48 protein-coding genes and 14 pseudogenes (1 of these 62 running past the window's edge) are annotated in these 56246 nt (G+C 61.5%); 34 read left to right on the top strand and 28 right to left on the bottom strand.

Features of this window, described 5'->3' with window-relative positions; all coding sequences use genetic code 11:
* The 3 genes from AC0V2S_RS12250 to moaA form a co-directional block, all read right to left on the bottom strand.
* A protein-coding gene (locus AC0V2S_RS12250; protein ID WP_475509972.1) for a PA2169 family four-helix-bundle protein crosses the window boundary here: on the bottom strand, nt 1–266 show its 5' portion. The gene continues 184 nt to the left of window position 1, outside the view; the window shows 266 of its 450 coding nt (coding positions 1–266); it begins with the start codon at nt 264–266; its stop codon lies beyond the left edge, outside the window.
* 207 nt (nt 267–473) lie between these two features.
* Nucleotides 474–1286 carry a substrate-binding periplasmic protein gene (locus AC0V2S_RS12245; RefSeq protein ID WP_475509971.1) on the bottom strand — a complete coding sequence of 271 codons (813 nt, stop codon included), beginning with the start codon at nt 1284–1286 and terminating at the stop codon, nt 474–476.
* 71 nt (nt 1287–1357) lie between these two features.
* On the bottom strand, nt 1358–2362 hold the full coding sequence (gene moaA, locus AC0V2S_RS12240) for a GTP 3',8-cyclase MoaA (RefSeq protein ID WP_178086470.1): 1005 nt from the start codon (nt 2360–2362) through the stop codon (nt 1358–1360).
* A 226-nt stretch (nt 2363–2588) separates the two neighbouring features.
* Between moaA and AC0V2S_RS12235 the strand changes: the two are divergent.
* Nucleotides 2589–3225, top strand: a pseudogene (locus AC0V2S_RS12235) (TetR/AcrR family transcriptional regulator).
* A 135-nt stretch (nt 3226–3360) separates the two neighbouring features.
* Here the strand turns inward: AC0V2S_RS12235 and AC0V2S_RS12230 are convergent.
* Nucleotides 3361–3792: a GlcG/HbpS family heme-binding protein gene (locus AC0V2S_RS12230; RefSeq protein ID WP_108097424.1), complete on the bottom strand. Its 432-nt coding sequence runs from the start codon at nt 3790–3792 to the stop codon at nt 3361–3363.
* Nucleotides 3793–4107: 315 nt separating this feature from the next.
* Between AC0V2S_RS12230 and gcl the strand changes: the two are divergent.
* From gcl to AC0V2S_RS12200, 6 genes and pseudogenes are all read left to right on the top strand, one after another.
* Nucleotides 4108–5882 (top strand): annotated as a pseudogene (gene gcl / locus AC0V2S_RS12225) (glyoxylate carboligase).
* Between the two features lie 158 nt (nt 5883–6040).
* Nucleotides 6041–6822, top strand: a pseudogene (gene hyi / locus AC0V2S_RS12220) (hydroxypyruvate isomerase).
* An 11-nt stretch (nt 6823–6833) separates the two neighbouring features.
* Nucleotides 6834–7724 carry a 2-hydroxy-3-oxopropionate reductase gene (locus AC0V2S_RS12215; protein ID WP_108097427.1) on the top strand — a complete coding sequence of 297 codons (891 nt, stop codon included), beginning with the start codon at nt 6834–6836 and terminating at the stop codon, nt 7722–7724.
* A 268-nt stretch (nt 7725–7992) separates the two neighbouring features.
* Complete coding sequence (locus AC0V2S_RS12210; protein WP_475509970.1) at nt 7993–9267, top strand: glycerate kinase type-2 family protein; 1275 nt, start codon at nt 7993–7995, stop codon at nt 9265–9267.
* The gene (gene pyk, locus AC0V2S_RS12205; RefSeq protein ID WP_475509969.1) at nt 9264–10694 is read left to right on the top strand and encodes a pyruvate kinase; all 1431 of its coding nucleotides are present in this window, start codon (nt 9264–9266) and stop codon (nt 10692–10694) included. The genes AC0V2S_RS12210 and pyk overlap by 4 nt, the downstream gene beginning before the upstream one ends.
* Before the next feature lie 301 nt (nt 10695–10995).
* The gene (locus AC0V2S_RS12200; protein WP_475509968.1) at nt 10996–11892 is read left to right on the top strand and encodes an urea transporter; all 897 of its coding nucleotides are present in this window, start codon (nt 10996–10998) and stop codon (nt 11890–11892) included.
* Between the two features lie 52 nt (nt 11893–11944).
* Here AC0V2S_RS12200 and AC0V2S_RS12195 read toward each other — a convergent pair whose 3' ends face one another.
* The 6 genes from AC0V2S_RS12195 to dinG all read right to left on the bottom strand — a co-directional run bounded on the left by AC0V2S_RS12195 (nt 11945) and on the right by dinG (nt 20380).
* Complete coding sequence (locus AC0V2S_RS12195) at nt 11945–12409, bottom strand: outer membrane lipoprotein (protein ID WP_475509967.1); 465 nt, start codon at nt 12407–12409, stop codon at nt 11945–11947.
* 99 nt (nt 12410–12508) lie between these two features.
* On the bottom strand, nt 12509–13156 hold the full coding sequence (gene pdxH, locus AC0V2S_RS12190; protein ID WP_475509966.1) for a pyridoxamine 5'-phosphate oxidase: 648 nt from the start codon (nt 13154–13156) through the stop codon (nt 12509–12511).
* 38 nt (nt 13157–13194) lie between these two features.
* Entirely contained in the window at nt 13195–14160 is a 966-nt protein-coding gene (locus tag AC0V2S_RS12185; protein ID WP_475509965.1) for an OmpA family protein, read from the bottom strand.
* 224 nt (nt 14161–14384) lie between these two features.
* A complete protein-coding gene (locus tag AC0V2S_RS12180) occupies nt 14385–15530 on the bottom strand; it encodes a serine hydrolase domain-containing protein (protein ID WP_475509964.1) in 1146 nt (381 codons plus the stop codon).
* 99 nt (nt 15531–15629) lie between these two features.
* A complete protein-coding gene (locus AC0V2S_RS12175) occupies nt 15630–18176 on the bottom strand; it encodes a beta-agarase (protein ID WP_475509963.1) in 2547 nt (848 codons plus the stop codon).
* 59 nt (nt 18177–18235) lie between these two features.
* Entirely contained in the window at nt 18236–20380 is a 2145-nt protein-coding gene (gene dinG, locus AC0V2S_RS12170) for an ATP-dependent DNA helicase DinG (protein WP_475509962.1), read from the bottom strand.
* A 100-nt stretch (nt 20381–20480) separates the two neighbouring features.
* Between dinG and AC0V2S_RS12165 the strand changes: the two genes are divergently transcribed.
* Complete coding sequence (locus AC0V2S_RS12165) at nt 20481–20945, top strand: CopD family protein (RefSeq protein ID WP_475509961.1); 465 nt, start codon at nt 20481–20483, stop codon at nt 20943–20945.
* A 55-nt stretch (nt 20946–21000) separates the two neighbouring features.
* Here AC0V2S_RS12165 and AC0V2S_RS12160 read toward each other — a convergent pair whose 3' ends face one another.
* The 4 genes and pseudogenes from AC0V2S_RS12160 to AC0V2S_RS12145 form a co-directional block, all read right to left on the bottom strand.
* Nucleotides 21001–21780 (bottom strand): collagen-like protein, encoded by a 780-nt coding sequence (locus tag AC0V2S_RS12160; RefSeq protein ID WP_475509960.1) that lies wholly within the window; start codon nt 21778–21780, stop codon nt 21001–21003.
* A complete protein-coding gene (locus AC0V2S_RS12155) occupies nt 21773–22150 on the bottom strand; it encodes a DUF1145 domain-containing protein (RefSeq protein WP_475509959.1) in 378 nt (125 codons plus the stop codon). The genes AC0V2S_RS12160 and AC0V2S_RS12155 overlap by 8 nt, the downstream gene beginning before the upstream one ends.
* Nucleotides 22151–22316: 166 nt before the next feature.
* Nucleotides 22317–22975, bottom strand: a pseudogene (locus tag AC0V2S_RS12150) (OmpA family protein).
* Between the two features lie 88 nt (nt 22976–23063).
* Nucleotides 23064–23768: pseudogene (locus AC0V2S_RS12145) on the bottom strand (PA1041 family peptidoglycan-binding anchor lipoprotein).
* Between the two features lie 131 nt (nt 23769–23899).
* On the opposite strand from AC0V2S_RS12145, the pseudogene AC0V2S_RS12140 reads away from it, so the two are divergent.
* Together AC0V2S_RS12140 and AC0V2S_RS12135 are read left to right on the top strand one after the other, a co-directional pair.
* A pseudogene (locus AC0V2S_RS12140) lies at nt 23900–24396 on the top strand (DUF6231 family protein).
* A 5-nt stretch (nt 24397–24401) separates the two neighbouring features.
* A pseudogene (locus AC0V2S_RS12135) lies at nt 24402–24886 on the top strand (YchJ family protein).
* 113 nt (nt 24887–24999) lie between these two features.
* Here the strand turns inward: AC0V2S_RS12135 and AC0V2S_RS12130 are convergent.
* A pseudogene (locus AC0V2S_RS12130) lies at nt 25000–25555 on the bottom strand (hypothetical protein).
* A 127-nt stretch (nt 25556–25682) separates the two neighbouring features.
* Between AC0V2S_RS12130 and AC0V2S_RS12125 the strand changes: the two are divergent.
* The 4 genes from AC0V2S_RS12125 (at nt 25683) to AC0V2S_RS12110 (ending at nt 29976) form a co-directional block, all read left to right on the top strand.
* Nucleotides 25683–26177, top strand: coding sequence for an LEA/WHy family protein (locus tag AC0V2S_RS12125; protein WP_475509958.1), 495 nt, complete (start codon nt 25683–25685; stop codon nt 26175–26177).
* A 7-nt stretch (nt 26178–26184) separates the two neighbouring features.
* Nucleotides 26185–26388, top strand: coding sequence for an SEC-C metal-binding domain-containing protein (locus AC0V2S_RS12120; RefSeq protein WP_475509957.1), 204 nt, complete (start codon nt 26185–26187; stop codon nt 26386–26388).
* Between the two features lie 295 nt (nt 26389–26683).
* Complete coding sequence (locus AC0V2S_RS12115) at nt 26684–27331, top strand: glutathione binding-like protein (protein WP_475509956.1); 648 nt, start codon at nt 26684–26686, stop codon at nt 27329–27331.
* A 104-nt stretch (nt 27332–27435) separates the two neighbouring features.
* Nucleotides 27436–29976, top strand: a complete 2541-nt coding sequence (locus tag AC0V2S_RS12110; protein ID WP_475509955.1) for a penicillin acylase family protein — start codon at nt 27436–27438, stop codon at nt 29974–29976.
* 423 nt (nt 29977–30399) lie between these two features.
* On the opposite strand, the gene AC0V2S_RS12105 is transcribed toward AC0V2S_RS12110, so the two are convergent.
* Nucleotides 30400–32490 (bottom strand): LTA synthase family protein, encoded by a 2091-nt coding sequence (locus AC0V2S_RS12105; RefSeq protein WP_475509954.1) that lies wholly within the window; start codon nt 32488–32490, stop codon nt 30400–30402.
* A gap of 244 nt (nt 32491–32734) precedes the next feature.
* The gene (gene speE, locus AC0V2S_RS12100; RefSeq protein ID WP_475509953.1) at nt 32735–33595 is read right to left on the bottom strand and encodes a polyamine aminopropyltransferase; all 861 of its coding nucleotides are present in this window, start codon (nt 33593–33595) and stop codon (nt 32735–32737) included.
* A 181-nt stretch (nt 33596–33776) separates the two neighbouring features.
* On the opposite strand from speE, the gene AC0V2S_RS12095 reads away from it, so the two are divergent.
* A complete protein-coding gene (locus tag AC0V2S_RS12095; protein ID WP_475509952.1) occupies nt 33777–34658 on the top strand; it encodes a DNA-3-methyladenine glycosylase family protein in 882 nt (293 codons plus the stop codon).
* A 5-nt stretch (nt 34659–34663) separates the two neighbouring features.
* Nucleotides 34664–35137 carry a methylated-DNA--[protein]-cysteine S-methyltransferase gene (locus AC0V2S_RS12090; protein ID WP_475509951.1) on the top strand — a complete coding sequence of 158 codons (474 nt, stop codon included), beginning with the start codon at nt 34664–34666 and terminating at the stop codon, nt 35135–35137.
* Nucleotides 35138–35146: 9 nt separating this feature from the next.
* Here the strand turns inward: AC0V2S_RS12090 and AC0V2S_RS12085 are convergent, their stop codons facing one another.
* Nucleotides 35147–35338 (bottom strand): PLDc N-terminal domain-containing protein, encoded by a 192-nt coding sequence (locus tag AC0V2S_RS12085; RefSeq protein ID WP_110618342.1) that lies wholly within the window; start codon nt 35336–35338, stop codon nt 35147–35149.
* Between the two features lie 155 nt (nt 35339–35493).
* On the opposite strand from AC0V2S_RS12085, the gene AC0V2S_RS12080 reads away from it, so the two are divergent.
* The 4 genes and pseudogenes from AC0V2S_RS12080 to AC0V2S_RS12065 all read left to right on the top strand — a co-directional run.
* Nucleotides 35494–36012 carry a sigma-70 family RNA polymerase sigma factor gene (locus AC0V2S_RS12080; protein WP_475509950.1) on the top strand — a complete coding sequence of 173 codons (519 nt, stop codon included), beginning with the start codon at nt 35494–35496 and terminating at the stop codon, nt 36010–36012.
* Between the two features lie 2 nt (nt 36013–36014).
* Complete coding sequence (locus AC0V2S_RS12075) at nt 36015–36968, top strand: FecR family protein (protein WP_475509949.1); 954 nt, start codon at nt 36015–36017, stop codon at nt 36966–36968.
* 66 nt (nt 36969–37034) lie between these two features.
* Nucleotides 37035–37820: pseudogene (locus AC0V2S_RS12070) on the top strand (STN domain-containing protein); the annotation flags it as partial.
* 389 nt (nt 37821–38209) lie between these two features.
* Nucleotides 38210–39523: pseudogene (locus AC0V2S_RS12065) on the top strand (TonB-dependent siderophore receptor); the annotation flags it as partial.
* A gap of 79 nt (nt 39524–39602) precedes the next feature.
* Here the strand turns inward: AC0V2S_RS12065 and AC0V2S_RS12060 are convergent.
* The 6 genes from AC0V2S_RS12060 to aroC all read right to left on the bottom strand — a co-directional run bounded on the left by AC0V2S_RS12060 (nt 39603) and on the right by aroC (nt 44217).
* Nucleotides 39603–39815, bottom strand: coding sequence for a PLDc N-terminal domain-containing protein (locus AC0V2S_RS12060; RefSeq protein WP_475509948.1), 213 nt, complete (start codon nt 39813–39815; stop codon nt 39603–39605).
* A gap of 79 nt (nt 39816–39894) precedes the next feature.
* Nucleotides 39895–40578 (bottom strand): acireductone synthase, encoded by a 684-nt coding sequence (mtnC, locus tag AC0V2S_RS12055; RefSeq protein WP_475509947.1) that lies wholly within the window; start codon nt 40576–40578, stop codon nt 39895–39897.
* A gap of 151 nt (nt 40579–40729) precedes the next feature.
* Nucleotides 40730–41275 (bottom strand): 1,2-dihydroxy-3-keto-5-methylthiopentene dioxygenase, encoded by a 546-nt coding sequence (locus AC0V2S_RS12050; RefSeq protein WP_475509946.1) that lies wholly within the window; start codon nt 41273–41275, stop codon nt 40730–40732.
* On the bottom strand, nt 41272–41892 hold the full coding sequence (locus AC0V2S_RS12045) for a methylthioribulose 1-phosphate dehydratase (RefSeq protein ID WP_475509945.1): 621 nt from the start codon (nt 41890–41892) through the stop codon (nt 41272–41274). Before AC0V2S_RS12045 ends, AC0V2S_RS12050 begins: the two co-directional genes overlap by 4 nt.
* Nucleotides 41889–43094, bottom strand: a complete 1206-nt coding sequence (locus AC0V2S_RS12040) for an MFS transporter (RefSeq protein WP_475509944.1) — start codon at nt 43092–43094, stop codon at nt 41889–41891. The genes AC0V2S_RS12045 and AC0V2S_RS12040 overlap by 4 nt, the downstream gene beginning before the upstream one ends.
* 31 nt (nt 43095–43125) lie before the next feature.
* Entirely contained in the window at nt 43126–44217 is a 1092-nt protein-coding gene (gene aroC / locus AC0V2S_RS12035; protein ID WP_475509943.1) for a chorismate synthase, read from the bottom strand.
* Between the two features lie 134 nt (nt 44218–44351).
* Between aroC and AC0V2S_RS12030 the strand changes: the two genes are divergently transcribed.
* Both AC0V2S_RS12030 and AC0V2S_RS12025 read left to right on the top strand, forming a co-directional pair.
* A complete protein-coding gene (locus AC0V2S_RS12030; protein ID WP_475509942.1) occupies nt 44352–45308 on the top strand; it encodes an alpha/beta hydrolase family protein in 957 nt (318 codons plus the stop codon).
* 100 nt (nt 45309–45408) lie between these two features.
* Nucleotides 45409–46218 carry a hypothetical protein gene (locus tag AC0V2S_RS12025; RefSeq protein WP_475509941.1) on the top strand — a complete coding sequence of 270 codons (810 nt, stop codon included), beginning with the start codon at nt 45409–45411 and terminating at the stop codon, nt 46216–46218.
* Between the two features lie 150 nt (nt 46219–46368).
* Here AC0V2S_RS12025 and prmB read toward each other — a convergent pair whose 3' ends face one another.
* Entirely contained in the window at nt 46369–47283 is a 915-nt protein-coding gene (gene prmB, locus AC0V2S_RS12020; RefSeq protein ID WP_475509940.1) for a 50S ribosomal protein L3 N(5)-glutamine methyltransferase, read from the bottom strand.
* Between the two features lie 182 nt (nt 47284–47465).
* Here prmB and AC0V2S_RS12015 point away from each other — a divergent pair, with 182 nt between their 5' ends.
* From AC0V2S_RS12015 to AC0V2S_RS11990, 6 genes and pseudogenes are all read left to right on the top strand, one after another.
* Nucleotides 47466–48059: a cysteine hydrolase family protein gene (locus AC0V2S_RS12015; protein ID WP_475509939.1), complete on the top strand. Its 594-nt coding sequence runs from the start codon at nt 47466–47468 to the stop codon at nt 48057–48059.
* Between the two features lie 98 nt (nt 48060–48157).
* The gene (locus AC0V2S_RS12010; RefSeq protein ID WP_475509938.1) at nt 48158–48478 is read left to right on the top strand and encodes a hypothetical protein; all 321 of its coding nucleotides are present in this window, start codon (nt 48158–48160) and stop codon (nt 48476–48478) included.
* A gap of 60 nt (nt 48479–48538) precedes the next feature.
* A pseudogene (locus tag AC0V2S_RS12005) lies at nt 48539–49095 on the top strand (Smr/MutS family protein).
* Between the two features lie 130 nt (nt 49096–49225).
* The gene (folE, locus tag AC0V2S_RS12000) at nt 49226–49771 is read left to right on the top strand and encodes a GTP cyclohydrolase I FolE (RefSeq protein ID WP_110618358.1); all 546 of its coding nucleotides are present in this window, start codon (nt 49226–49228) and stop codon (nt 49769–49771) included.
* A 195-nt stretch (nt 49772–49966) separates the two neighbouring features.
* Nucleotides 49967–50443 carry a bacteriohemerythrin gene (locus AC0V2S_RS11995; RefSeq protein WP_475509937.1) on the top strand — a complete coding sequence of 159 codons (477 nt, stop codon included), beginning with the start codon at nt 49967–49969 and terminating at the stop codon, nt 50441–50443.
* Between the two features lie 95 nt (nt 50444–50538).
* Nucleotides 50539–50910, top strand: a complete 372-nt coding sequence (locus AC0V2S_RS11990) for a glutathione S-transferase N-terminal domain-containing protein (protein ID WP_475509936.1) — start codon at nt 50539–50541, stop codon at nt 50908–50910.
* Nucleotides 50911–51003: 93 nt separating this feature from the next.
* Here the strand turns inward: AC0V2S_RS11990 and AC0V2S_RS11985 are convergent, their stop codons facing one another.
* The 3 genes from AC0V2S_RS11985 to AC0V2S_RS11975 all read right to left on the bottom strand — a co-directional run bounded on the left by AC0V2S_RS11985 (nt 51004) and on the right by AC0V2S_RS11975 (nt 52964).
* On the bottom strand, nt 51004–51234 hold the full coding sequence (locus AC0V2S_RS11985) for an anti-sigma factor family protein (RefSeq protein ID WP_475509935.1): 231 nt from the start codon (nt 51232–51234) through the stop codon (nt 51004–51006).
* Nucleotides 51228–51770 carry an RNA polymerase sigma factor gene (locus AC0V2S_RS11980; protein WP_475510137.1) on the bottom strand — a complete coding sequence of 181 codons (543 nt, stop codon included), beginning with the start codon at nt 51768–51770 and terminating at the stop codon, nt 51228–51230. Before AC0V2S_RS11980 ends, AC0V2S_RS11985 begins: the two co-directional genes overlap by 7 nt.
* 72 nt (nt 51771–51842) lie before the next feature.
* Entirely contained in the window at nt 51843–52964 is a 1122-nt protein-coding gene (locus AC0V2S_RS11975; protein WP_475509934.1) for a beta-ketoacyl-ACP synthase III, read from the bottom strand.
* Between the two features lie 341 nt (nt 52965–53305).
* Here AC0V2S_RS11975 and AC0V2S_RS11970 point away from each other — a divergent pair.
* The 6 genes and pseudogenes from AC0V2S_RS11970 to AC0V2S_RS11945 form a co-directional block, all read left to right on the top strand.
* Nucleotides 53306–53494: pseudogene (locus AC0V2S_RS11970) on the top strand (hypothetical protein); the annotation flags it as partial.
* 77 nt (nt 53495–53571) lie between these two features.
* A complete protein-coding gene (locus AC0V2S_RS11965; RefSeq protein ID WP_475510136.1) occupies nt 53572–53754 on the top strand; it encodes a hypothetical protein in 183 nt (60 codons plus the stop codon).
* 1246 nt (nt 53755–55000) lie between these two features.
* Nucleotides 55001–55312 (top strand): annotated as a pseudogene (locus AC0V2S_RS11960) (gluconate 2-dehydrogenase subunit 3 family protein); the annotation flags it as partial.
* The gene (locus AC0V2S_RS11955; RefSeq protein ID WP_475509933.1) at nt 55279–55410 is read left to right on the top strand and encodes a hypothetical protein; all 132 of its coding nucleotides are present in this window, start codon (nt 55279–55281) and stop codon (nt 55408–55410) included. The pseudogene AC0V2S_RS11960 and the gene AC0V2S_RS11955, both read left to right, overlap by 34 nt.
* A gap of 325 nt (nt 55411–55735) precedes the next feature.
* Nucleotides 55736–55981, top strand: coding sequence for a hypothetical protein (locus tag AC0V2S_RS11950; protein ID WP_475509932.1), 246 nt, complete (start codon nt 55736–55738; stop codon nt 55979–55981).
* Between the two features lie 9 nt (nt 55982–55990).
* Nucleotides 55991–56246: pseudogene (locus AC0V2S_RS11945) on the top strand (hypothetical protein); the annotation flags it as partial.

Raw genomic sequence — 56246 nt, 5'->3', positions numbered from 1 at the left:
TGGCCAGTCAGCACGCTTTTCAGGTTGACCCAGCCACGGTGCAAGGCACCGGCAGCGCTCGAACTGGTTTCCGGGTCGCCGCCCAGGCTGCGTACCAGCTGTTGCAATTCGCCGGCTGCGGCTGCGCACTCGGCCGAACGTTGGCTGAACAAGCCTTTGAGTTCGGCGTTTTTCAGATCTTCAGCACACTCGTGGAAACCTTTCTGACCGTCTTTGCTGGTTTCGATCAGGTTGTTGAGCAGCGAGATAGTGTCTTTGTTGTCCATGTTCAAATTCCTCTTTTGCGTCTCGGGCTTCAGGTAAAAGCCGTCAGATTGAAGTCAGCTGTGTATGCCGACCGCTCGGAAAAATGGAGTGGACGCTGTCGTCAAAGGTTCAGGTAAAACGCTGGCAGGCAGCGCCGGCAAGTGCCTGATATCACGCGGCAAACGCAGGCCACATGGGGCCTGCAACCGCTGGTCGCCGCCCAGGCTTTATGGCGTCTGTTTGGCCTTCTGGCGCTTGAGGAAATCGACTTTCCACTGCTCCATGCCCATAAATTCGGAGTCCAGATTGGCCTCTACCTGGTACTTCTCTTTGAGCACCGCAATGGCCTCGTGTTGCTCGGCGAGGAACTGGTCGAATCGCTGAATCAGCTCCGGGTGTTTGGTGCTGGAAAGGTTGAACGTGCCACGGGTGAACGGCAGCTTGGAGTCGAACACCAATGCGCCGGGCCGGGCGCGGATATTGTCGAGGTAGTAGGTGGCGACCACCACGTTGAAGTAGGCGCCGTCGGCTTCCTTCTTCAAGGCTAGCTTGATCATGCCGGGCAGGTCTTCGCTTGCGGTCAACTGGGTCTGCTTGGCGTCGATTCGCGCCTGGTAGGCCCAGGGCGTCCAGCCGCTGACGATAGCGAGGCGCTGCAGTTTTTCCACGCCCATGCCCTGCTGCATCGGCGGCACCAATACGCCATCCACGTAGTTCACCACAGCCTGGCTGTACTGCACGTTTTTGCCGGCTTTCTGGGTTTGCGCCCAGTTGGGGTTGTCGGGGTATTTGAAGTCCACGTCGCCTTGCAGCAGGGCCGGGAGCAACCGATCCACCGGCAGCGCGCGGTATTCCAGTTGAATGCCGGCCTTGGCGGCAAACAGGTCGAGCACCTCACGGGCAAAGCCGGAGTAGACACCCTGCTTGTCCGTGCTGAAGTGCGGCATAAAGGGCGAGTTTTCCACGCCGACCACGTAGGTTTGGGCGTTGGCGGTGGCCGCACAGAACGCGGCGATAAAACTGCAGACGAGCTTTCTCACGACAGGCTTCCTTTCTTGTTGTTGTGGAATTGATGGGTAGAGCGCAGCGAAACCCATGCTGTAGCGCCGCCCTACCCGCCCGTCATGCTCATAAACCGCAGCACCTGCACTTGCTCGTGCTGGGCGAAGTGATGGCGTTCGGGTTTCAGTTGCAGGGCGTTCACCAGCGCTTCACGCAGGCGCTGGCTGTCGCCGGGGTGGGCGCGCATCAGGTGTTTGAGGTCCAGCGCGCCTTCGTGGCCGAGGCACAGCACCAGCTTGCCTTCGGCGGTCACCCGCACGCGGTTGCAGTCGCCGCAGAAGTTATGGCTGTGGGGCGAAATAAAGCCCACCTGAGTGTCGCTGCCGACCACCTGCCAGTAGCGCGACGGGCCGCCGGTGACGCGGCTGCTGCGTACCAGGGCAAAGCGCTCTTCGATACGCGCGCGTACCTGGTCGCTTGAACAGAACGTGTGTTCGCGCTGGTGGCTGGTGATGGTGCCCAGGGGCATTTCTTCGATAAAGCTGATGTCCAGGCCACGGTCGACGGCGAACTGCACCAGATCGTGCACCTCGTCGTCATTGCGGCCTTGCTGCACCACGCAGTTGAGTTTGATGCGCTTGAAACCGGCGGCTTGCGCGGCGTCGATACCGGCGAGCACCTGGTCGAGTTTGTCGCGCCGGGTAAAGGCGGCGAAGCGTTCGCGTTGCAGGGAGTCGAGGCTGATATTCAGGCGCTTGACCCCGGCGTCCTTCAATTGCCCGGCCATCTCGATGAGCTGCGAACCGTTGCTGGTGATCGCCAGGTCTTCCAATTCGCTGCGCGCGCCAAGGCGTTCCAGCAAGCCGACCACACCCTTGCGCACCAGCGGCTCGCCGCCAGTGATGCGGATGCGCTTAACCCCCAGACCGATAAACGCATCGGCCACGTTGTACAGCTCTTCGAGGGTAAGAATCTGCGCGCGGGGGGCGAACTGCATGTCTTCGCTCATGCAGTAGGTGCAGCGAAAATCGCAGCGGTCGGTGACGGACAGACGCAGGTAGGTGATGCGCCGCCCGAAGGGATCGACAAGGCTGGCATCTGGAGCAAGCGGCAAGGACACGACGGATCTCCAACTGCTCAGGGAGCCGAAAAATTGTTGTTATGGAGTTAGCTGACCACGAGGTCAGGAATGTACCCAAAAACAGGGCAACGCGTATACAACATTTTGTCTGCCATTTATGCGCCACTACGTACGTTGAGCGCCGCGCAAACGCGGTGCTAGTATGCCCGACCACTCAGCAAGCCCATCGATGCGGTGCCACAGCAAAAAGAGTCTTTAGATGACCAGTATTCGCGAGCGCAACAAAGAGTTGATTCTGCGCGCGGCCAGTGAAGAGTTCGCCGACAAGGGCTTCGCCGCCACCAAGACCAGCGACATCGCCGCCAAGGCGGGCCTGCCCAAGCCCAACGTGTATTACTACTTCAAGTCCAAAGAAAATCTGTACCGCGAGGTGCTGGAAAGCATCGTCGAACCTTTGCTGGCGGCCTCGCAGCCGTTCAACCAGGGTGGCCAGCCGGCCGATGTGCTGCGCGCGTACATCCGCTCGAAAATCCGTATCTCGCGCGACCTGGCCTACGCCTCCAAGGTGTTCGCCAGCGAGATCATGCACGGCGCCCCGCACCTTTCCGCCGAGCAAACCGCCCAGCTCAACGAACAGGCCAAGCACAATATCAGCTGCATTCAGGCCTGGATTGATCAGGGCCTGATGGCCAAGGTCGACCCGCACCACCTGCTGTTCAGCATCTGGCCGCGACCCAGACCTACGCCGACTTCGATTGGCAGATCTCCATCGTCACCGGCAAGGCCAAGCTCGACGACGCCGACTATGAGCGGCGGCCGAGACGATTATTCGGATGGTGATTGGCGGGTGTGAGGTGAGTGAGGGGAGCATCAAGCCGGTGAAGGTTGCTGGGTAATTCGCTCCCTTCACGACTCTGGATCCCCGCCTGCGCGGCGGTCCGACGATTCGGGACGACGGAGATTTCCCTCACAACACCGTCATCCCGGCGCAGGCCGGGATCCAGAATGTCGGATAGATCGCCGATTACGGCCTAGCCAATATCCGCCTGCAACCCCACCGCCAACACCCCTTTCACCGCGCATTGCTCATCGATGTCCGAGGTATCGCCACTGATGCCGATGGCGCCGATCACCTGATTGTTCGCATCCCGAATCAGCACGCCGCCCGGCGCCGGAATCACATTGCCGTGCGCCAGGGTATTTACTGCTGCGATAAAGCTCGGGCGCTGCTGCGCGTCGCTGGCGATCTGCCGCGAGGCTTTCCCCAACGCCACTGCGCCCCACGCCTTGCCAATGGCAATTTGCGGACGCAGCAGGCTCGAGCCGTCCTCACGCAGTAGCGAAATCAAATGGCCGCCGGCATCCAGCACCGCAATGGTCAGCGGCGCCGTGGAAATAGCGCGGGCAGCGGACTGTGCTTGCGCAGTGATGCGGGTAGCGGTTTCAAGGGTTAACGCGCTCATGGTCGATCCTTTCTTGTAATTGGAAAGCGGTAGGAACACACCGAGGCAAGGCCCACGGTGCAATCTGAAGACGGCTTTAACTATCGCACCCAAAACAAAAAACGCAAGCAACAGATACAATCTTAGCGTTTTTTGTATACATACACAAAACCACCAACCCTTACCCTTCTACAACCCCCGCTAAAACAGGCGTTTTAAATCTGTTTTGCCTCGTTCTGAATTGCCCAAGAAAACTTGTTGACCGCAAAGTCATGCCCTGAATAGAATCTGCCGCAGCAAGTTGTATACAATTTAAGAACAAAAGAGGCACAACAAATGGCCAAAATGAGAGCAATCGAGGCAGCCGTCCTCGTGATGCGCCGCGAAGGCGTCGACACCGCGTTTGGTATTCCGGGCGCCGCGATCAACCCCCTGTACGCCTCGCTGAAAAAAGTCGGCGGCATCGACCACGTACTGGCTCGCCACGTGGAAGGCGCTTCGCACATGGCCGAGGGTTACACCCGTACCAAGGCTGGCAATATCGGTGTGTGCATCGGCACCTCCGGCCCGGCAGGTACCGACATGGTCACTGGCCTGTACAGTGCCAGCGCCGACTCCATCCCGATTCTGTGCATCACCGGCCAGGCGCCGCGTGCCCGTATGCACAAGGAAGATTTCCAGGCCGTCGACATCACCAGCATCGTCAAGCCGGTGACCAAGTGGGCGACCACCGTCATGGAGCCGGGCCAGGTGCCTTACGCGTTCCAGAAAGCTTTCTATGAAATGCGCAGCGGCCGTCCAGGCCCCGTGCTGATCGACCTGCCGTTCGACGTGCAGATGGCTGAAATCGAATTCGATATCGAAGCCTACCAACCGCTGCCGCTGAGCCGCCCCGCCGCCAACCGCACCCAGGCCGAAAAAGCCCTGGCGCTGTTGAACGACGCCGAGCGCCCTCTGCTGGTAGCCGGTGGCGGCATCATCAACGCCGACGCCAGCGACAAGCTGGTGCAGTTCGCCGAGCTGGTTGGCGTGCCGGTGGTTCCGACCTGATGGGCTGGGGCACTATTCCGGACGATCACCCGCTGATGGTCGGCATGGTTGGTCTGCAAACCTCGCACCGCTACGGCAACGCCACCCTACTGGAATCGGACCTGGTGTTCGGTATCGGCAACCGTTGGGCCAACCGCCACACGGGTTCCGTGGATGTGTACACCGAAGGCCGCCGCTTTATTCACGTGGATATCGAGCCGACGCAAATCGGTCGCGTATTCAACCCGGACCTGGGCATCGTGTCTGACGCCGGCGCCGCGCTGGATATGTTCATCACCGTGGCCCAGGAATGGAAAGCGGCTGGCAAGCTGAAAAGCCGTGCCGCCTGGCTGGATTCCTGCCACCAGCGCAAGCGCACCCTGCAGCGCAAAACCCACTTCGAAAACGTGCCGGTAAAACCACAGCGCGTTTACGAAGAAATGAACGAAGTTTTCGGCAAAGACACCTGCTACGTCAGCACCATCGGTCTGTCGCAGATTGCCGGCGCGCAGTTCCTGCACGTGTACAAGCCGCGTCACTGGATCAACTGCGGCCAGGCCGGCCCGCTGGGCTGGACCATTCCGGCAGCGCTCGGCGTGGTTAAAGCCGACCCGAGCCGCAAGGTTGTCGCGCTGTCTGGCGACTACGACTTCCAGTTCATGATCGAAGAATTGGCCGTGGGCGCGCAGTTCAACCTGCCGTACATCCACGTAGTGGTGAACAACTCGTACCTGGGTCTGATCCGTCAGGCACAGCGCGGTTTCGAAATGGACTACTGCGTGCAGCTGGCCTTCGAAAACATCAACGCGCCAGAGATCAATGGCTACGGCGTAGACCACGTGGCCGTTGCCGAAGGTCTGGGTTGCAAGGCCATTCGTGTGTTCGAGCCGAACGATATCCAGCCGGCACTGCGCAAGGCTCAGGAGCTGATGGCTGAGTACCGCGTACCAGTGGTGGTGGAAATCATCCTGGAGCGCGTGACCAACATCTCCATGGGTACCGAGATCAACGCGGTTAACGAGTTTGAAGACCTGGCGTTGACTGGGGCGGATGCGCCGACCGCGATCTCGCTGCTGGATTAAAAAGCGGCCCTCTCCCCCAGCCCCTCTCCCGCGAGCGGGCGAGGGGAGACAAGCGACCTCAGCGCCTACACAAAACTGTCCCCTCTCCCGCTTGCGGGAGAGGGCTAGGGAGAGGGGCCTTTGCCCTTCCCTCCCCAGCCAAATCGAGGAGAAGCTCCATGCCACGCTTTGCCGCCAACCTGTCCATGCTGTTCACCGAAGTGGACTTCCTGGACCGTTTCGACGCTGCTGCCCAAGCCGGTTTCAGCGGCGTTGAATACCTGTTTCCGTACGACTTCCCGGTCGAAGAAATCAAGGCCCGCCTGAGCACCCACAAACTGGAGCAGGTGCTGTTCAACCTGCCGGCCGGTGACTGGGCCAAGGGCGAACGCGGGATCGCCTGCCACCCTGATCGCGTTGAAGAATTCCGCGCCGGTGTGGACAAGGCAATCGCCTACGCCAAGGTACTGGGCAATACCCAGATTAACTGCCTGGCCGGTATCCGCCCTCAGGGTTGGACTGCGCCACCGTTGAAAAAACCTTCGTCGACAACCTCAAGTACGCCGCCGAAAAACTGCAAGCCGCCGGTATCAAGCTGGTCATGGAAATGATCAACACCCGCGACATTCCCGGCTTCTACCTGAACACCACCAAGCAGGCCCTGGCCATTCGCGAGAAGGTCGGCAGCGCCAACCTGTTCCTGCAATACGACATCTACCACATGCAAATCATGGAAGGTGATCTGGCCCGCAGCCTGGAAGGCAACCTGGCGGTGATCAACCACGTGCAGCTGGCAGACAACCCCGGCCGCAACGAGCCAGGTACTGGCGAAATCAACTACCGCTTCCTGTTCGCGCACCTGGACCGCATCGGTTACCAGGGCTGGGTCGGCTGTGAATACAAGCCTGCCACTACCACCGCTGCCGGCCTCGGCTGGTTAAAGACTCACAACGCCATCTAAGGAGAATTCCCATGGCTAAAATCGGTTTTATCGGCACCGGCATCATGGGCAAGCCCATGGCCCAGAACCTGCAAAAAGCAGGTCACACCCTGTTCTTCTCCGAGCACTTCGACAAAGCCCCGGCAGACCTGCTGGGCGAAAACGGCGTTGGCCTGGCCAACCCGAAGGAAGTGGCGCAGGAATCCGAATTCATCATCATCATGGTGCCGGATACCCCCCAGGTTGAAGACGTGCTGTTCCGTAAGGACGGCGTAGTTGAAGGCGCAGGCGCCGGCAAAGTGGTCATCGACATGAGCTCGATCTCCCCTACCGCCACCAAAGCGTTCGCCGAAAAAATCAAAGCCACCGGCGCTGCCTACCTCGACGCCCCGGTTTCCGGCGGTGAAGTGGGCGCCAAGGCGGCCACCCTGTCGATCATGGTCGGCGGTTGCGAAAAAGCCTTCGAACGCGCGCTGCCGCTGTTCCAGGCCATGGGCAAGAACATCACTCGCGTTGGTGGCAATGGTGACGGGCAGACCGCCAAGGTCGCCAACCAGATCATCGTGGCCCTGAACATTCAGGCCGTTGCCGAAGCCCTGCTGTTCGCCGCCAAGAACGGCGCCGACCCAGCCAAGGTGCGTGAAGCGCTGATGGGTGGTTTCGCCGGCTCCAAGATTCTGGAAGTGCACGGCGAGCGAATGATCAAAGGCACCTTCGATCCCGGCTTCCGTATCAGCCTGCACCAGAAAGACCTGAACCTGGCTCTGGCCGGCGCCAAGGAACTGGGCCTGAACCTGCCAAACACCGCCAACGCCCAGCAAGTGTTCAGCACCTGCGCGGCCATCGGTGGCAGCAACTGGGACCACTCGGCACTGATCAAAGGCCTGGAACACATGGCCAACTTCTCGATCCGTAAGGATTAACGTCGTTTGTAGGTTGGATTCGTAGGTTGGGTTGAGCAAAGCGAAGCCCAACTTGGCCCCCGCCTGTTGGGCTTCGCCTACGGCTCAACCCAACCTACACACCGTGATCCTTCGGGATCTCGGTGACCCTTTTCGATCTGCCCGGCAAAGCGGTGTCACGGCCTGCGAGCCGGGTGGGTCGATTTCAGTCCACAGCCCTTGAGTACGAGAGCTGTGGACTGCAATCGATGTGCACCCATAACAAAAAAGAGCCTTGGAGTAGTCCCCGATGAGCCTCGACCCGAAAAGCCTGCTGCGCGACCTGTTCGCCACCGCAATCGACGCCGCCCACCCGCGCCAGGTACTGGCCGATTACCTGCCCAGCGATCGCAGTGGCCGGGTGATTGTGATCGGCGCCGGCAAGGCCGCCGCGGCCATGGCCGAAGTGGTGGAGCGCGAGTGGCAGGGCGAGGTGTCCGGCCTGGTGGTGACCCGTTACGAGCACGGCGCCAACTGCCAGAAAATCGAAGTGGTCGAGGCCGCTCACCCGGTACCCGATGACGCCGGCGAACGCGTGGCCCGTCGGGTGCTGGAACTGGTGAGCAATCTGCAGGAAAGCGACCGGGTGATTTTCCTGCTCTCCGGCGGCGGCTCCTCGTTGCTCGCCCTGCCCGCTGCCGGCATCAGCCTGCAAGACAAACAGGCCATGAACAAAGCCCTGCTCAAGTCCGGCGCGACCATTGGCGAGATGAACTGCGTGCGCAAGCACCTCTCGGCCATCAAGGGCGGCCGCCTGGCCAAAGCCTCCTGGCCGGCCAGCGTGTACACCTACGCCATCTCGGATGTACCGGGCGATGAAGCCACGGTGATCGCCTCCGGCCCGACGGTTGCCGACCCCACCACCTCGCAGCAGGCGCTGGCGATTCTGGCCCGCTACAGCATCGAGATCCCAGCCAACGTACGCGCCTGGCTGAACAGCCCGGAATCGGAAACGGTAAAACCCGGCGACCCGTGCCTGGCGCGCAGCCACTTCCAGTTAATCGCCACGCCGCAACAGTCGCTGGATGCCGCTGCCGCCAAAGCCCAGGCCGCCGGCTTGCCGACCCTGATTCTCGGCGACCTGGAAGGTGAGTCGCGGGAAGTGGCCAAGGTGCATGCCGGTATCGCCCGGCAGATTCAACTGCACGGCCAGCCGATCAAACCGCCGTGCGTGATTCTCTCCGGCGGCGAAACCACCGTGACCGTGCGCGGCAATGGCCGTGGCGGGCGCAACGCGGAATTTCTGCTGAGCCTGACCGAAAGCCTCAAAGGTCTGCCGGGCGTGTATGCCCTGGCCGGTGATACCGACGGCATCGACGGTTCCGAAGACAACGCCGGCGCGCTGATGACGCCGAGCAGCTACACCCGCGCCGCCGCGCTAAACCTGTCGGCGAGCGACGAACTGGATAACAACAATGGCTATGGCTACTTCGCGGCCCTGGACGACTTGATCGTCACCGGCCCGACGCGGACCAACGTCAACGATTTTCGCGCCATTCTGATTCTTGAGAAGCCTGCCCAATGAGCCTGCACAGCCCAAAAACCGATAAGAAAGTAAAAATTCTCGCCACCCTCGGCCCTGCCGTAAAAGGCGTGGATGACGTTCGCCACCTGGTGGAAGCCGGGGTGAACCTGTTCCGCCTGAACTTCAGCCACGGCGAACACGCCGACCACGCCGAACGCTACCAGTGGGTGCGTGAAGTGGAGCGGCAGCTGAACACCCCGATCGGCATCCTTATGGACCTGCAAGGGCCGAAACTGCGCGTGGGCAAATTCGCTGGCGGCAAGGTCAACCTCAACCGTGGCCAGGCCTTCCGCCTGGACCTGGACAGCACGCCAGGTGATGAGCGCCGGGTAAACCTGCCGCACCCGGAAATTATCGAAGCGCTGGAACCGGGCATGAGCCTGCTGCTGGACGATGGTCGCCTGCGCCTGGAAGTGACGCGCAAGCAGAACACCGGTGTCGACACGCTGGTGAGTGCCGGTGGCGAGCTGTCTGACCGCAAGGGCGTGAACGTGCCCGAGGCCGTGCTGCAACTGAGCCCGCTGACCAGCAAAGACCGCATCGACCTCGAGTTCGGCCTGCAACTGGGCGTGGACTGGGTGGCGCTGTCGTTCGTGCAACGCCCCGAAGACATCCTCGAAGCCCGCGAGCTGATCCAGGGCAAAGCCTTCCTGATGGCCAAGATTGAAAAACCATCGGCTGTGCACCACCTGGAAGAAATCGCCCGCCTGTGCGACGCGATCATGGTGGCCCGTGGCGACCTGGGCGTGGAAGTGCCGGCCGAGAACGTGCCGCGCATTCAGAAAGACATCATCCGCACCTGCCGCCAGCTGGGTAAACCGGTGGTGGTGGCCACGCAGATGCTCGAATCCATGCGCTTCTCCCCTGCCCCGACCCGTGCCGAAGTGACTGACGTCGCCAACGCCGTAGCCGAAGGCACGGACGCGGTGATGCTGTCGGCCGAAACCGCCTCCGGTGATTACCCGCTGGAAGCCGTGAGCATGATGGCCAAGATCATCCGCCAGGTGGAAAACGGCCCGGACTTCCAGGCCCAACTCGACGTGAGCCGCCCAAGCGCCGAAGCCACTGCCTCGGACGCCATCAGCTGCGCCATCCGCCGAATCAGCGGGATTCTGCCGGTGGCCGCGCTGGTGAACTACACCGAATCGGGCAGCTCCAGCCTGCGTGCATCCCGCGAGCGACCCAAAGCGCCGATTCTGAGCCTGACCCCGAACATCCAGACCGCCCGCCGCCTGACCGTGGCGTGGGGCATCTACTCGGTGGTGAATGCGCGGTTGAGCAAGGTGGACGAGATCACCACTACGGCGCTGGAAATCGCTCAGGCACAGAACATGGCCAAGCGTGGGGATACGGTGGTGATTACGGCCGGGATGCCGTTTGGGCAATCCGGGACCACCAATAGCCTGCGTATCGAAACCTTGCTCTGAACACAAAAGCTAGGGTTTCGGGGCTAGAGCCAGGCAAGGCGAAAGTTGGCTTTAAAGCGCAGCGTACTTAAGTACGTGAGCATTTAAAGCCGGCTTTCAACGCAGCATGGCCGACGACCCGGAAGCCGGACAGGAATACCCATATCCCATCTGGTTCATGCCAGTTAGGCGTCCTTCGTGCCCTCGTTGGGCGCCTTTTTTTATTTGAATCGTTGGGCTTCGCTGCGCTCAACCCAACCTACGGATTTGTAGGTTTGTAGGTTGGGTTGAGCAACGCGAAGCCCAACAGGCCACACCGACAATGACCCAATTCTCCTACGGCAAAGCCCTCCTAAACGGCTGCAGCCAAATCTTCCTCCAACAGCACACCGTGTTCGGCGCGCTGGTGTTGTTGGCCATCGCCATCGGCGCGCCCGACCTGCTCGGTGGCGCCCTGCTCGGTGGATTTGCCGCTGCCCTGGTGGCGCGGCGACGCAACTATGCCCAGGCTGATATCGATGCCGGGCTGTACAGCTACAACGGCGTACTGCTGGGCCTGATGCTGTGCCACCGCTTCGCCTGGTCGGCGCTGCTGCCGCTGTTGATCATTGCCAGCGCCGGCGCGTCCAGCCTGGTGCTGGAACGGCTGATGCGCGGCAACCGGCAACGCCAATGGCTGCCGGCTTTTACCGCGCCGTTTGTGGGCTTGAGTTGGCTAGTGCTGAGCTTGCTGCCGGCGACATTGACTCCACCGTTGCAACAGGCCGTCGCCAGCACGCCGGTGTTCGATGCGTTTGGTTTAGGCGCCGCACTGCTCAAGGGCGTGGGCCAGGTGATCTTTCTCGGCGAACCGCTGGCCGGCGCCATTTTGCTATTCGGTCTGTGTTTGGCCAGCCGCCGCGCGGCGCTATGGGCGGTGCTCGGTTCGGCTATCGGTTTGGCGTTTGCGTTGCAGCAGGGTTGGTCCAGCGCCAATGCGTTGAATGGGCTGTATGGGTATAACTGCGTGTTGGTGGGCGTGGCGCTGAGTCAGGTGTACCGCAATCCAGCGGTGATTTTGCTGGGCATTTTGCTGGCCCTGCCGTTGCAGCCGGGCTTTGCCGCGTTTGCGCTGCCGGAGCTGACGGCACCGTTTATTCTCGCGTGCTGGTTGGTGCAGGCGACGCATCGGACGTTGCGCAGAGGCGCCGAAGATTCACGGCCCAAGCGTATTTCGTAGGCGCCCATAAAAAAGCCGACCCTAAGGTCGGCTTTTCACACTCGCAAACGGATCAGTGCGCTACGCGGCTCGTGCCGTTAACGCTCATGATGCGCACGCGCTCGCCCACGCGGAAAATCTCGTTTTCCTGCACTTCCTGCACATAGGCACGCATGCTGCCGTCATCTTCCTTAACGGTGATTTCCACACCCTGGGCACGGGTCAGACCTTCTTCGGTCGCCGAACCCAGCAGGCCACCGGCCACGGCGCCGATCACGGCTGCCACGATGCTGCCTTTGCCGCCGCCAACGGTGCTACCGGCCACACCACCCACCACCGCACCTGCACCGGCACCGATTGGGGTTTTGGTGCCTTCGATTTTCACCGGACGCAGCGATTCGATGGTGCCCATACGCACGGTTTGCACGGTGCGCGCTTCATCGCGGGAATAGGAGTCGCCTGTCAGGCTGGACTGGCAACCGGTCAGAGCCAGCGCCGCAACCGTGAACGACGCGATCAACAAAACAGACTTACGCATAACGGTACCTCCGGGAGATGACAAGCTATTAGACAGCGCCACTCAGGGCGCTGTCACGGCCGCGCAAGAATAATTCTCGGCTGGACCGAACGGCTCTACTCAGGGTGCCAAACGCTCACGCACCCAGTTGCCGTTTTCTAGACGATAGTTCAAACGGTCATGCAGGCGACTGGCGCGCCCTTGCCAGAACTCGATGCGGTCGGGCAACAGACGATAACCGCCCCAATGCGGCGGGCAGGTGGGCGCCTGGTCGAGGAACCGCCGCTCGGTATCGGCCAGCAAACCTTCCAGCTCGGCACGGTCGGCAATAACCCGGCTTTGCGGCGATGCCCAGGCACCGAGGCGGCTGCCCAGCGGGCGCACCTGGAAGTAGTCGTTGGACTCATCGCTACTCACCTTCTCCACCCGCCCTTCAATGCGCACCTGACGCTCCAGCGCCGGCCAGAAGAAGGTCATGGCCGCAAACGGGCGCGCGTCGATTTGCTCGCCCTTGGCACTGTCGTAGTTGGTGAAGAAGGTAAAGCCCTGGTCGTCGAGGCTTTTCAGCAGCAGCACGCGGCAGTGCGGGCGGCCGTCGGCGTCGACGGTGGCGAGGGTCATGGCGTTGGCTTCTACCGGCAGTTGCTCGGTGTTACGCGCATCGCTGAACCATTGCTGGAACAAGGCCAGGGGCTCGGCCGGGGCTTGCGCCTCGGTGAGCCCGTCGCGGGTGTAGTCTCGACGCATATCGGCGAGGTTGGCGGTCATCACGCAGCTCCTGGATCAAGGATGGGCAGCGGACAGCGTTAGGGCTTGTCCGTGCTCGCAGCCTGCACCGGATTATTCTGCGCCACTTTGACCGAAGTCGGCTTGGCGGCAACTGGAGGGGTGGTCGCGGGCTTGGTGGTCGCCGGTTTGGCCGCGGTTGGTTTCGCTGCTGCTGGCTTGGCGGCCGGCTTCTTCGCGACGGTCGTCGGCTTGGCGGCCGGCTTGGCAGCGGCTTTTTTCACAGCCGGTTTGGCGGCAGTTTTGGCCGGCGCTACAGCAGGCGCCACGTCGTTACGCACCAGGGCTTGGGCCGCAGGCACCGGAGCCGGCTGGGCGTACTTGGCCAACAAGGCGGTCATGGTGTCTTGCGGGGTCAGCATGATTTCCACGCGACGGTTCAGGGCGCGGCCTTCCGGGCTGTCGTTGGCGGCACGCGGCAGTACCGAACCAAAACCACGCACCATCAAGCGATCATTTTTCAGACCACTCAAACGGAAAATGGCGGTCACGGCGCGGGCGCGTTCCAGGCTCAGCTCGCGGTTACGGTTTTCTTCACCGGTTGGGTCGGCATGGCCAAGAATCAGCACGGCCACTTGCTTGTCGTTTTCCACCAGCTTGGCGACCCGGCTGATCGGGCCGAGGGTGATGGGCATCAGCATGCTTGGGCGATCAGGGTTGAACGAGGAGTCCACCGGGGCGGAGACCACCAGCAGGTTTTCCCGGCGTTCGAGTTGGAATTTGCTGCCATCGAGTGCTTCACGCAGGCGCGGTTCGTACTGGTCCATCCAGGCCTGGGTAATTTTCGGGTCGGGCATTGGGACGGCGGCCTGGGTTTCAGCCTTGTCGTCACCAAACGGCCACCACCAGTGCTTGCCGGATTCGGCCTTGGCGGCGCTGGCTACTGGCGGTTTGGCAGAAGAAGCATCGGGGGTTTCAGGGGAAGAAGCACAACCAGCAAGAGCGGCGCACAGCGCCAACGCGAGAGCAGACTTGATAGGAAACATTGGAACCTCAAAACACAAAAAAATAAGCTCAAGAACCAGGCGGCCCACGCTCTCTGCCTGGGAGGGCGCTATGGCCGGAACCGGTTCGCGTAGCTGGCTGCTTCTAACGGGCAGCCATGGCAACGGTGCAGCGGCAAAGATGATCACAATTGACGAACCCGGTTATGCACTACGCCGGGCCCGCCCCCAATGTAAGCAACTTCGTTAAATCACAATCGCAAAAACTATAGGCACTGACCTAGGGTACGCGCCAACTTCTGCGCCCGTGGGTCCATCAATACGTAAGGCCCGAGGGTGTTGGTGACGAAGCCGAAAGCCACCTTACACTCAGGGTCGGCAAAACCGATAGAACCGCCAGCGCCGGGATGACCAAAGGCACGTGGCCCCAGGCCATACGTAGCGTTGGGTACGTCTGGTTGGTCGAGCATGCAGCCAAGGCCAAAACGGGTTTGGGTGAGCAGGGTTTTGTCTTCGCCAATGCTGTGTTCGCGGGTCAGTTCGGCGAGCAATTCGCTATCGAGCAACTGGCCCTTGAGCAAGCCGGTATAGAAACCGGCGAGACTGCGCGCGTTACCGTGGCCATTCGCCGCCGGCTGCTGCATGCGCCGCCACTCGGGCTTGTTGGTGCTGGTCATGATCGACGGCGGGTTGGCGAATGCGCGGGTGGTCATGGACGCCGGCTCGCTCATCATGGTTTTCAGCAGGCGCTGGGCCGAAGCGTCGCCCAGGTTGCCTTTGCCACGCGCTACGTCGCTCACCCGGTAAAATTCCTGATCGGGCAGCCCGATATGGAAATCCAGCCCCAATGGCTTGACGGTGCGGGCGACGATGGATTCGCCCGGCCCTTTGCCGTCTACCCGGCGCAACAACTCACCGACCAGCCAGCCATAGGTGATGGCGGCATAGCCGTGACCTTCACCGGGCGTCCACCACGGAGTTTCGGCGGCCAGGGCGGCGGTCATGGTGTCCCACTGGTAGAGCGCTTCGGGCGGCAGCATCTCGCGCACGGCCGGTACGCCGGCACGATGGCTGAGCAGCTGACGCAGGGTGATTTTGTCTTTGCCGGCAGCGGCGAATTCGGGCCAGACCGACGCCACGGGGGCGTCCAGAGCCAGCTTGCCCTCGCCCACCAGTTGCAGGGCAGCAACGGCGGTGAAGGTTTTGGTGCAGGAAAACAGGTTGGCGATGGTGTCGGTGTTCCAGGCGTGCTCGCCGTTTTTATCGGCCATGCCGCACCAGAGGTCGATCACGGTCTCGCCGTCGACTTGTATGCACAGCGCGCCACCGCGCTCCTGGGGATCGTCAAACAGGGCGGCGAACGCCTCTTTGACCGCTTCGAATTTAAGATCGAAATAGCCTTGAACTTGCACGCTCAACTCCTTGGGCCATACACAGTGGGTGGGCATTATTGGGCGCCCACCGCACTCGGAACACCATCTTAATAACGGGGCCGAATACCTCTGCAGGCCTTAGCCGCGGCCACCGCCGGCGCCGCCAGCACCCGCACCGCCAGCACCGCCGCCGGGGCCGCCATGGCCACCGGCACCGGCACTGGCGCCGCCTTTGCCTTCACCACCTTTGCCTTCAGCGCCTTTACCCTTGCCCTCACCGCCTTTACCACCATCGGCCTTGGGCGCGACGGTCTCGGCAGGGGCAGCCACGGCCACCGGCTTGAGCACGGCTTGCAGGGCGTCGAAGTTGGCTTTGCGCACGGCTTTGATGAAGCCGTCAAACGGCCGGTCGGTAATGGCCACGAGACCGAAGTGACCGTTTTCACCGTCGAGCAGGCGGCCGGTAACCGGTTGGTCGAGGTATTGGAACAGGTGGGTGCCGACGATCATCGGCTCCTTGGTCGCCTCTTCCACGAAGTGCGCGTAGGCCGGGCCGCGCTGCTCTTCGTTGTACACCTCGCTCACGCCACCCCAGAACGGGCCACGGTCGCGGGAACCGAAGTGGAATTCAGTGACCAGAACTGGTTTATCCAGGGTTTTCAGCGCGGCGAAGTCATACCCGTGCTGCGGCTCCTTGGTATAGAAGTTGAAGCTCAGCACGTCGCAGTACTGCGCGCACGAGGCCACGGCTTCCGGGTTGCTGGCGGCGAAACGGCCGCCCAGCAGCAGGTGGTTCGGCGCGTGCCAGTTGAGGGCGTCGTCGATGGTCTTGAAGTAGGTGTCGGCGAACAGGCGCTGGAACTGCTGCATATCCGCTTCGATAGCCGGGTGCTCAGGGTTCGGGCGCGGCGCTTGGAAACCCGGGTCTTCCATCAATTCCCAGGCCGGCAACTCGATACCCCAGGCTTTGGACAGGCCGTCCTGGTTGCGGTACTTGTCACGCAGCATTTTCAGGAACGCGCGTTTGGCCGGTACGTCGGTGGTCAGGTTCAGAGTGCCGTAGGCCAACGCGTAACGGGCATTCGGGTCGTTGGCCGGGCCGGCCCAGGCCAGTTCGTTGTCGGCGAAGAAGCCGATCAACCACGGGTCGTCGCGGTGGTCGCGGGTAGCGATGGCCACGGCGCGCTCGGCAGCCATGGCGAAACGCGGGTCGAACGGGTCAGGCATGCCGCCCCACCAATCCACACCGGTGCTGATGGTTTTGTAGTCGCCACTGATGGACAGTGGCAGCGTGTACGGCATGCGCTTGGCCGCGGCCAGCGACGGGTCGCTCCAGTTGCCGACGGTGTTGAAGCCCCAGGCTTGCAGGCGGTCCAGGGTGTTCTGGGTCCAGCGCGGGGTGTCGAAGCTCTTGGTCACGCACATTTCTTCCGGCGTAACCGGTTTTGCCTCGGCAACCGGCGCGGCGGCGGCCGGTGCAGGTGTCTCGGTCACGATCTGGTTGCCCGCTTCATCAACCGGTGCTTCGGGGTCGTCTTCGCTGACCACCTGCGCGCTGCTCTTGTCCGCCAGGTCGGCGCACTTCTGCTGCGGCCAGGTGCGTTGCAGGTTGGCGCGGTAGAAGTCGAACCAGCGACCCTGGTCGAAGTTGCGACCCTTGGCGGCGCCGGTGTCGGCCCGGCTGCTGCTGCCACCGTAGTAAGCGGCCAGCGGCTCGCCGTCTTTGGGCAGGCCGGTGAACATGGTTTCGCGGCCTTCTACATAGGTGGCGCTGTTGCCGGCGCTGACGGTATTCACGCCCAGCGAATAGAACGGATGGCCTTCGGGCGTGACCAGGAACCAGCGGCCATCGCGTTTTTCGGTACGGAAAAAGCCCGAGGCTTCGAAGGTCGGGCCGCCAAGCAGGCCGCCGTATTGGTCGGTTTCACCGCGTTTTTCCAGCCAGCCCTTGAGCTGAGCAGCTTCTTTACCCGCGGCGGCTTTCAGTTGGTCGTCGCTGCCGACCTTTTCCGGCCACTGGCTGCGGGTGTACTGGCCGTAGGCATCGACGATGCCGGTGTACAGCTGCTGTTGGGTTTCATCGCCTTCACGCACACCGAAGCGGCCGAGCAGCACGCTTTGCGGCACGTCCGGACGGCTCATGTAGATGCCCACAGCGGTGACTTTGCTCAGGTCCAGGTCGCCTTCCACGGTGTCGGCGAGAATCACCCGCTGACCGTCCACGGTCCACGGCATCGCCGGGCCGGCGCGCATGCCCTGGGCGCGTGGCGAGGTGGCGTGCAGGGGAATCAGCAGGTTTTGCGCCGGGCCGGCTGGCAGGGCGATACGGCTGGTAAGCACCTTGCCGTCGCTGCTTTCCATACGGATGTCGAGGGTCAGCGCCCAGTCCATGGCGTTCTGGATACGCAGGGTCATGACGTTGGCTTTGGACCAATCCCACGCGCCGTTCTGCGGGGTCAGGCGCAGGTTGGGGTTATCCGACGGGTTGAACGTCACGCGGCGCATCGGCTCGCTTTCGGCGGCCAATTCGGCAGTCAGCGAAGGCAGGCTGGTGTTCTGCGTCTGCACCTGCACCACATCGGCGGGGCTGACGAAGTTGAATAGCGTCTGTTGCTCGGCGGCCAGCGCCAGGGGGGGCGCTGCAACCATCAAGGCGAAAATACCGGGCAGTGAACGGCGAATCATGTGACGGGCTCTCCTAAACAACCAGCCAATAGACAGCAGACTTCGAATTTGATGCTGTCTTAAGTAATTTCTCGGCGAAACGGGGGCAAGGCATTGAGAATGGCCTTGCCGTAGCGCTGGGTTACAACGCGTCTATCCAAAAGCGTAATAGTGCCGCGATCGGCCTCGGTACGCAGTAAGCGACCGCAGGCTTGCACCAGACGCAGTGAAGCATCCGGCACGGCGATTTCCATAAATGGGTTGCCGCCACGGGCCTCGATCCATTCGGCGAGGGCCGCCTCTACCGGGTCATCCGGCACGGCAAAGGGAATCTTGGCGATCACCACGTGTTCGCAGTACGCGCCGGGCAAGTCCACCCCTTCGGCGAAACTGGCCAGGCCGAACAGCACGCTGGCCTCGCCGTCATCCACCCGGGCTTTGTGCTTGTTCAAGGTTTCCTGCTTGGACAGGTTGCCCTGAATAAACACGCGCTTGCGCCACTCGCGGTCTACGCCGTCGAAGACTTCCTGCATCTGTTTGCGCGAAGAAAACAGCACCAGCGTGCCGCGCGAACCTTCCACCAACCCCGGCAACTCACGAATGATCGCGGCGGTGTGGGCGGCGGCGTCACGCGGGTCGGCTTTAAGGTCGGGTACGCGCAGCACGCCGGCGTCAGAGTGATGAAACGGGCTTGGCACCACGGCCGTCACCGCCACTTTGGGCAAGCCGGCACGCATACGGAAGCGGTCGAAGGTGCCCAGTGCGGTCAACGTGGCCGAGGTCACCAGGGCGCCGTAGGCGACGTTCCACAGATTGCGCCGCAGGGTTTCGGCGGCGAGGATCGGGCTGGCGTTCACTTCGATATCGAACATGGCGCCGCCTTCGGCCAGGGTCAGCCAACGCGCCATGGGCGGGCTTTCCTGCGGGTCTTCGGCGGTAAAGGCCAGCCACAGTTCCCAGTTGCCTTGGGAGCGCGCCAGCAGGCTGCCAAACAGCGGGTACCACTCTTCGGCCTGGTGGCTGGCGATGCCGATGGTGGCTTCACCATCCATGGACTTTTTCAGCAGTTCGGTCAGCCCGGTGAACAGATCGGTAAGCCGCGAGAAGCCTTTTTTCAGCTCCAGGCCCATCTCGGTGAGGTGCTCGGGCACCACGCCGCCAACGAAGCGGTGGCGCGGGCGCTCGCGGCCTTCCATGTCTTCGCCGGCCTTGAAGTCGGCCAATTGTTCGCAAGCGTTGAACATGAACTGCTGCTGGGTGCGGATCTCGCGGGCCAAAATCGGCACCTGCTCGATCAACCGACCGAGGTCACCGGGCAGCGGGTTTTGCGCCAACAGTTTGGTGAGGTTCTTGGCCGTCAGCTCCAGCCAGTCGGCGGTGGAACGCAGGCGGGTGTAGTGGGCGAAGTGACCGATGGCCTTGTCGGGCAGGTGGTGGCCTTCGTCGAACACGTAGAGGGTGTCGCGCGGGTCAGGCAGCACGGCGCCGCCGCCAAGGGCCAGGTCGGCCAGCACCATGTCGTGGTTGGTGACGATGACATCGACTTTGCCCATGCCTTCACGGGCTTTATAGAAGGCGCAGGTCTGAAAATTCGGGCAATGGCGGTTGGTGCACTGGCTGTGGTCGGTGGTCAGGCGCGCCCAGTCGGCGTCTTCCAGGGCTTCGGACCAGCTGTCACGGTCGCCGTCCCATTTGCCGCCGGCGAGTTTTTCCACCATTTGGGTGTAGAGCTTCTGGTTGCCTTGGTCGACTTCGATCTTGAAGCCTTCTTCCTCGAACAGCGCCGCCGTGGCGTTCTGCGACTCGCCTTCCTGCATCAGGATGTCCAGCTTGGACAGGCACAGGTAGCGCCCGCGCCCCTTGGCCAGGGCGAAGGTGAAGCTCAGCCCGCTGTTACGCATGACCTCGGGCAAATCCTTGAACACGATCTGCTCTTGCAGCGCCACGGTGGCGGTGGCGATCACCAGACGTTTGCCGGCGGCTTTGGCGAGCGGAATGGTGGCCAGGCTGTACGCCACGGTCTTGCCGGTACCGGTGCCGGCTTCCACGGCTACTACGGCCGGGTCGCTGCTGCGCCGGCCTTCGTCGTCGACCTTGATGGTGCCCAACACCTTGGCGATCTCGGCGATCATCAAACGCTGGCCATAGCGCGGCTTCAGCCCTTTGGCTTCGAGAAAGCGGGAGTAGGCGCCCTGGATCTGGGACTTGATTTCGGTACTGAGCACGGAGGGTTCTGCGAGGTAAGCGGGCTGGATAAATTTTCAGTGGTCAAACTGGGCGGCTATGATAGCGCGCGTTTTGCTAACCGCCGACCGGAGATTGTGAATGACTGTATATGCCCTGCTCTACGCCCTGCATGTTTTGGCTGCCGTTGTCTGGGTGGGGGGCATGTTCTTCGCCTGGATGGTGCTGCGCCCCGCCGCCGTTACCGCCCTGGAGGCCCCGGCGCGTCTGCGTTTGTGGGGCGAAGTGTTTCCCCGTTTCTTTCTGTTTGTATGGGTGTGTGTGCTGGTGTTGCCGATCAGCGGCGTGGGCATGCTACAGCTGCATTTTGGCGGTTTCGAGACAGCGCCCAAGTATGTGCAGGTGATGATGGGCCTGTACCTGGCGATGATCGCGCTGTTTATCCGGATTCAGGCGTTGCTGCTGCCGGAGCTGAAACGGGCGATTGCAGCAGAAGACTGGCCGGCAGGTGGCGCCGTGCTCGGCAAGATTCGCCGGTTGGTGGGGTTTAATTTGTTGATTGGGATGGTGGTGGTGGCGGTTGCCGCCACGCGAGTCACGTTCTAATTCATCTTTTCCAGGAGTCGAGGCCGGGCGGCGATCCGATCAGCCTCGACAGCCGTTACTGGATTCTGACCAGATTGAAACTACCCGCGCTGCCATTGCCGCCCGGCTGCCCGGCCTGACCGGGCTTACCGGCCTTGGCTCCATCGGCACGGTACACCAGGCAGCCTTTCGACGCCCCGCCCTGCCCGCCTTTGCCGGCTTCGCCCGCCGCACCGCCAACACCGCCATCCAATTTCACGGTCAGCAGGTTTTCGGCCACCGAGGCCGGCACTTCCAGCCGCACCTGGCCGCCGGCCGCGCCGGTCTGGCCGTTGCCGCCGTTCTGCCCGTCGTAGCCTGCTTCAGCAGTGCCCCAGGTGCAGCCGGGTGCTTTGCCGTCGGCGCCGTCCAGGCCTTGGTAACCAGGCGCGCCAATACCGCCGCGCACGTCGATGGTCAACTCGCCGACCACCACCTGCTCCAGCCGCAGGCTCAGGTTACGGCCGGGCGAAGCCGGTTTTTCAAAGCTGCCGCTGGCGCCACGGGCGTTGATATGGGCGCCGGTGGCCAACTCGCCGCGGCGGGCTTCGAGGCGGAAAGGCTCAGGGCTGGGAGCAATGGCGATATGGGCGTCGCGGCCCATGCGCAATTCGCCTACGCGAATTTCGGTGACGGTCGGCGGTACCACGAGGGTGGCAGAGTCGGCAATTTCCAGGCGGTCGAGCAGCAACGTGCTGGTGGCCGTCGGCAGGCGCAGCAACGAGTTGGAAGCGACTTTCACTTCAACGTCGGCCTGGGCCAGCGCACTGGTGAGCAGCAACGGCAAGGCGAAACCGGTGAGCAGGACCTTATGCATGCTGCACCTGCGAATCGTCGTTGGCGGCGGGCGGAGTATCGACAGGTGCCTCGGCAATCACGTCGGCAACCGGCTCAGGCGCTACCTCGGCAACGGCTTCAACCGCGGGTTCAGCCGCCGGCTCAGACAGGCCATACAGATGAAAGATGCCAAACAGCAGCACCTGCACACGGTGCACATTGAGGTTCGGCAGGCCGCGCAGGCGATTGCCAAACAACCCCAGTTCCACAACGTGGGCCAGCAGCACCAAGCCGCCGAGCACATCAAGCAGCAGATCCACCGGCTTGTTCAGCGGGCTGATCAGGTTGACCAGCACCAGCAACCAGAACACCGCCACGGCGGTTTTCCCCACCTGCAAAAACACCTTCATGCCACCGCCCCCTTCTTATTGTTTGGTCGTCGCGCACCTTACTCTTTTGCACGCGACTGAAACTAGCGTACCGCTAAAAAAACAACGGAGGCTCTAGGCCCCCGCTGGTTGTTTACATCGCTCGCTAACGACAGTGCCCTAGCGGCTTTTATGGTGACTCTATTGCTTAGTGCGAGACGTGCAGTTCCACGCGTCGGTTCTGCGCGCGGCCGCCGTCGGTGTTGTTATCGGCCACCGGCTGGCTTTCGCCGTAGCCTACGACTGACAGTTTCTGGGCGGGAATGCCCTGGCTGCCGAGGAAGTTGGCCACGCTCTGTGCACGGCGCTCCGACAGTTTCTGGTTATAGGCATCCGAGCCTTTGCTGTCGGTATGGCCGGCCACTTGCACGCTGACCAGGTTGGCGCCCGTCAGGCGTTTGCTGATTTCCACCAAGGCGCTTTTGGCGCTCTCGCTCAACTCGGCGGAGTCAAACGCGAACAACACATCCCCTGCATCGCTAAGCACGATGGTTTCGGTTTGCGCGGGTGCGGGGGCAGGTTCAGGTGGGGGTGCCGGAGCAGCCGCAGGGTATTGCGGCAATGGGCAACCACTGGTGTTTACCGGGGTGTTGGCTGGGGTATCGGCGCAGACGTCACGGCGATCGTGAACTCCATCGGAGTCCTCATCACCGTCAGCGCATAGCAGATCAAACCGAAAACGGTACAAATGGGCCAGTTCCCCTGATTGACCACGGCATCCCCGTTACTGGACGTCGATACGCAACCAGATAGAACACTGCTGACCAGAAGAATGGGTACCGTTACCCGTAAGGATAAGGTTGGCATTTTATAGTCTCCTGAGTCACCGGCGAGTGCCGGTAACTCAGAAGTAAAGACCCGCAAACCGCGCCGCACAAGGCGTACAGCGCAGTATTCACGGGGAACTAACGGTGGATTTGATTTCCACGCGACGGTTCAGCTGACGGCCATCAGCGGTTTTGTTGTCGCTACAGGCTGGCTTTCACCGGCACCGACCACGTCTACGACGTTATTCGGCGATACGCCATTGGCCACCAGATAGTCAGCCACGGACTGCGCGCGGCGTTCCGACAGTTTCTGGTTGTAGGCGTCCTTACCGACGCTATCGGTATGCCGCTAACAGTCAGCTTGGCATTCGGCGCTTCGTTTTTCAGGCGCGTGGCAATGGTGTCGAGCTTGGTTTTGTCGGTAGCGGTGAGCTTGGCCGAGTCAAACTCGAACAGCACGTCACGCACCACGATCACTTCATCTTCAACCACTACAACTTGCTCTTGTACTTCCTCAACTACAGCCGGTGGTGGGCAACCATTGGCATCTACGTGGGTGCCAGGCGGGGTGCCCGGGCACTTGTCACGGCTGTCTGGCACGCCGTCACCGTCTTCATCGCCGTCGCCATGGCTCCAGCAATACCCGGCGGCCAATGCGGCGCCACCTAATGCGCCCCAGCCAGCCCAGGATGAACTTTCAATCGCGCCCAACGCGGCGCCACCGACACCACCAACCGCTGCACAGGTTGGCCAATCGGTTTTCTGTAAACGGCGCAGCCGGTCAGCAACGTACTCAACAAGATCAGGGGTACTGCAGTCCGTTTAATGCTCATATGCACAGTCTCCTCATGGGATCGGCGTAAACCGACACTCTGGGATTAAAGACGGCAGTTTTAGAATCCGCCAGCACTAGGCCATACCGCTGCATCAAGCTAGGCTTGTCGCTCACGTTCGAGGATTTTCGATGACTGAAGGTTTTTCTGCGCGCACGCCGCAACAGGCCGTGGCCGCGCTTCTGGATCGCTACGCGCCGGCTCGCTTGCTGGTGGTCGGCGCGGTTGATTTTCCCGCCGTACAGGCCTTCCAACAGGCGCACCCCGACAGCGTTTGTTCCTTTGCCCCGGCCGGCCCGTTGCCGGCGGACCTGGCGGCGCAGCGGTTCGACCTGGCCCTGATCGCCGATTGCCTAGAGCACCTGCCCAAGCGCAATGGCCTGGAACTGCTCGGCGGCATCCGCAATCTGAATGCCAGTCGCCTGGCCGTATTGGTAGACCTGCCCGCCTGTGGCCTGCACGACACCGATTTGTACGCGCTGGCTCTACAGGCCAGCGAACGGTTCAAACGTGAAGAACAGGTGCTGACCCTGTTCACCTACGACCTGCGTGAATACAAACAGGTGCCGGACTGGCTCAACGCCAAGTTCTGGGCCAACCCGCAAACTTCGGAAAGTACTGGTGGTAGCAACCATGCCCCCTTCCTCCGCAACTGAAACAGCTTGCCCATGCGGCAGCGGCAATTTGCTCAGCGCCTGCTGCGGCCATTACCACGACGGCACGCCGGCACCGAGTGCCGAAACCCTGATGCGTTCGCGCTACAGCGCGTATGTGCTGGGCAAGATCGACTACCTGAAAACCACCACCCTGCCCGCGCAGCAAGCCGAGCTGGACACTGTGGCTATGCAGGTCTGGAGTGCGCAGAGCACCTGGCTGGGGTTGGAAGTAGAAGGAGCCGAAGTGCACGGCGGCAAGCCGGAGCACGCCTTCGTCACCTTTACCGCGCGCTGGCATGACGAGAATGGCGAGCACGCCCATCGCGAGCGTTCGGGTTTGTGCAGAACGGCGGGCGCTGGTACTTCATCGATAGCACCGTGCCGTTGAAGGCGACGCGCAATGATCCGTGTCCATGTGGCGGCGGATTGAAGTTCAAGAAGTGTTGCGCGGGGTTTGTTTGACCTTCGTTGGGCTTCGCCGGCGGCTCAACCCAACCTACGCACGAACGTAGGTTGGGTTGAGCACAGCGAAGCCCAACAATCACCGTAAAAAAGCCCGCATTCGCGGGCTTCTTTTATTCCTGCAATTTCAAATGCGACACATCCGGCGGCGGCCCGGCCGGTGCGGTCTTGGCTTGGCCCATATCGCTGCCGCTGGCGCCAGGCTGAATTGACTGAGGTCGACCTTCGGCGCCTGCGGCTCGGCTTCTCATCCTGCAGATCGACACCCACCGGAGCAATGCCAAAATCCGGCGCCTCTACGTCGCTGAAGGCGGCCATATATTCATCACGCGGCGCTACCACCAACGGTTTGGGCGCACCGGCGGCAACCGGAGCCGCTACAGGCGGCGGCGGATCGTAAGGTGGCGGAGGCGCCATTTCCACTTCTTCGATTTCCACCGCATCCATGTCGCAGACTTCGACCAGCGCCCCGGCACGTTCAATAGTCGCGCGGTATTTTTCGGCGGCGGCTTCGTCGAGGTTGTTCTTGATCACCAGGCGCCGGCCCGAGAACAGCAAGGCAATGCGCTGGGCATCGGCCTGGAACAGCTTGGCCATATTGGCTTTCACCAGGTCCAACTGGGCGCCGGGCACCAATTGTCCGGAGAAGGCAATCTCGTAGCGGCTCATGGGTGCTCTCCTGTGCGAGTCAGTCCTGTCCGATTGAGCTTCAAGTATGGCGTAGATTTTTTTACATAAACAACAGGTTGCCCGAAGGCTGCGGGTTGCGACACACTCGGGCCACAAGGAGTACGCCATGCGGCAGCACGCCACGCTCAGTAAACACATCGCGATAATTTTTCTGCTCGGCCTGTTTTCAGGCTTGAGTGGTTGTTCGTGGTTTGCCGGCGACCTGCAAGACCCAAGCGTCGAGCTGATGAAAGTGGATGTGGTGAAAGCCAGACTCACGGAGCAGGAATTTCTTCTGCACCTGCGTCTGGACAACCCCAACGACAGCGACATGCCCATTCGCGGCCTGACCTTCACCCTCTATCTCAACGACATCAAGCTTGCCGACGGCGAGGCCGATGTGTGGACCACCGTGCCCGCCAACGGCCACCGCACCCTCAAGGTTCCGCTGCGTACCAACCTCTGGCGCCACCTCAAGCCCATCGCCAAAATGCTGGAAAAACACGACCAGCCGATCCGCTACCGCTTCTACGGCGTGGCCGATACCGGGGTGGTGTTCGGCTCGAGCGTGCACCTGGAGCGAAATGGCGAGATAATTCCCGGCGATTTTATTCCGGAGTAACCCGCTGATGAGCAACGAACCCCACGTCCACGGTCCTGACTGCGCCCACGACCATGATCACGACCACCACCATGATCACGGCCATGTACACGGCCCGGACTGCAACCATGGGCATCAAGAGCCTGTGCGTAACGCGTTGAAAGACGTCGGCCGCAATGACCCCTGCCCATGTGGCAGTGGCAAGAAATTCAAGAAGTGCCACGCGGCGTAACTGAGCGATCGGCTGCGCGTCGGCATTGCTGCGTTGAAATGACTTTTTGAATGCTCATTGGCTACAGCCAACTGCGCTTCAAAAAGCCATTTCGCCTTGCACTGCTCTAGCTCGCTCGATCTCGAGCTGCGTCGAGATGGATCGGGTATTGAAAAAACAAAAGCATCGAGGCTAAAGCCTCTCCCACATGGACCGAGTAACCTGTGGGAGAGGCTTTAGCCTCGATGCTTTTTGCTATCTGAACCTAACCCGCTCTCTCCAGTCAGTTGCATACATGCCTTAACGGAGCTTCCCGATGATCGATCTGTATTACTGGACCACGCCCAACGGCCACAAGATTTCCCTGTTTCTCGAAGAAGCTGGCCTGCCGTACCGGGTTTTTCCGATCAACATCGGCAAGAACGAGCAGTTCCAACCGGACTTTCTGAAGATCTCCCCCAACAACCGCATCCCCGCCATCGTCGATAACGAACCGGCCGACGGCGGCGAGCCGCTCTCGGTGTTTGAGTCCGGCGCCATCTTGCTGTACCTGGCCGAGAAGACCGGCAAATTTATCCCCGCCGATCTGCGCGGCCGTCAGGAGTGCCTGGAGTGGGTGTTCTGGCAAATGGGCGGGCTGGGGCCGATGGCTGGGCAGAACCATCACTTCAATATGTTCGCCCCGGAAAAAATCCCCTACGCCATGAAGCGCTATGTGGACGAAACCGCGCGCCTGTACGGCGTACTCAACAAGCAGTTGGAAGGCCGCACCTTTATCTGCGGCGATGACTACACCATCGCCGACATGATCAGCTACCCGTGGATCGTGCCGCACGAGCGCCAGCAGCAGAACCTGGCGGACTTCCCCAATCTGCAGCGCTGGTTCAACGCCATCAAGGCGCGCCCGGCCACCGAACGGGCCTATGCCATCGCCGAGCGCATCAACCCGCAACCGAAAAAATAACCCCCGCCACACGCCCGTCCTCGCTTGCGCGGCGGCGGGCGCCTCACTAACGTAGCGCCTGCCGTTTTTCATTCGTTTTTTGCACCGTGCAGGAGCTTCACACCATGGCGTCGCCAGCCTTTCAGGGATTCTTCACCCGCGCCGCAGCCGCCGCTGCCCTCGTCGGCGCCGTGAGCCTCAGTGGTTGTCAGGGCTGGCTCGACAGCCACTATGCCGACAGCGTGCCGCCTACCACCGGCATCCTGCCGATCAAGGGCTTGGCGCAAAGCGTCTCCATCCGCCGCAACGCCTTGGGCATGCCGCTGATTGAAACCACGACCTTCCACGATGCGCTGTTCGCCCTGGGCTATGTGCACGCCGGCGACCGCCTGAGCCAGATGGTGGGCATGCGTTTGATGGCCGAAGGCCGACTCTCGGAAATGGTCGGCCCCGGCGCCCTGGAAATCGACCGTTTCATGCGCGCGGTGAACCTCAAGCAAAGCGCCGAGGTGCTCTACAAGAACGCCTCGCCACGGATGAAGAAGTTCTTCGAGGTGTACGCCCGTGGCGTCAACGCCTACCTGTTCCGCTATCAGGACAAGCTGCCGATGGACCTGGCCGAGTCCGGGGTAAAACCGGCGTACTGGAAGCCGGAAGACTCGGTGCTGATTTTCTGCCTGATGAACTTCGGCCTGTCGGTCAACTTGCAGGAAGAAATCGCTTCGCTCGCTCTGGCCCAGAAAGTCGGCACCGACAAACTGGCCTGGCTGACGCCGACCTACCCCGACGAGCCACTGCCGTTTGAAGAAGCGGAAAAACTCAAGGGCCTGGTCTTGAGCGGGCAGATTCAGGGCCTCACGGCGCTGGGCAAAGTGACGGAAGAAATTGCCGGCCTGGATATGCTCGGCGTCGCCGCCTCGAACAACTGGGCCATCGCCCCGCAGCGCAGCCGCAGTGGCAAAAGCCTGCTGGCCAACGACACCCACCTGCCGCTGTCCATGCCGTCGGCGTGGAACTACGTGCAGATCCGCTCGCCGAAATTCCAGGCGGCGGGCGTTTCCATTGCCGGCGTGCCAGCGGTGGTCGCTGGCTTTAACGGCAAGCTGGCCTGGGGCATGACCATGGTCATGGGCGACAACCAGGACCTGTTCCTGGAAAAAATCAAACGCCAGGGCAGCCAGGTGCTGTACGAGGCCGACGGCAAGTGGGTAGCCGCCCGCGTGCGCCAGGAAACCTTCTTTATTAAAGGCCAGCGCCCGGTGCGCGAGCCGATCTACGAAACCCGCCATGGCCCGCTGCTGAACAGCGTGTTGGGCGAGCGCAAACATATGCTGCAACCGCTGCAGATCACCAGCGGCTACGGCCTGGCCCTGCAAAGCGCCTCCTTGGACGGCGACAAGACGCTGGATGCCTTCTTCAACCTGTCCCGCGCGCAATCGGTGGACCAGGCGTTTGAAGCGGCTCGCGACATTCGCGCCATTCCGCTGAACATGGTGTTCGCCGATGCCCAGCATATTGGCTGGCAAGTCACTGGCCGCTACCCGAACCGCAAGGCCGGCGTCGGCCTGTTCCCCTCCCCCGGTTGGAACGGCCAGTACGATTGGGACGGTTACGCCGACCCGATGCTGCACCCGTACGACCAGGACCCTGCCCAAGGCTGGCTAGGTACCGCCAACCAACGCACCATTCCGCGCGGCTATGGCATGCAGCTGTCCAACTCCTGGTACTACCCGGAACGCGGCGAGCGCATTGCGCAACTGGCCGGCGCCGGCAAGCAGGATGCGAAAAGCATGATTGCCATGCAGTACGACCAGACCTCGCCGTTCGTGGCCAAGCTGCAAGGTATGTTCGAAGCACCGGGCATGGCCCAGCCGCTGAAAAAAGCCATCGACGCCCTACCTGAAGCCGACCGCGCCAAAGCGCGCGAAGCCTACAGCCGTCTGATGGCCTTCGACGGCAACCTGCGCGCCACCTCGGCCGATGCCGCGCTGTACGAAGCCTTCCTGCAGGAAAGCATGCGCCAGACTTTCCTCGACGAACTCGGCCCGGAAACCAGCCCGGCCTGGAAAGCGTTGGTGGACACCACCGACCTTTCCTACTCCGCGCCCGCCGACCACCTGCTGGGCCGCGAAGACAGCCCGTTCTGGGACGACGTAAAAACCCCGCAGAAAGAAGACAAACCGACCATCCTCGCCCGCAGCCTGGTGGCCGCCGTTACCTTCTGTGAAAGCAAAATGGGCGCCGACCGCTCCGCCTGGCAGTGGGGCAAGCTGCACACCTATATGTTCGCCACCGACACCACGCAAATGGCCAAGTACATGAGCGGCGGCGATGCCACCGGCATTAATGCCATCAAAGGCTATCTGGACCGTGGCCCGTACGCGGCAGGCGGCGACCACACCACGCTGAACGCAGCGGCGTACCACTGGGGTGAAGGCTTCGACACCTGGCTGGTGCCGGCAATGCGTATCGTGGTCGATTTCGGCCAACCGGAACCGATGCTGGGCCTGAACAGCACCGGCCAGTCCGGCAACCCGGCCAGCCCGCACTATGCCGACGGCATCGACGCCTGGTTGAAGGGCCAGTACATGACCTTCCCGTTCCAGCCGCAGAACCTCGACAAGGTTTACGGCACCAAACGCCTGATGCTCACTCCGGGGAAATGAAGACCGTTCGTCGAGGCTGGCTGAACTATTCCTACAGCCAGTCACTCAGAGACAGTGGACTTACTCCATAGATCTTTTTAGGGCACCTTTTGGTGCCCTTTCTTTTGCCTGGAGAAAGCTTAATAGGACCAGAGAACGAACTTGCAATTGAACTAAAGGCCATTGAGCCGTTCAGACCTTATGCATCGTTTGATTCTCCGGGCGCCACCTTAGGCGCCTATTTTTTTGCCTGGCGTTTGACCCTTGACGGTGCCCCACTCCGACACTCTTGGTCCCAGCCTTCGCTGGGATGACGGTGGGTGGCTTCAGAGTTTTGTGCCCCCAAAAGCATCGAGGCTGAAGCCTCTCCTACAGGGAACCGAGATTCCTTGTGGGAGAGGCTTCAGCCTCGATTGGGCCTAGCCTGAAACGAGCTAACTAAACTTAGTCGTCGTCTTTATCCGGCATCCCGTCCACAACGCCTGCGGTGTTATCCAACAGACTCTTGGTCGCGGTTTGCAGGAACGCTTCCAGCTGTTTCTTCAGCACCGGATCGATATCGCCCGGCACACGGGTGGCGCTGGCATGCGCGCCGAGGGTGTAGTCGTACAGACGTGGCTCGAAGCCTTTAGGCTGAATCAGAATGCGCTCAGGCGTGACGATGGCCACGGTCTGCTCACCACCCGACGGCTTGAACACGCCGATGCCATGGTCGCCTTCCGGCAGGGTCAGCAGGTCGCGGCCCCAGCACTGGTGACGCACCTGGCCACCGAGGCGGCCCATGATGGTCGGCACGATGTCGATCTGCGTACCCACGGTGTGGCGCACGGCACCGAATTTTTCCTGAATGCCTGGGCCGATCAGCAGCAGCGGCACGTTGAAGCGGAACAGGTCCATCTCGGTCAGTTGCTCGTCGCTGCCAAAACCATGGTCGCCGACGATCACGAACAGGGTGTCTTTGAAGTACGGCGCTTTACGCGCTTTTTCAAAGAACTGACCCAGCGCCCAATCCGAGTAACGCATGGCGGTCAGGTGTTCGTCCGAGCTGCTGCCGGTGTTCACCCGCTCGACCGGCAGATTGGCCGGCAAGGCGTACGGCGTGTGGTTGGACAGGGTTTGCAGCAAGGCATAGAACGGCTTCTTGCCGAAGTTGGTTTCCAGCTCCTTGGCGCCACGGTCGAACATGTCCTGGTCGGACACGCCCCAGGTGGGGTCCATGAATACCGGGTCAACGAAGTCTTCGCGACCAATGAAGTTGGTCATGCCCTGGTTACTGAAGAACCCCGACTGGTTGTCCCACTGGAAGTTGCCGTTGTAGACGTACAGGTTGTCAAAGTCGCGGGCATCGAGCAGTTGCGGCAGGCCGGAGAACTTGTGGTTGCCCTCGGGCATACGCATCAGGTACTCGAAGCTTGGCAGGTTAGGGAAGCACGCCATGGTGGCGAACATGCCCTGGTGGGTGTGGGTGCCGTTGGAGAAGAAGCGGTCAAACAGCACGCCCTCCTTCGCCAGTTTGTCGAACTCGGGGGTGATGTTCAGCGGGCTGCCGAGGGCGCCAACGAAGTGGCCGGCAAAGCTTTCCATCAGAATTACCACCACGTTCTTCACACCCGGCAAGGTGCCGTCTTCTGGCGGCGTGAAGTCACGGCGGATGGCGGCCTTGTCGGCGTCGACCAATACGTCGTGCGGGGTGAGGATCATCTTGCGCACGATCTCCTGGGCATCGGCATCCGGCATGGTGGATTTCCAGGCGTTTTTGCGATGGGAGGAGAAGCTGGCGGTGGCGGCGGAAACCAAAGTCAGGGTGCCGTTCAGGCCCAGCTGGTTGGCGAACATCGATTCGGTGGTGTACGCATCACCCCAGCGCAGCGGCGGGCCTTGAGTGAAAGTACCGCGGCCAGCGAGAACCGCCAGCACCAGGCACAGCACAAAGGCGACGCCACGCAGCGGCCAGGCCACCAGTGGACGCGGGCTGCTGGTGAACCCGGCGGTGTTGCGCGGGCGGCTTAGCAGGTCCAGACCTTTGAAGAGTTTCCACAGCACCCAGGTCGCGATCGCCCAGGCGAGCAGGTAGCGACCGACCGGGAAACCATTCCAGAGCATGCTCAGTACGGTTTTCGGGTCTTCCTGGAAATACTGGAACACCAGGCTGTTAAGGCGCTGGTGGAATTCGCGGTAGAAGTCCAGCTCGGTCAGGCCGAGGAACAGCGTGACGCTGGCAAAGAACGTCAGCCACACACGCATCCAGCCACGGCGGGCCATCAGCGGCGGAACCAGAATGGCGATCAGCAGCGGTGCACAGGCAAACACCATTACCCGCAGGTCAAAGCGCATACCGTTGAAAAAGGCTTCGGCGAACGTGGCGAAGGTGTCTTCACCGATCAGCTCGCGGTTGTACACCAGCAAGGCCACGCGCAGCAGCGTGTACAACACCAGAAAGGTGATGGCGCTGAGGAAGGTGAAGACCAGGTGGCTTTTAAGTGTGGGCGTGCCACGGGTTGCGGAGGAACTGCTCAGGGCGTCCGATTGTGCCATGTTGTCCAAGACTCACTGGTTAGGCGTGCGAGAAAAAAGGGTGACGAAGAATACTCCGCCGCCCCGCCAGAAGCGAAGCCGCGAATAGTCGATGAGCGAATGTGAAAATTTCGTTGAAACCAGGGTAACCGCCCCCCATTGGGCTGGCCCCCAGAGCAATCGAGGCTGAAGCCTCTCCCACCTTGAACCTCGGCTCCTGTGGGAGAGGCTTCAGCCTCGATGCCTTTAAAACAGACGCGAAGCCTTAGTCGTTGCTGGGTTTACCGATGGCTTTCAGCACGTACTGCGGCAGCGCAAACGCGCCCAGGTGCACTTCAGGGTTGTAATAGCGGGTCACAATTCCACTGCCGGCAAAGCGCTGGCGCAGCGTGTCTAGCGGAATATTCCGCAGGCCGGCGTTGGTGGCGCCCCAGGCAAACGTCATGGCGCCGCCGATATAGGTGGGTACCGCCGCCATATAGAAATGCCAGTCGGCGAACAGGCCGTTCATGCGCCCGGCGGTGTTTTCCACGCCATCGAGCTGCATAAAAGGTGTGCCGTTCTGGGTGACCAGAATGCCGCCGTCGTTCAGGCAGCGGCGGCAGGCTTGGTAGAAGTTTTCCGAGAACAGCACTTCGCCCGGGCCGATGGGGTCGGTGGAGTCGGAAATGATCACGTCGAATTTTTCGTCGGTGGTGGCCACGAAACGCATGCCGTCATCGATCACCAGCTTCAGGCGCGGGTCGTCATAAGCGCCCTTGGAGTGCTCAGGCAGAAACTCTTTGCACATCTCCACCACGGTGCCGTCGATCTCCACCATGGTGATCTGCTCGACGCTGCGGTGTTTGCTCACTTCACGTAGCATGCCGCCGTCGCCGCCACCGATGATCAGCACCTTGCGCGCGGCGCCGTGGGCCAGGATCGGCACGTGGGTGAGCATCTCGTGGTAGATGAATTCGTCGGCTTCGGTGGTTTGAATCACACCGTCCAGGGCCATGACGCGACCCATGCGCGGGTTTTCGAAAATCACCAGGTGCTGGTGTTCGGTGCGCACTTCGTGCAGCAGTTTGTCCATGCGAAAACGTTGGCCGTAGCCTTCGTAGAGGGTTTCCTGATAGTCGCTCATGGCGTTGCTCCTCTGCGCCGCGCCCAGGCGGGCACGGTAAAAAATCGGTAGCTGGAACACGGCGGCCCCAGGCGAGCGGCGCATTCTACGTGCGTACCCATGACAGGTCGAACCTTGGCGTGGAATTCAAAAGCAAGAACGGGCAAGACAGGCCCAAGGCCGACTCGTTATCGTTGCCGCCATGAACACAACCTTGTTATTGCCCTATATACCGCCTTGGAACTGGCTGCAGTTCCACGCCTACTTCGCCCTGCGCTGTCTGCCGGATATGGAGCGCGTGGACGAGCACGGTTACCGCCGCACCTTTCGCATTGGCGAGGTGCAGGGCTGGTTTGCGTTGCGCCATGTACCGGATAAAACGGCGCTGGAAATGACCGTCAGCCCCTCGGCCGTTGCGTTGTTGCCGGTATTGGCGGCGCGGGTTGAACGCATGTTCGACCTCAACACCGACACCACGCTGATCGCCCAGCACCTGAGCCTGGACCCGCAACTCGCAGCCTTGGTCGGCCGCTACCCTGGCCTGCGCATTCCCACCGCGTTCGACCCCTTCGAACAGGCCGTGCGCGCCATCGTGGGCCAGCAGGTGACGGTAAAAGCGGCGGTCACCATTGTCGGCCGGCTGGTCAAACGCCTCGGCGAAGACCTGGCAGACGCACCGCAAGACGGCCCGAGCCGCCTCTTCCCTACCCCGCTCGCCATTGCCGAGGCCAATCTCGATGGCATCGGCATGCCCGGCAAACGGGTCGCCACCTTGCAAGGTTTTGCCCGCGCCCTCACCGACGGCAGCCTGGCCTTGCACGCCAACGACGGCGTGGACGATCTGATCGAACGTCTCTGCGCCCTGCCCGGCATCGGCCCGTGGACCGCGCAGTACGTCGCCCTGCGCGCCTTTGGCGTGGCTGATGCGTTTCCGGCCAGCGACCTGGGCCTGCTCAAAGCCAAACTCTGGGGCAGCGCCGGCATCAGCGCGCGCGCCCTCACCGCCCAGGCCGAAGCCTGGCGACCGTGGCGCGCTTATGCCGCCATGTACCTGTGGCAAAGCTACGCGGAACCCGAGGAGTAAAACCCATGCACTACCGCTACCACGACAGCCCCATCGGCCCGCTGCTATTGGCCGGCGACGAACACGGCTTGCGCCTGCTGCATATGGACGGCGCGCAGCCTTGGGAACTGAACGAAAACTGGCACGCGGCGGATGCCGAGCTGGATGAGGTGTGCAAGCAGCTGGATGAGTATTTCGCCGGCCAGCGCCAGCAGTTCGACCTGCGCCTGGCGCCGTTGGGTACGCCGTTTCAGCAGGAAGTGTGGACGGCGCTGCAGCAGATTCCGTTTGGCGTTACCTGCAGCTATAGCGACCTGGCCCAGCGTATCGCGCGGCCCAAAGCGGTGCGTGCCGTGGGCACGGCCAATGGCGCCAACCCGATTGCGGTAGTCATTCCCTGCCACCGAGTGATCGGCAGCAACGGCACCCTCACCGGCTATGCCGGCGGCCTGGAGCGCAAGCAATTGCTGCTCCAGTTGGAAGGTGCCTGGTTGCTCTAGCGGTTGCCGCTAAATGCGCACGTTGCCGCGCGGCCCGGCGATAGCCCAGATAATCAGGCCCAGCACCGGCAGCAACACAATCAGCAGCACCCACAGCACTTTCATGCCGGTTTCGGCGCCGCTTTTCAGCACGTTGATAATCGCCCAGATATCCAGCGCCAGAATGATCAGGCCAATCAGACCGTTAAAACCATTACCCATGGTGGTACTCCTTCAGATGGGATTGCCCTTCTAGGATAGTCGGCCGCCGGGTTGGTTCAGGGTTCTTGTGCAGCGCGGATTGCGCGCAACGCCAGCCTATCGCTATTATGCGAACAGTTCTCACTTGAGAGCCATTCACCAACAGTGATTCCGGCATGTCCGCAGCTGAACCGCCTTTCCAACAAGCCATTCATGACCTCTACAGCAACCACCACGGTTGGCTGTTCGGCTGGCTGCGGAAAAAACTCGGCTGCTCACACAATGCTGCCGACCTTGCCCAAGACACCTTCGCGCGCATTCTCGCCTCCCGCGACGTAGTAGCCGGCATGCGCGAACCCCGCGCCTACCTGAGCACCACGGCGCGGCGCCTGGTCATCGACCGAGCGCGGCGCAAGCAGATCGAAGACGCCTATTTGCAGGAACTGGCGCTCACCGCCGAAACCCTGTCCGGTTTCCAATCGCCCGAGCAGATTCTGGTCACCCTCGAAGCCCTGGAACAGATCGCCTTCGTACTCGAAGAATTGGGCGCCAACGCGCGCCAGGCCTTTTTGCTGTATTTCCTCGACGGCCTGACCCAAATGGATATCGCCGCGCAGCTGGGCATTTCCGAGCGCATGGTGCGTAAGCATTTGATGAACGCGCTGCTGCGTTGCAGCCATGCGCTGGACGTGTAGTGGTGACCGTCAACGAACAAGCCGCTGACTGGCTGATCCAACTCAACGAGCCCGGTGCAAGTGAACAAGTGCGCGCCGACTTCGAAGCCTGGAAGCGCCAAGACCCCCGCCACGCGGCAGCCGCCGAACGCCTGCAAGGTTTTATTGGCCAGATGACCGCCCTGCGCCCACAGAAAGCCTCAGTGCATGCCGCCCTCGGCGCCGCCTACACCAGCCGCCACAAGCCGTACCGCAGCAAACGCAGTACCAGCGCCCTGTTGCTGATGCTTGCCCTATTGCCGGCCTGGGCGTTATGGCGCAGCGGCACGCCGGCCTATTGGCTGGCCGACCTGCACACCGCCCCCGGCCATTGGCAAACGCAAGTGCTGGCCGACCAGTCCGAGCTGACCTTGAACGGCAACAGCGCGGTGAATATCGAATTCGATGGCGACCGTCGGCATATCCAATTGCTGCGCGGCGAAGTGTTGGTGGAAGTCGCCCACGACCCCTCGCGGCCGTTTATCGTCGAAACCGAGCAGGGCCAGATCCGCGCCCTGGGCACCCGCTTTGTGGTCAAGCGCGAAAACGGCAGCACCCTGCTGACCATGCTCGAATCGCGCACCGCCGTTAGCGCCCACGACTCACGCGATAGCAAGATGGTCGACGCCGGCCAGCAGGCGCGCATCGCCGACGACCAGGTGCAACTGCTCGGCAAGGTCGATGGCGCGCGCTTCAACGACGCCTGGCAGCGCCATCAATTGCTGGTGGAAGACCGGCCGCTCAGCGAAGTGCTGGAACAGTTGGCCAACCAGCGCAGCGGTTACCTCTACTACGACGCCGAGTCGCTGGCCGACTTGCGCGTATCCGCCGTGCTGCCGCTGGACGACAGCGACCGCGCGCTGCAACTGATTGCCGATGCGTTGCCGGTGACCATCAAGCGCATCACGCCGTGGCTGGTGTTGGTGAGCCCAAAATAATTTCTCGGTAAAAAATCGCCCCAGGGTTCCGCATTGCCGTTCCTGCCCGTCAAGGAAGAAACCAACATGACAACAGGAACTGTCTTCGCCATGAGCATGAAGTCTCCACGCCATACCCTGGCGCCCACCGCGCTTGCCGTGCACCTGGCCCTTGGCAGCGCATTGGCGCTGGTGGTGCCCAGCATCGGCCACGCCGCCGAGGCCACCCAGCGCTACAGCATTGCCGCCGGCCCGTTGGGCGCCGCGCTCAATCAGTTTGCGCAACAAGCCGGCGTGGCGATCGTATTCGATGCCCAGCGCGTGGCCGGGCTCAGCAGCCCTGGCCTGCAAGGTGAATACGGGGTGAACGACGGCTTTGCCGCCTTACTGCGTAACAGCGGCTATGTAGCGCGCCAAGGCAGCAACGGCTTCGTGCTGCAACCGGCGCCCAAAGACGGCGAGCCGCTGTCGCTCAGCGCGGCTTCGATTACCGGCACCGGCCTGGGCGAAGTCACCGAAGGCACCGGCTCGTACACCACCGGCGCCAGCACCACCGCCACCAAGCTGCCGTTGTCGATCCGCGAAACGCCGCAGTCGGTCAGCGTGATCACCGAGCAGCGCATGCGCGACCAGAATATGGTCAGTCTGGAAAACGTCATCGCCCAGGCGCCCGGCGTGGAATTCAAAAAGAAGGGCAATTCGTCCGACGATGAAGTGGGGATTTTCTCCCGCGGGCTGAAGATCGAGAACTTCCAGGTCGACGGCATTCCCACCGTGTTCGAGCCGGAAATGAAAAGCCAGGACAACGACATGGCGGTGTACGACCACGTCGAAATCGTGCGTGGCTCCACCGGCCTGCTGAGCGGGACCGGCAACCCGTCGGCCACCATCAATATGGTGCGCAAGCGCCCGACCCGCGAGTTCCAGGCCTCGATCCAGGGCAGCGCCGGTTCGTGGGATAACTACCGCACTGAGATGGACGTGTCCGGCCCGCTCACCGAAACCGGCAATGTGCGGGGTCGCTTGGTTGGCGCCTACCAAACCGCCGATTCCTTCACCGACCGTCTGAGCACCGAACGCCAGGTGGCCTACGGCATCATCGAAGCCGACCTGACCGAGCGCGACACCGTCAGTTTTGGCGTCGACTACCAGGTTAAAAATGCGACGCCTGCGGCTACTTCGGTTTCCCGGCGTTTTTCAGTAACGGCAACCGTACCGACTTCGAACGCTCCTATAACTCGGCCGCCGACTGGAGCTACGCCGACCGCCAGCGCACCTCGGTATTCGCCACCTACGAACACCGCTTCGATAACGACTGGCTGGCCAAGGTGGCGTACACCAACACCCGCGACAAGAACGACGTGGAGTACGGCTGGTTCAGCAGCGTGAACTACCCAAATCAGGAAACCGGCGCGGGCGCCTCGCTGTTCTTCGCCAAATGGCCGAGCCGGCCCGAGCAGAACGCCATCGATGCCTACGCCACCGGCCCGTTCACCCTTTTCGGTCGCGAGCATGAATTGATGGTGGGCGTGAGCGCCAACAAGTACACCGCCAACGTCGGTGCCTATCCGTTGTGGAACGACTACAGCGGTAGCGGCTGGGACCCGTCCATTCCTAACGTTTACAAATGGCACGGCGACATTGCCCGCCCGCCCATGGCCAAAGAAGGCGATATCAAATACCAGCAGCGCAACACCGCCGCGTATTCCGCCGTGCGGCTGAAACCCACGGATGATCTGTCGGTAATTCTTGGCAGCCGCCTGAGCTACTTCAAGCTCGACAAGTCGGTGCAGTACGACTGGGACCCAGGCGTCGAGTACGCCCCCGAAGGCGGCAAGCGCAAGGAAACCGGCGAAGTCACCCCGTATGCCGGGGTGGTCTACGACCTCGATGAGCATTACTCGGTGTATGCGAGCTACACGAAGATTTTCAAACCGCAGACCGCGCAAACCCTGGAAGGCAAATTCGCCGACCCGGCCGAAGGCGACAGCTATGAAATCGGCAGCAAGGCCGAATACTACGGCGGCAAGCTGAACCTCACGGCAGCGTTGTTCGAAACCAAGCTCGACAACTACCCGGCGGGCACCGATATCAACGACAACCTAGGCAACGAGTACGTCAACCCGACGAACATCAAGATCAAAGGTGCGGAGTTGGAAGTGGCGGGCGAAATTCTGCCCGGCTGGCAGATGCAGGCCGGTTACAGCCATATCAACACCTACTACCCCGATGGCATGGATGTGAACGTCGGCTTCCCGAAAAACAGCGTGAAGCTGTTCAGCACCTACAACTTCCAGGGCGACTTGAACCGCCTGACGTTAGGCGGCGGCTTGCGTTGGGAAAGTGCCACGAGCTACGACAACACCCAGGTCATCCCCGGCCGTACGCTCTCGGCGAAGCAGGAAAGTTATGCCTTGGTGGATGTGCTGGCGCGCTACAAATTCGATGAACACTTCACCGGCACGCTCAACGTCGACAACATTTTCGACAAGGAGTACTACGCCAGCACCAGCGTTTATAGCGACCTGTATGGCGAGCCAAGAAGTGTGACGGCGACGTTGCGGTGGGAGTACTAAAAGCTTCGCGAGCGAGCTCGCTCCTACAGGTGGTGCGATGTGTAGGAGCGAGCTTGCTCGCGAACCCTGGAAACCCCGATTACAAGATTTGCCGACGTGGGCCCATCACATACCAATTGAAAAAGCCCAGCAGCGGGAAGAACAGCAAAAAGGTCAGCCACAAACCCTTCATCTGCCGCCGAATCGGGCTGCCTACGACGTTGTAGGCGGCCCACAGATGCAGCGCGATCAGCACGGCCAGGGCGGCGTAGGCCCAGTAGCGGTAGCTGTAATAGTCGAAGTCCAGAAACATGGCCTTTCTCGTCGCGGCGGGTTCTAACTAAAGAGCCCCGCCCCGGCGACTAGGTTCCACATTCCGCCCGCGCCGCTGGTCAGTAGGCGTTGAGGTCGATCAAGGCAAAGCTCGCCAGGGTCTGATGCCCCGGCAATTCCCCGCCCTCACGGGCCAGCCCGCAGGTTTGCAAACCGGCCTGCTGCGCGGCATCCAGCTCTTCCACGATATCCGATAGAAACAGCACGTCTTCAGCCGGCACACCGATGCTGGCGACGATGGTGCTGTACGACTGCGCCTCGCGCTTGGGCCCGGAGGTGGTGTCGAAATAACCGGAGAACAGCGGCGACAAATCGCCGGCCTCCGAGCACCCGAAAATCAACTGCTGCGCCTGAATGGAACCGGAGGAATACACGTACAGCGCGTAGCCCTCCTGCTTCCAGCGTTTCAGCGCTTCGACGGCGTCGGGGTAAACATGGCCCTTGAGTAGCCCGGCCTTGTAGCCCTCGGCCCAGACCATGCCTTGCAAGGCTTTGAGCGGCGTGGCTTTGCGGTCTTCGGCAATCCAAGCCAGGAGGATTTCGACCACCCGCAATACATCGGCCTGCGGCTCGCCGCTGAGTTCGCGTACGGCGTCTAGCTGTTCGGCTACCTGGGGTTGGCGGGCGTGGAGCAGCACGAATTCCGGCAGGTGCTCGGCGGCGAATGGGAACAACACATCGAAGACAAAACTCACCGCGCTGGTGGTGCCTTCGATGTCGGTGAGGATGGCTTTGATGGGCATGGATGGGTCCTTTCGGGGAACTGAATTCGGGCTCGAATAACACTCCCGTCATTCCCGCGAAGGCGGGAATCCAGAATCTATGCCTCAGCAAAAATTCTGGGTCCCCGCCTTCGCGGGGATGACGGCGGCAGGGAACAAGATCGTGAGGGGTTCAATCTTCTAAGCGAGGAAACTGGCTCGCGATGCTATCGCCGGTAAAGTTCGCCACCCAACCCTCAGGGTTGTTGAACAGGCGAATCGCAATAAAGTGCGGGTGCTCGCCCATGTCGAACCAGTGGCGGGTGCCGGCGGGCACCGAGATCAGGTCGTTCTTTTCGCACAAAACGGCGTACACGTAGTCGTCGATATGCAGCGTGAACAAACCGCGACCAGCCACAAAGAACCGTACTTCGTCTTCGCCGTGGCGGTGCTCGTCGAGGAACTTGGCGCGCAGTTCGGCTTTCTGCGGGTGGTCGTCGTTCAAGCTGATGACGTCCACGGTCACGTAACCGCGCTCGGCCATCAGTTTGTCGATTTGCGGTTTGTAGGCGGCGATCACTTCGTCCTGGCCAGCGCCCGGCTTGATCGGCGCCACGGCCTGCCACCGTTCAAACCGCACGCCGACGGAGGCCAGGGTGCTGGCGATGTCTTCGACGTGGTTCAGCACTTTGTTGGGTACGTCCGGGGTGGACACGGCAAATACACTGAGGCTGCTCATACGCTTGCTCCTCTTAGAGCGAGCATTTTCAGCTCGCACTCGAACAGAAATTCAAAGGCTTCAATCTGGCGCAAGGCATCGCTCATTTTTGCGCCCCAGGTGTACAGGCCGTGGCCGCGAATCAGGTAGCCGACGCAGTCGGGGTGCTGGTCGAGCCAGGGCTGAACCTTGGCGGCGAGCCGAGCGATGTCCTGGTCGTTGTCGAAAATCGGCACGCGCACCTGCGACTCGTGGGTGGCGATACCGCTAAAGGCTTTTTGCAGTTCGTAGTCTTCGAACACCAATTCGCTGGCAGTGGTGGCGCGCGACAGCACCGTGGCGTTCACCGAATGGGTGTGTAGCACGGCGCCAATATCGGCGTGCCATTGGTATAGCTGGGTGTGCAGCAGGGTTTCGGCGGAAGGCTTTTTGCCGGGTTCCAGGCTGTTGCCGTCGAGGTCGGTGGCCAGCACATCGTCCGGGCCGAGTTGGCCTTTGTGTTTGCCGGACACGGTCAGCAGCGCTTCAGTGGCCGACAGCCGTGCCGAGTAATTGCTGCTGGTGGCTGGCGACCAGCCCCGGCCGTAGAGAAAACGCCCCGCCGCGATAATCTCGTCGGCCAATTGTTCGCGGCTCATACCCGCTCCTCATTCAAATCGCTATGTGGCATAGATGGCTGTGCGAGGTTGCGGACGTTGTCGCTTGGCAAACGCATACCGATGATAACTGCTGCTGCCGTCGCCGCGATGCTGGCGATGGCAAAGGTCCAGGCCGGGCCCAGGGTGTTCCAGCTGTAGCCCGAGTACAGTGCGCCGAACGCGCCGCCAATTCCGGCCAGTGCGGCGTACAACGCCTGGCCCTGGCCTTGCTGGTTGGCGCCGAAACTACGCTGCACGAAATGGATGGCAGCGGCGTGAAAGCTGCCGAAGGTGGCGGCGTGCATGATCTGCGCGAGCACCAGCACCGCCAGGTGGTCGGCAAAATTGCCCAAGAGCAGCCAGCGCACCGCGGCCAACAGAAAGCTGGCCATCAGCACCTGACGCAGGGAAAAGCGCTGCAGGATGCGCACCATCAACAAGAACATCAGCACCTCGGCCACCACGCCCAGGGCCCAGAGCTGGCCGATAAAACCACGGGCATAACCCAGGGCTTCCAGGTGCAGGGTGAGAAAGGTGTAGTACGGCCCGTGGCTGAGTTGCATCAGGCCTACGCACAGGTAGAAGGCCAATACGCCGGGCTGGCGCAGCTGGGTAAGAAACCCGCCGGCATCCCGATGGTTTTCACGCACATAGGGCTGGGCATTGGGCACCCAGCAACTGCTGATCACAATGCCGGCCATGATGGCGATCAACGCCCAGGGGTAGATGTCCAGGCTCAGCCATTCGAACAGCTTGCCCAGCACCGCCACGCACACAATAAAACCGATGCTGCCCCACAGGCGGATCTGGCTATAACGCGCCGCCTGCTCGCGCAAATGGGCCAGGGTGATCACTTCGAATTGCGGCAGCACCGCATGCCAGAAGAACGCATGCAGGGCCATGATCAGCGCTAACCAGGCGTAGCTCTTGCTGATAAAGATCAGGCTGAAACACAGCAAGGTAGAGGCTGCACCAAAGCGCACGATGGCCAGGCGCTTGCCGGTGCGGTCACCAATCCAGCCCCACAAATTCGGCGCCACGCAGCGCATCAGCATGGGAATGGCCACCAGCTCGCCAATACGCGCCGGGCTAAAACCCAGGTGGTGAAAGTACAAGGCGAGAAACGGCGCCGTCGCCCCCAGCAGGGCAAAGTAGAAGAAATAGAAACTGGATAAGCGCCAGTACGGCAGAGCGCTCGCCATAGCGCTTACTGCCATACGGCGAGCAGCAGACTCACAGCTGGCCCAGCACCGGGGTGCTGACCTGCACGTCGGCATTCTGCGCGCGGTTGCGCAGCAGGTGGTCGAGCAACACGATGGCCATCATCGCCTCGGCAATCGGCGTGGCACGAATGCCTACACACGGGTCGTGGCGGCCTTTGGTGATCACGTCTTGCGACTCACCGGCCACATCGATGGAACGGCCCGGCGTGGTGATGCTGGAGGTGGGTTTCAATGCCAGGTGGGCAATGATCGGCTGACCGGAAGAGATACCGCCCAGAATGCCGCCGGCGTTATTGCTGAGGAAACCTTCCGGAGTCAGCTCGTCGCGGTGCTCGGTGCCGCGCTGGGCCACGCAGGCAAAACCGGCGCCGATTTCCACGCCTTTGACGGCGTTGATGCTCATCAGCGCGTGGGCCAGTTCGGCGTCGAGGCGGTCGAAAATCGGCTCGCCGAGGCCCGGCATCACGCCGTCGGCGACCACGGTAATTTTTGCGCCGACCGAATCCTGGTCACGGCGCAGCTGGTCCATATAGGCCTCCAGCTCTGGAACCTTGGCCGGGTCGGGGCAGAAGAAGGCGTTGTCTTCGACGCTGTCCCAGGTTTTGAACGGGATTTCGATCGGGCCCAGTTGGCTCATGTAGCCGCGTACCTGAATGCCGAAACCGGCCAGTACTTTCTTGGCGATAGCGCCGGCTGCCACGCGCATGGCGGTTTCGCGCGCCGAGCTGCGGCCGCCGCCACGGTAATCGCGTACTCCGTATTTGTGGTGGTAGGTGTAGTCGGCGTGGGCCGGGCGGAACAGATCCTTGATGGCCGAGTAGTCCTTGGACTTCTGGTCGGTGTTGCGGATCAGCAGGCCAATCGGGGTGCCGGTGGTTTTGCCTTCGAACACGCCGGAGAGAATTTCGACTTCGTCGGCTTCCTGGCGTTGGGTGGTGTGGCGGCTGGTGCCGGGCTTGCGGCGGTCGAGATCGATCTGCAGGTCCGCTTCACTCAGTTCCAAACCGGGTGGGCAGCCGTCAACGATGGCCACCAGGGCCGGGCCATGGCTTTCGCCAGCGGTGGTGACAGTGAACAGCTTGCCGTAGGTATTGCCGGACATGCAGGAGCGCTCCGCGAAAATCAGCCACAAAATCAAAGACGGCGGAGTATACCTGCGCCACCGGGCCAGTTCATCCTAGAACCTTATTCCATCTGCTGCGTCCAAACGCCAACCTCCTTATAAGTAGCCCTTTGATGCCACGCGCGTTCGTTCTGCTGCTGTTGTTTCTTCTGCCGGCCCTGGGCCAGGCGCAATCGTTCACTGTGCTGCAACGCCCGCAGGTACTGACTACCGCCAGCGGCGAGTTGTACGGCACGCTGCTGTTGCCCAAAACCGCTGAAAAAGTGCCGGTGGTGCTGCTCATTGCCGGCTCCGGCCCCACCGACCGCAACGGCAACAACCCCGAAGGCGGCAACAACGACAGCCTCAAACTGCTGGCGCAAACCCTGGCCAAGAACGGCATCGCCAGCCTGCGCTACGACAAACGCGGCATCGCCGCCAGCCGCCCCGCTACGCCGGATGAGCGCGATTTAAGCGTGGAAAAGTACGTCGCCGATGCCGTGGCCTGGAGCCGGAAGCTCAAGGCCGATGGGCGTTTTTCCACGCTGACGGTGGCCGGCCATAGCGAGGGCGCGCTGATCGCCAGCCTGGCCGCGCCCGCTGCGGGTGCCGATGCCGTGGTGTCGATGGCCGGCACCGGGCGGCCCATCGACCAGGTATTAAAGGAACAACTGCGCGACCACTTGCCCGCCCCGTTGCTGCCGCAAAGCCTGTGGATCATCGATCAGCTCAAAGCCGGCAACCCCGTCGGCGCGGTGCCGCCCGACTTGCAGGTGTTGTTTCGCCCCAGCGTGCAGCCTTACATGATGTCGCTGTTTCATCAGGACCCGGCCGGCGCGTTCGGGCAGCTGAAAATGCCCGCCCTGATTCTGCAGGGCAGCCACGATATGCAGGTGGAAGTGCGCGATGCGCAAGCACTCAAGGCGGCCAAGCCCGATGCGGAGCTGGTGATCATTGCCGGCATGAACCATGTGCTGCGTATCGTCGCCAACGAACCCAAGCAGCAACTGGCCTCCTACAATGACCCCAACCTGCCGCTGGCCGGCGAGCTGACCGAGCGTTTGGTGGCGTTTGTATCGGGTCTGAAGTAATAGCAGTGAGCCAGCCTCAAGCGCAGCGCCGGATAGCCGATAGAAAGCAGGACTAGTACGCTCGTACGTACATTGGCATTGCAGCTTGCGGACCACGCCCATGGCAGACACCCCCATACAAGAACAGGAAACGCCCGCGCCCGAGGAGACCACCGCCGTCGCCGAGGTCAGCGAAGCGCTGCCCCATCCCTGGAACGCGTTGCCCGACGAGCAGTTCCGGCTGCTGCGCCTGGCGCCCTTGCAGGCCGACCGCTACACCGGTCCGCGCCCGCTGCGCTTTGTGCAAATGGGCCGCCTGGCCCGGCACAGCCCCGACCAGAGCTTTCTGCGCCTGACCATCACCCTGCCCGGCATCATGACCCGCAAGGGCGACAACATGCTGGAGGTGTGGATCGACCACCGCCGCAAGGAAGTGCGTTTTGGCCCAGACAAGGGCCTGCATATCGAACCGATCAACCGTGGCCTCGGCCGATTTCTGCTCGCGCAGGGCATCGCCTGGGCGCAGCAGCGGTGTGCGCACTACACCGTCGAAGGCGGCGCGTTGGGCATAAAAGATGTGTTGAGCGAAGACGCCCGACTGCGCCGCGACCACTTTCTCAAAGCCCAGGGGTTTGACCTCGACTACGCCGATGCGCAGCAGGCCAAGGTCACCTATTCAGCGGACCGGGTCAGCAACCTCAAGGGCGACTGGAACAAGGAAAAAGTGCAAAGCATTGAGCTGATGGATGCCGCGGCGATGCTGGAGCAGGCCGACCATAACCTGCGCGAGCAAGATGGGAAGATTCTCAAGCAGCAGCAGCGGATCGATAGCTTGCGCCGGGAAGATGGTACGCAGCGGTTTACGATTGCGTGTCTGGTGGCGTTTTGTGTGTTTCAGGCGGGGTTGTTTATTTGGATGGCGTCGAGGTAACAAACTCAACGGCTCTGCTCCCCTCTCCCGCTAGGCCGGCCGGGCAGGCGAGAGGGGCCGGGGGTGAGGGCCGGCCCCAACGCGGTCTGTTAAAAAGCCCCTCACCCGCCCTTCGGGCACCCTCTCCCGCTAGCGGGAGAGGGGATTGATTCAAACCCGCGAAGCAAACAACGCCTGATGCACCCGGCACTGCTCTGCCGTCAGCAAAAACACGCCATGCCCACCGTTCACAAACTCCAGCCAGGTAAAGTCCACCTCCGGGTACAGCGACTCCACATGCACCTGGCTATTGCCCACTTCCACCACCAGCAAACCCTGCTCGGTCAGATGGTCAGCCGCTTCTGCCAGCATGCGCCGCACCAGGTCCAGACCATCGTCGCCGCAAGCAAGGCCCAGCTCCGGTTCGTGGTGGTACTCGGCAGGCATGTCGGCGAAATCTTCAGCGTCGACATAGGGCGGGTTGGACACGATCAAGTCAAAGCGCTGCCCCGGCAACCCGGCAAAGCCATCGCCCTGCACGGTGAACACGCGCTCTTCCAGGCTGTGGCGCTCGATATTCTGGTTGGCCACTTCCAGCGCTTCGAACGACAGGTCGGCCAGAATCACTTCGGCCTGGTCGAACTCGTAAGCACAGGCAATGCCGATGCAGCCCGAGCCGGTGCAAAGGTCGAGAATGCGCGTCGGGGTTTGCGCCAACCACGGGCTGAAGCGTTGCTGAATCGATTCGGCAATCGGTGAACGGGGAATCAGCACGCGCTCATCGACAATAAAAGGCATGCCGCAAAACCAGGCTTCGCCCAGCAAATAAGCCGTGGGAACGCGTTCTTCAATACGCTGTTTGAGCAGGGTGTGCAGGTAGTCGCGCTCGTCGTCTTCGAGGCGGCAATCGAGGTAGGCGTCGGCGATTTCCCAGGGCAGGTGCACTGCACCCAGCACCAGTTGCCGCGCTTCGTCCCAGGCGTTGTCGGTGCCATGGCCGAAGAACAATTCTTCAGCATGAAAACGGCTGACAGCCCAGCGAATGTGGTCACGCAGGGTACGCAAACGGGAAGTCGAAACGGTCACAGCGGCATCTCCAAAGTCGAGGCCGGCAGTTTAGCCGAAGGCGCATTACGCTCGGTTGGTTTATTGCGCCAGGCTGCAGCCAGCGCAATCCGTGGCCTAGCACATACGTACAAGCAAAAAGATTCACAGCCACCGCTTGTGGGGTGACAATGGCGGCCATTCGCATCGTCAGGAGCCTAGACATGTCCCAACCGCAAACCTTACTCCAGCTCACCGGCCGCAGTTATGCGCCGGCCAGTCTGAGTAATGCCTGCCTGCTGATCATCGATGCTCAAGAGGAATACCGCAGTGGCGTCATGCCCCTGCCCGGCCTGGACGCTGCCATCGCCGAAATCTCCGCTCTGCTGGAAACCGCCCGCGCCAATGGCTCGCCCATCGTGCACGTCAAACACCTAGGCGTGCCCGGCGGTTTTCTCGACCCGCAAGGCCCGCGCGGGCGCTTTATGCCTGAGCTGGCGCCGCTGCCGGGCGAGACCATCGTTGAAAAACGTTTGCCCAATGCCTTCTCCGGCACCGACCTGCACGCCCGCCTGGAAACCATCGGCCGCCTGGACCTGATCATTTGCGGCTTTATGACCCATTCCAGCATCAGCACCACCGTGCGCGCCTGCAAAGACTATGGTTATCGCTGCACCCTGGTGGACAGCGCCTGCGCCACCCGCGACCTGCCGTATGGCGATGGCGTGATCAGCGCGGGCGAAGTGCACCGCACTGAAATGGCGATTCTGGCGGACAACTTTGCCGCGCTGGTCAGCCATGCCAAGGCGTTGATCTAGAGAGACGATGCGACCAACTGCCCGCCCCAAATACGGGCAGTAATGAACCTCGCTCCCGGGGATGGGTCATACCGCCGACACCCTGAAAGGAAAGCGGAATGAAATTGTCTGATGGTTTCGACGCCCGACGCCTGCGCCCACGCGGTTCTGGGAGCTGGCGCTGGCGCTTCGCCGCCGCACTTTCGGCACTGTTTGCCGTGCTTGGCATTCTGCTCGCCATGGCCGGTGCGGCCACCCTCTTCGGCCACCCGCCTGCGCTGGGCGGTCTGAACGACACCCCCGGCAATGCCACGGTGATTCTGGTGTTCGGTCTGTTTCTGTTGTGGCTCGGTGTTGTGGCGTGGCGCCACTGCCGTCGCCGTCTGCGTCGGCCGAGCGACTTGGCGCTGGCCCCGCACCTGATGAAGAAGCACGACTAATCCACCCGTGAACGGCCACCGCTGAATGGGTAAACTAGGCCCCATTCGCGGAGACCTCCCATGCAAGACGACGATTTTTCCTGTTCAAAGCCGAAACTCGCGGCATCAAACCCCTGCAGCACGACCGCGCCGAAACCGGCAAACCCAAGGCCGACCGCGCCCGCGTGCAGGCCTTGCGCCAAGCCGCGACCATTACCGAAGGTGAAACCCGGGTGGACGGTTTGTCCGACCAGTTCGTGATTGATGTCGGTCCTGAAGACCCGCTGTCCTGGGCGCGAAATGGCGTACAGGAAGGCCAGATGCGCAAACTCAAGCTGGGCCAGGTGAGCTTCGAAGGCAGCCTGGATCTGCACGGCATGAGCGTCGAAAAAGCCCGCGACATCCTCTGGGAGTTTCTCGCCGAGGCCAACAAGCTGGAAATCCGCTGCGTGCGCGTTACCCATGGCAAAGCCGTGCGCATGGACGGCAAGCGGCCGATGATCAAAAGCCACGTCAATACCTGGTTGCGTCAGCACGAAGGCGTGCTCGGCTTCACCTCGTGCCTGGCCAAACATGGCGGCACCGGCGCCATTTATGTGCTGCTTAAACGCACCATGATGAATGGCCGCGACGAGTAATTACCCACTTCCCTTGAGAAAATGGCTGCATAACTGACTGATCGTGGCGTGCTTCGCCCTTGCCACGGCAAGCGGGGCGCCCTACCCTGCGTCTCTGCTTACTGCCCACCAAAGCCTTACAGGTAGATCCATGTCCCTGGAACAGAACTACACCGCGATCCTCAGCCAGCTGGGTGAGGACGTTTCCCGCGAAGGCCTGCTCGACACGCCAAAACGTGCCGCCAAAGCCATGCAGTACCTTTGCCGCGGTTATGAACAGACCCTGGAAGAAGTCACCAACGGCGCGCTGTTCAGCTCCGAAAGCAGCGAGATGGTGCTGGTCAAGAACATCGAGTTGTACTCGCTGTGCGAACACCACCTGCTGCCGTTTATTGGCAAGGCCCACGTGGCCTACATTCCAAGCGGCAAAGTGCTGGGCCTGTCGAAGGTTGCGCGAATCGTCGACATGTACGCCCGCCGCCTGCAGATTCAGGAAAACCTCAGCCGCCAGATCGCCGAAGCCGTGCAGCAAGTCACCGGCGCTCTGGGCGTTGCCGTGGTGATTGAGGCGCAGCACATGTGCATGATGATGCGCGGTGTGGAGAAGCAGAATTCGTCGATGGTCACCTCGGTGATGCTCGGTGAATTCCGCGAAAACGCCGCCACCCGCAGCGAGTTTCTTAGCTTGATCAATTGATCGCTGAGTGACGAAAAAACCGGCCTTGAGCCGGTTTTTTTTTGTGCCGCCAAAATGGGAGCCCCATCCCATGACGAGGAAAATTCCTACAAAGATAATCGCCGCTTGATCCAAGTCAGCCCCCGTCCCAGAGCCCCTCACTAGCCTTGGCCATCGCTCGTTTGCCTTCGAGCCGCACGCTAAGGAAGCACGACCATGGCCTATCTAGTCTGGCAGGAAGACCTCAACACCGGCATCCAGATCATCGACGACCAGCACAAGCGCATCGTCGCCATGATCAACCTCTTAATCCATGCCAACGAGCACAATCACAGCCGCGAAGAAGTGGGCGACGTGCTCGGCGAACTGGTGGATTACACCCTCTCGCACTTCGCGTTCGAAGAAGCCCTGTTGGAAGAAGCCGGCTACGCCTTCACCCGTCCGCACAAACGTGTGCATGAGATTTTTACTACGCGGGTCAGCGAGTTCAACTTGCGCTTCAAGGCCGGCGAGGATGTGACCCAGGAGCTGATCAGCCTGCTGTCGCGCTGGCTGTTCAACCATATCCGCAACGACGACAAGGCCTACGCGCAAACGGTAAAGAACAACATCGCGCAACTGGTGGACAACAAACACAGCGGCGGCTGGTTGTCCCGCTCGTTCAAGCGGTTTTTCGGCGAAGCCCACGCCTGACCGGCGGTTGCGGCAATTGCGCCCCGGCTGCGGCCAGGGCGCGCGCATTCAGGTAAGCTGCCGCCCTCGTTTTTTCCGCCGTAGAGGGTGTTGCTGTGCTTATCAAAGCGTTGCGAGTTGGCCTGGGCCAGCTCATCGTATTCATCGACTTCATTACCCGCCCGCGCAAACTCAAGCGCACGCCCGAGGCCCAGGCCCAGGTGGCCCAAGCCACCGCGAGCATGGCGCTGTATCAGTTCCATGCCTGCCCATTCTGCGTACGCACGCGCCGCACCATGCACCGGCTGAACCTGCCGATTGCCCTGCGCGATGCCAAAAACAATGAGCAGCATCGCCAGGCCCTGGAGAACCAAGGCGGCGCGATCAAAGTGCCGTGCTTGCGCATCGATGAAAACGGCGGCAGCACCTGGATGTATGAATCCAAGGCGATCATGCAGTACCTGGAAGACCGCTTCGCCACCGCTTAAAAAGCATCGAGGCTGAAGCCTCTCCCACAAGAGATTCATTTTCCTGTGGGAGAGGCTTCAGCCTCGAGTTTTTGATCTTCCTCGCTCCCCGCCTCAACGCCCTTGCTGGATTTCCGCCAGACGTTTGGCCAGGCTATCCAACTCTGGAATGGGCGCATCCGGCAGGTTGCGCAGCACCGCCTGAGTCATCCGCATCTGCCGGATAAACCGCCGGCAGTTGCTGCAACTGGCCAGGTGCACGCGCACGGCAATGCGTTGACGCAAACGCAATTGTCCGTCGAGAAAATCACTGGAATTGGCCACCAGTTCCTTACAACTCAGCAATGCCCTGTCTCCTCGAAATGCTCCAGGGTGGCAAACACCTTGAGCCGCGCGCGGTGCAACAGCACCCGTACGTTAGAGAGCGAGATATCGAGAAGATTACAGATCTCCTCCAACTCCAGCCCTTGCCGTTCGCGCAAATTCAGCACGCTGCCTTGCATCTCCGACAAACTCGCCAGGGTCTTTTCCAGGCACTCGCGCAGTTCTTCTTCGGTTAGCAGGGCGTCGGGCGAGTCTTGGTGCCAGGCGTGGGGCGCCAGCAACCAGTGGCCATCTTCGGCGAATCGGTCGTCACCAATGCTGCCGTGGGGCGAGGGAATATCGTCCAGCAGCACTTCGCGACGGTTGTGTTTGAAGCGGCTTTTTGCGGTGTTGGCGGTGATGGTTAGCAGCCAGGTTTTCAGGCTGGAACGGCCCTGAAAACCGGCCAGGTTGCGCACCACCGCTAGCCAGGCGTCTTGCACCACTTCGTCGGCGTTGCGGCTGCCGACAATGGCGTAGGCCACCGCGCGCATCGCCCCCTGGTAGGTGGCGACCATCTCGCGGTAGGCCCGCTGCTCGCCGGCCAGCAGGCGCGGCAGCAGTTCAGCGTCGGGCGCCTGGCTCACGACTTAGTGCTTGCGCAGAATCACGCTACCGATGGAGTAACCGGCACCAAACGAGCTGAGTACGCCCAGCGAGCCGCTTGGCAGGTCATCCTGGTTTTTGTGGAAAGCGATAACCGAACCGGCCGAACTGGTGTTGGCGTAGGTGTCGAGAATCACCGGGGCTTCATCCGGCAGCGCGTCGCGGCCCAGCAGTTTCTTGGTGATCAGCAGGTTCATGCTCAGGTTGGCCTGGTGCAGCCAGAAGCGTTTTACGTCGGACACCTGAATATCGTTGGCCGCCAGATGCTCGCCCACCAGCTCGGCCACCATCGGGCACACGTCGCGGAAAACCTTGCGGCCTTCCTGCACGAACAGCTTGTCGCGCTTGCCCACGCCCTCTTCCGCCGCACGGTTGAGGAAGCCGAAGTTGTTGCGGATGTTGTTGGAGAACGAGGTCAAGAGCTTGGTTCCGACGATATCGAACTGGTACTTCGAGGTCGCCAGGTCAGCACGTTCAACCAATACGGCGGTGGCTGCGTCGCCGAAGATGAAGTGGCTGTCGCGGTCACGGAAGTTCAGGTGGCCGGTGCAGATTTCCGGGCTCACCACCAGAATCGCGCGGGCCTGGCCGAGCTGGATGTTCTGGGTGGCAGCCTGAATGCCGAAGGTGGCCGAGGAACACGCCACGTTCATGTCATAGGCAAAACCGGTGATGCCCAGGGCAGCCTGAACTTCGATGGCCACAGCCGGGTAGGCGCGCTCGAGGTTGGAGCAGGCGACGATCACGCCGTCCACATCGGCGGCGGTCTTGCCGGCACGTTGCAGGGCCTGCTCAGCAGCGGCAACGCCCATCTGACAGAGAATGCCCCACTCTTCGTTGGAGCGCTCTGGCAGGCGCGGGGTCATGCGTTGTGGGTCGAGAATGCCTTCTTTGTTCATCACAAAGCGGCTTTTGATGCCGGAGGCTTTTTCGATGAAGGCGCTGCTGGATTCGTTCAGCGCTTCGACTTCACCGGCTTCGATGGCAGCAGCATTGTCGGCGTTGAATTGCCGCACGTAGGAATTGAAGGACTCCACCAGCTCATCGTTCGAAATGCTGTTTTCCGGGGTATACAGGCCGGTACCGCTGATGACGACGTTATACACGGTCGATCCTCTTGCAAGCTTAATTGATCGGAATGGCGGCTATTGTGCCCGAAAAGGACTACAAATCCCCAGCGATACAGGCTGACGTTCGTCAGCGCCGTTAAGGCACGCTCGTCACAACACAGGGCAACTCTCGGAAAACGGACCGGCGAAACCGGAAGCCGTCACCTTAGAAGGCTCTAGCTCCCATGTTTGACTGAATCGGCCGGGCAATTGGCCCGGCATTCCGTTCGCCATTGGAGGCCGTACGCCATGAATACCCCTGCCCACTACCCCGCCGACTGGTTGGAAAAAATCCGCCGCGAAGTCGCTTTTCTGTCACCAACGGCCTGCCCGGCGCAGTGGTGACTGCCCATCTGCAAGGTCAACCGCTGTTGCTGGAGGCCTTTGGCATGCAGCGCCTGTACAACGAAAAAGAGCTGATGCCGGTCCCCCAGGCCATGCGCGAAGACACCATTTTCGACCTCGCCTCCCTGACCAAGATTTTTTCCACCACCCTGGCTTATATGTACTTGGTCGACCAGCAGCGGATCGCCATCGACGACCCGGTCAGCCAGTACCTGCCCACGTTACCGGTGGCAGCAAAGGCCAGGTCACCCTCCGCCATCTGCTGCAGCACCGCTCTGGCATGCCTTCTTCCTGCCACTTCTACAACCCCAACCAGGTGCCCGCCGCGTTCTACTCGCAAACCCGCGCCACCAGCTGCCGCCTGCTGCCGCTGGTACCGCTGCTGCATGAGCCCGATACCGTCACGCTCTACAGCGACCTCAACTTCGCTTGCTGGGCCTGATCCTGGAAAAAATCACCTGTATTCGCCAGGACCAATTCGTTCACGAAACCATCTACAGCCCGCTCGGTTGCAACATACCGGCTACCGGCTGCAGCAGCAGGGCATCGCAAAAAACCGCTTTGAAGCCAGCGAACGGTGCGGCAACACCCGTGACGGGCATGTGACCTTCCCCAACATCGCAGCGCGAAACCGTTCAGGGCGAGGACAGGACGAGCTCGCTTTCTACTCAATGGCAGAAGTGTCGGGCCATGCCGGCCTGTTCTCCACAGCCGAAGAACTCGGTGTGTTGTGCCAGTTGCTCCTTAATGGCGGCACGTTCGGGCCTATCGACTCTGCTCGCCGCAAGTGGTCGACCTGTTCACCCAAACCCCGAGCAAGATGGCAGCTATGCCCTGGGCTTTCAGGTGCCCACTGCCAACACACAAGCGCTCTACGGGCTGTTACTCCCCGAAGCTGGGCGCGCCGTGGCCCACACGGCTGGACCGGCAAATGCGTGGTGATCGACTTCACCCACAACGCCTTCTTTGTTGTGCTTACTAACAAAAAAACACAGCCCGGTGCTGGTGATGCCCAACGGCAATCTCAACCACTTCGAGGGCGAGCTGCTGCCCGCCTCGCTCTATGGCGGGCCCGTGCAGCTGTTCTACGCAGGCCTGCTTAGCAGCTGAGGCAAGCGCAACGGCTAGACGCCACCCAGGCGTCTAGCGCGGGGATTGTGTGCGAAATCCGTAACAGATATTTACCGTGTAAAAACTGCAACATTTTGACACAGCACCTACTCTAAAAAGGCGCGTGGACTAGACGAACGCGGATAACGCCTTGCCGTTAATCCGCCCCAGGGGCGAAACCTGCCACCTCTCGCAACCCGCTCAGCCCGTTTGGCCGCAGGCCAGGCCCGCTAATAACGTGAACTGAATGCGTCAGGCCCCGTTATGCCAAAGAGCGGCGTGCCTTGCGTCAGGAGTCCTGCATGACTGAGCAATCCAAAGGCCTCACCCGGCGACAACTGTTAAAAACCTCCGCCACACTCTGGCCGCCGGCGCCGCTGCCAGCGCGCAGGCCGCCACCTGATCGGCACGCCCAAGTGGCTGCCCTTCGACCATAACGGCCCGATGTACTACGACAGCCCCGGCTGGCAATTCTTCACCGCCGAGGAAGCCGCCGAAGTCGAAGCCATCGTTGAACAACTGATTCCCGCCGATGAGCTGAGCGTGAGCGCGGCAAAGACGCCGGTTGCGCGGTCTTTATCGACCGCCAGCTGGTCGGCGATTACGGCGACTTCGGCCGCCTGTATATGGAAGGCCCCTTCACCCCCGGCACTCCGGCGCAAGCCGACCAGTCGCCGCTGGTGCCACGCGAGAGCGCTACCGCATCGGCCTCGCGGGTGCTGAGCAAATACTGCCAGGCCACCTTCCAGAAAAACTTCAGCGCCCTGGCGCCCGAGCAGCGCGACAAGGTGCTCACCGACCTGGAAAAAGGCGCCATTACCCTGGAAGGCATCGAGGCCAAGCCTTCTTCCAGCAGGTGCTGGACAACACCATGGAAGGCTTCTTCGCCGACCCCATCTACGGCGGCAACCGCGGACATGGTGTCGTGGAAGATGATCGGTTTCCCCGGCGCCCGGTACGACTACCGCGACTACATCGGGCTGCATAACCAGAAGCTGAACCTCACGCCGATTTCCATCATCGGCAGCTCCGCCTGGAACAAGAAGGGTTAATCACACCATGGCTAAGAAATTACCTTCCACCGATGTAGTGGTTGTTGGGCTCGGCTGGGCGGGTCGATCATCGCAACGAATTGGCCGACACCGGCCTCAGCGTGATCGGCTTCGAACGCGGCCCGTGGCGCGACACCGCCAAAGATTTCAACCTGGCCTCGGCCACTGACGAGCTGCGCTACAACCGCCGTCAGGAACTCATGCTGCGCACCAAACAGAACAATGCACCATGCGCAATAAGAGTCGGAAACCGCACTGCCCATGCGCCACCTGGGGCTCGTTCCACCCGGCAACGGCACCGGCGGCGCCGGCAACCACTGGGCCGGCATCACCTTCCGCTTCCAGCCCACCGAATTCCGTTTGCACAGCTACCTGACCGAGCGCTACGGCAAAGAGCTGCCCGCCGAGCTGACCCTGCAAGACTGGGGCACCACCTGGGAAGAAATGAGCCGCACTACGACGCCTTTGAGCGTCTGGCTGGGGTTTCCGGCAAGGCCGGCAACCTGAACGGCACCATTGTCGAGGGCGGTAACCCCTTCGAAGGCGCGCGTTCCAAGGAATACCCGAACCCGCCGACCAAGCAAACCTACGGCGCCGACGCTGTTCGCCGAAGCCGCGAAAAACCTCGGCTACAAGCCCTTCCCGGTACCGTCGGCACTGGCATCCCAGGCCTACACCAACCAGTTGGGCGTCACTATGGGGCCGTGCACCTTCTGCGGCTTCTGCACCAACTACGGCTGCGGCAACTATTCGAAAGCCAGCGCGATCGTCA

Source organism: Pseudomonas sp. CC11G, assembly GCF_056174845.1.
This window is presented reverse-complemented; position numbering and strand designations above follow the sequence as displayed.

Excerpts from the sequence above, each read along its gene's own strand:
- AC0V2S_RS12230 (WP_108097424.1), bottom strand. The coding sequence starts at position 3,792 with ATGAGCGCGTTAACCCTTGAAACCGCTACCCGCATCACTGCGCAAGCA.
- AC0V2S_RS12215 (WP_108097427.1), top strand. The coding sequence starts at position 6,834 with ATGGCTAAAATCGGTTTTATCGGCACCGGCATCATGGGCAAGCCCATG.
- AC0V2S_RS12210 (WP_475509970.1), top strand. The coding sequence starts at position 7,993 with ATGAGCCTCGACCCGAAAAGCCTGCTGCGCGACCTGTTCGCCACCGCA.
- pyk (WP_475509969.1), top strand. The coding sequence starts at position 9,264 with ATGAGCCTGCACAGCCCAAAAACCGATAAGAAAGTAAAAATTCTCGCC.
- AC0V2S_RS12200 (WP_475509968.1), top strand. The coding sequence starts at position 10,996 with ATGACCCAATTCTCCTACGGCAAAGCCCTCCTAAACGGCTGCAGCCAA.
- AC0V2S_RS12195 (WP_475509967.1), bottom strand. The coding sequence starts at position 12,409 with ATGCGTAAGTCTGTTTTGTTGATCGCGTCGTTCACGGTTGCGGCGCTG.
- pdxH (WP_475509966.1), bottom strand. The coding sequence starts at position 13,156 with ATGACCGCCAACCTCGCCGATATGCGTCGAGACTACACCCGCGACGGG.
- AC0V2S_RS12185 (WP_475509965.1), bottom strand. The coding sequence starts at position 14,160 with ATGTTTCCTATCAAGTCTGCTCTCGCGTTGGCGCTGTGCGCCGCTCTT.
- AC0V2S_RS12175 (WP_475509963.1), bottom strand. The coding sequence starts at position 18,176 with ATGATTCGCCGTTCACTGCCCGGTATTTTCGCCTTGATGGTTGCAGCG.
- AC0V2S_RS12165 (WP_475509961.1), top strand. The coding sequence starts at position 20,481 with ATGACTGTATATGCCCTGCTCTACGCCCTGCATGTTTTGGCTGCCGTT.
- AC0V2S_RS12160 (WP_475509960.1), bottom strand. The coding sequence starts at position 21,780 with ATGCATAAGGTCCTGCTCACCGGTTTCGCCTTGCCGTTGCTGCTCACC.
- AC0V2S_RS12155 (WP_475509959.1), bottom strand. The coding sequence starts at position 22,150 with ATGAAGGTGTTTTTGCAGGTGGGGAAAACCGCCGTGGCGGTGTTCTGG.
- AC0V2S_RS12125 (WP_475509958.1), top strand. The coding sequence starts at position 25,683 with ATGCGGCAGCACGCCACGCTCAGTAAACACATCGCGATAATTTTTCTG.
- AC0V2S_RS12120 (WP_475509957.1), top strand. The coding sequence starts at position 26,185 with ATGAGCAACGAACCCCACGTCCACGGTCCTGACTGCGCCCACGACCAT.
- AC0V2S_RS12115 (WP_475509956.1), top strand. The coding sequence starts at position 26,684 with ATGATCGATCTGTATTACTGGACCACGCCCAACGGCCACAAGATTTCC.
- AC0V2S_RS12110 (WP_475509955.1), top strand. The coding sequence starts at position 27,436 with ATGGCGTCGCCAGCCTTTCAGGGATTCTTCACCCGCGCCGCAGCCGCC.
- AC0V2S_RS12105 (WP_475509954.1), bottom strand. The coding sequence starts at position 32,490 with ATGGCACAATCGGACGCCCTGAGCAGTTCCTCCGCAACCCGTGGCACG.
- speE (WP_475509953.1), bottom strand. The coding sequence starts at position 33,595 with ATGAGCGACTATCAGGAAACCCTCTACGAAGGCTACGGCCAACGTTTT.
- AC0V2S_RS12095 (WP_475509952.1), top strand. The coding sequence starts at position 33,777 with ATGAACACAACCTTGTTATTGCCCTATATACCGCCTTGGAACTGGCTG.
- AC0V2S_RS12090 (WP_475509951.1), top strand. The coding sequence starts at position 34,664 with ATGCACTACCGCTACCACGACAGCCCCATCGGCCCGCTGCTATTGGCC.
- AC0V2S_RS12085 (WP_110618342.1), bottom strand. The coding sequence starts at position 35,338 with ATGGGTAATGGTTTTAACGGTCTGATTGGCCTGATCATTCTGGCGCTG.
- AC0V2S_RS12080 (WP_475509950.1), top strand. The coding sequence starts at position 35,494 with ATGTCCGCAGCTGAACCGCCTTTCCAACAAGCCATTCATGACCTCTAC.
- AC0V2S_RS12060 (WP_475509948.1), bottom strand. The coding sequence starts at position 39,815 with ATGTTTCTGGACTTCGACTATTACAGCTACCGCTACTGGGCCTACGCC.
- mtnC (WP_475509947.1), bottom strand. The coding sequence starts at position 40,578 with ATGCCCATCAAAGCCATCCTCACCGACATCGAAGGCACCACCAGCGCG.
- AC0V2S_RS12050 (WP_475509946.1), bottom strand. The coding sequence starts at position 41,275 with ATGAGCAGCCTCAGTGTATTTGCCGTGTCCACCCCGGACGTACCCAAC.
- AC0V2S_RS12045 (WP_475509945.1), bottom strand. The coding sequence starts at position 41,892 with ATGAGCCGCGAACAATTGGCCGACGAGATTATCGCGGCGGGGCGTTTT.
- AC0V2S_RS12040 (WP_475509944.1), bottom strand. The coding sequence starts at position 43,094 with ATGGCGAGCGCTCTGCCGTACTGGCGCTTATCCAGTTTCTATTTCTTC.
- aroC (WP_475509943.1), bottom strand. The coding sequence starts at position 44,217 with ATGTCCGGCAATACCTACGGCAAGCTGTTCACTGTCACCACCGCTGGC.
- AC0V2S_RS12030 (WP_475509942.1), top strand. The coding sequence starts at position 44,352 with ATGCCACGCGCGTTCGTTCTGCTGCTGTTGTTTCTTCTGCCGGCCCTG.
- AC0V2S_RS12025 (WP_475509941.1), top strand. The coding sequence starts at position 45,409 with ATGGCAGACACCCCCATACAAGAACAGGAAACGCCCGCGCCCGAGGAG.
- AC0V2S_RS12015 (WP_475509939.1), top strand. The coding sequence starts at position 47,466 with ATGTCCCAACCGCAAACCTTACTCCAGCTCACCGGCCGCAGTTATGCG.
- AC0V2S_RS12010 (WP_475509938.1), top strand. The coding sequence starts at position 48,158 with ATGAAATTGTCTGATGGTTTCGACGCCCGACGCCTGCGCCCACGCGGT.
- folE (WP_110618358.1), top strand. The coding sequence starts at position 49,226 with ATGTCCCTGGAACAGAACTACACCGCGATCCTCAGCCAGCTGGGTGAG.
- AC0V2S_RS11995 (WP_475509937.1), top strand. The coding sequence starts at position 49,967 with ATGGCCTATCTAGTCTGGCAGGAAGACCTCAACACCGGCATCCAGATC.
- AC0V2S_RS11980 (WP_475510137.1), bottom strand. The coding sequence starts at position 51,770 with ATGGTCGCCACCTACCAGGGGGCGATGCGCGCGGTGGCCTACGCCATT.
- AC0V2S_RS11950 (WP_475509932.1), top strand. The coding sequence starts at position 55,736 with ATGCGCCACCTGGGGCTCGTTCCACCCGGCAACGGCACCGGCGGCGCC.